The sequence below is a fragment of the Streptomyces sp. BoleA5 genome (assembly GCF_000373665.1).
In the GTDB taxonomy this organism is placed as follows: Bacteria; Actinomycetota; Actinomycetes; order Streptomycetales; family Streptomycetaceae; genus Actinacidiphila.
Map to the genome: position 1 here is coordinate 111,213 of NZ_KB892101.1, position 53,664 is coordinate 164,876.

A 53,664-nucleotide genomic window follows, 5' to 3' on the forward strand; every position below is an offset into this window, starting at 1 on the left:
ACGCCGGCTCTGCTTGAGCAGCGCCGGCACATTGGGTACACGCCCCTGGAGCGCCCGCAGCAGATGTGACTCATGACGCCACGTGCGAGTCACGACCTTGAGTGCGCCCGGGATCGGCACACGCACCTTCACGGGGCCGTTCGGATGATGCCCCAGTTGCTCCGCCAGGTCATTCAGCAGGGGCATCAGGAAATTCTGGTTGTGAAACCCGTTCGTCCTGGTGCCGCAGTGCATCGCATGGCTGACGAAGCGCTCATAAGGATCGCCGTGGAATTCACCAATGCGGCCACAGCACTCTCCGTCCTGCGTCGATCGCCTGTCGATGCGGAGGGGAGTACCCACAGGGCTGCTCCTGCTTGTCGCGGCGTCACCGGAAACCGGCCCGGCCACAGACAGCCTGACGAACCCCACGGGGTTCAACCGCCGTTCCGGTTTGAGGCATGAGCCTAGCGGGTAAGGCGGGCGCCGCAAGTCGAGTCCTGCTGATCCGAGGACCCCGGGGATCTCTTTCACTCTGGCGGGCGTAGCCGGGTCCGCTTCACTCGAACAGCGTCAGCTCCTGGTCCTCCGCGATGGTGTCCCAGAGCGATTCGAACCATTTCCGGGACTCCTCCAGCATCTCGCCCTTGAGGCTGAAGAGCTTGGCGTCGACCCCATGGACGTCGTAGATCTGAATGGTGTCGCCGGCCAGCCCGAGCTCCCTCTCCATGAAGCGGTAATAGCCGAAGATGGCCTCACGGCCATTGAGCATGTAGAGCTTGTGCATGGGCGTGACGCGAACCGTCTTGATCTTGATGTCGACCTCAGGGACGTCACCGCGCTCACCCAGATCCTTGAGGGAGTTGACCAAGCCAACCGCATACAAGTTGGTCAACCTTCTCAGGCGGTCCAGCGGGCGTTCGTCACTGGGCTCGTCCACGCGCTGAGGGACCGCGAGAGAGGCCTCACTGCTGGGGAGAACGAGGCGGAGCTGGATCCTCCGCGGGCGGATATAGCCGTTCATGATCCGGGGCGCGTGCATGCCGACGGCGCGGTGCAATGACTCGGTCGTCAGGCAGAAGGCGTCAATCGTGACCTCATCCGCCTCGAGAGCATTGCCGACGGCCGTGGCGAGATCGACCGTCAACGGCATCACATGACCGCCTGAACCGTTCGCCTTCGACTCGGCGACGGAACCGGGCTGGTCCGCGACGAAGACGCCGCGCCCCTGTTCCGCCACGACATACCCGGACTTCTCGAGGTCCTTCAGAGCGCGCTGGATCGTGGCCCGGGACACCTTGAACTGGTCGACCAACTCGAACTGGGTGGGAAGTCGGGCCCCCGCCGGGAGTTCCCCACGGTCGATGTCGTCCCGAAGCGAGGCAGCCACGCGCTTGTACGTGTGCCTGGCCCCACTGGGCGGTGCATCGCTGTTCATGCGAACCAGCCTACAACTCAGGCGCACAGGGGGCGCATTGGATGCATCAAGTTTGTCGATCGCAATCAAATGGAACACCTCAAGTGAGGCCTATCAGTCAACTAAGCCAATTCTATGCGGAGTTGAGCATGTTGATGCAACGGGGAGGTCCCCGGCTCCGGCGGTCCGACGACGTGCCGGCGTGAGCCGCGGGTGGTGGCTCAGGGAAGGGGCCCACACATGCCCGCACTAGCTCTGTGTGCCTTCGCGCTCGAACAACTCATCCAGTGGCGGTACGGAGCAGCCGGCGCAGTAGCGCTCGGGGTGGTCACCATCGGCCACCGCACCAGGAAGACAACTCTCACCTGTCTTGGGCTCGTGGTGCTCGCTCTGCTCGTCGCCCAGTAGACAGTGCGCCCTCCTCTTCACCCGTCACGGTTGCACGGTCAAGAAGCCACGGCTGCACACATGTGCCCAACGTGACGGCGCAGTTGAGCGAGGCCCCTTGCCCAGCTCCGGACAGGCCGCCACTGCTGACCAGTGGAAGGCACCAAATTCCGTACGTAGCTTCGATTCGTGCCGCGGCTGTCGCTGAACTCAGCAGAGAGGAGGAGTGTGATCATGTTGTGGAGCCATGTGATGGCGGCGCTGCTGGAGCAGTACCTGGCCTGGCGGTACGGCCCGTTGATGGCCGTGGGCGTGCTGCTGGTGGCCGCCGGGCACAGGGCGCGTTCCAGCTACGCGATGTGCGTCGGCGGGGTACTCGTCCTCCTGGTGCTGGTGTCGTACGGACACCACTAGCGACGACTAGAACGTGTCGATCGGCCAGGGCTTGCGCGCCGTACGGAACAGCGCGTCGACGCGGGCCGCGCCGCCCGGGCGGGATTCCGTGACGCCGCCCGTGACGGTCAGGCGGGCCGCCGACTCGTCGCCGAGGTACAGGGAGGCGAGGGCGGCCGCGGTGAGGGAGATGTCCGGGGCGGCGGAGGGGGCCGCCCCGGCGGTGGCGGTGCCGTCAACGGCGGCTTCGAGGCGGAAGCGGCCGGCGGCGTACCCGTCGGGGTCGGTGACGTCGAGGACGACGGTGCCCGGGGCCGCGTACGTACGGGCCGCCAGCGCTCGCGGCACATCGAGAAGGCGCAGCCACAGGAAGTCGCTGGTGGAGTGGACGTGAGCCGCGCGCGGGTCGTCCAGCAGCAGCGGCAGGACGTCGTCCTGGCCGCGGAAGCCGGTGCGTACGGTGGCGACCCAGTCCATGGCGAGCAGGTAGCGCCACAGCGCGCGCTCCGCCTCGGGGGTGGCGGCGATCAACTCCCGCACGGTGAGCGGGACCTTCGGGAACATCCCGTGCCAGGTGTCCTCGGCCGTGTACGCGGCCAGGCCGTCCACGCGTCCGGAGGCGTCGCGGTAGAGCACGAAGGTCGGCTCCTTCCAGGGGAAGGAGGGGTTGATCACCGTCCCGGTGGCGTACTCCCAGTTGCGCTCGGTGCGGTTGATCGCGCCGGGATGCCGCAGCCGCACCCGGTCGTGGAGCTGGGGCCCGAGCTTGAGGACCTCGGACGGGTCCGCGACGTCGACGCGTCCGCTGCCTGACGGCGCTCCCTGGGGGCGGCCGGCGCGCGCGGTGTCGACCTCCCACTCGGTGACCCCGGCGGCCGGCCCGAAACCGAAGCGGCCGTAGATCCGGTACTCCGCCGCGACGAGGATCGCGACCGGTTCGCCGCGTCGCACGGAGGCGTCGAGTTCCGCGGCCATCATGCGGGAGGCCAGGCCGCGTCGGCGGTGCGTGGCGGTGACGGTGACATTGGTGATCGCCGAGGCGGGCAGCACCGCGCCGCCGGGCACGGTGAGTTCGCGGGGCATGCTGCGGAACGTGGCCACACAGCGGCCCTCGTCGAAGGCGCCCTGGGTGCGGTCCAGGTCCGTCTGGGGGCGGCGGAGTGCGATCTCCTCCTCGGTCACCGACGGGGGCCGGTGAAAGCCGATCTTCGCGGCGCGCAGCCAGCCGGGGAAGTCGGAGTCGCCGATCGTACGGACCTCAAGGCTCATGTCCCGCACGGTAGGCGGACGCCCACCCCGGCCGCATCCCGTTTTCGCGACGCTGACGTCAGTCGCCCGCCAGCAGGTCGTCGACCCGGGCCTCGCCTTCGCGGTAGCGGCGGGCGATCTCGGTGCTGCAGCCGTCGACCGTCCGCTGCAGGGACTGCCGGCAGCGCGAGACCTGCTGCTCGTTGCGGACCAGCCGGCCCATCGCGTCGTGGAGTTCCTGGTCGGTGCGGGCCTCGAGGTCGGAGAGCTGGACCTCGGCGAGCATCTCCTCGGCGAGCTGCCGGTAGCGCTCGCTGTGCGGGGTGCCCAGGGTGACGTGGCGGGCGGAGGAGCGGTGCCGGGACGGGGTGTCCGTGAGGATCTCGGAGAGCCGGTCGAGCACGGGGGCGTCCGGGGCGGTGCGCCGCGCGAGTTCGGCGCGGAGGATGTCGATCCGGCCCTGGAGGAGCCGCCGCAGGTAGGAGAGGTCGGCCTCCTCCAGCTGGGCCTCACGGCGCGCGGTGCGCAGTCCTTCGAGGGTCAGGCCGGCGAAGTCGGGCTGGGGGGTGCCGGCGGTGAGCGGGGAGCGCGGGCCCGGTGCCTTGAGCATGCGATCGCCTTCCGCCGTGCCGGTCGTGATGCTGTGCTTCATCGCTGTCCGTCCCCTCGTCCCCCACGTCGGGCAGATATCGATCGTGCCACCGAGTAGCTGCGTCGCGCAGGCACCTGCACCCGAACGGCGGCTCCGGACAGTTGTACGTGAGTCCAAGCGGGCGTACGGCCCGGGTGCCGCGCGCCCCCGCCCAGCCGGGACAATGACGGCATGCGTGCGGTGGCCCAGCGGGTGAGCGAAGCGAGTGTCGTGGTGGACGGCGAGACGGTCGGGGAGATCGCCGGTCCCGGCCTGTGCGTGCTGGTGGGGGTGACGCACGACGACACGGAGGAGAAGGCGGCCCAACTGGCCCGGAAGCTGTGGGGGCTGCGCATCCTGCCCGGGGAGAAGTCCTGCTCGGACATCGCCGCGCCGCTGCTCGTGATCTCCCAGTTCACCCTCTACGGTGACGCCCGCAAGGGGCGCCGCCCCACCTGGAACGCGGCGGCGCCCGGCCCGGTCGCCGAGCCGCTGGTCGACGAGGTCGTGGCGCAACTGCGGTCGCTGGGCGCGCACGTGGAGACGGGCCGGTTCGGAGCGGAGATGAAGGTCTCGCTCACGAACGACGGCCCGTTCACGGTCGTGCTGGATATGTAGGGCGCCTACGGCTCGACGACGGTCTCCTGGCTCGCCGCCGTCCCGTCCGCCAGCAGCGCGGCGTCCACGGGCGTGTTGCGCTTGATCACCGCGAGGGCGATCGGGCCGAGCTCCCAGTGCCGGGCGGAGGAGGTGACGGTGCCGACCGGGCGCCCGTCCGGCCCGTCGGCGGCGAGCCGTACGGGGGTGCCGTGGCCGGGCAGCTTGACCTCGCTGCCGTCGAGGTGGAGGAAGACCAGGCGGCGCGGCGGCCGGCCGAGGTTGTGCACCCGGGCGACGGTCTCCTGGCCTCGGTAGCAGCCCTTGTCGAGGTGGACGGCGGTGTCCAGCCAGCCCAGCTCGTGCGGGATGGTGCGGTGGTCGGTCTCCAGGCCGACCCGCGGCCGGTGCGCCTCGATCCGCAGCGCCTCCAGGGCGAGCACGCCGACGGGGGTGCCGACCTGCCCCGCGAGGTCCTCCAGTTCGCCGCGCGGCACGAACACGTCGCGGCCGTACGGGACCTCGCGCACCGGCCAGTCGCCGGGGACGGCGGCGATGCTGCCGGCGGGCAGGTGCACGACGGCGTACTCGCCGGTCCGGTCCGAGACGTCGACCTGGTAGAAGAACTTCATGCTCTCCAGGTACGCGATGAGCTCGCCCTGCGTGCCGGGCTCGACGTGCATCCAGGTGGTCGTGCCGTCGTCGACGAGGTAGAGAGCGTGCTCGATGTGGCCGTGCGCGGAGAGGATCAGCGCCTCCGTGGCCTGGCCGGGCGGAAGGTCGCTGACGTGCTGGGTCAGCAGCAGGTGGAGCCACGCGAGGCGGTCCTGGCCGGTGACGGCGACGACGCCCCGGTGGGAGAGGTCGACGAATCCCTTGCCGTCCGCGAGTGCGCGCTGCTCGCGGAAGAGGTCTCCGTAGTGCGCGGCGACTCCCTCGTCGGGGCCTTCCGCGGGGACGGCACCGGGGAGCGACAGCAGGGGACTGGTCGTTGTTTGGCGCTGCATGCCCACCACCCTACGTCCGGTTACTTGAACCCTCAGGCGTTCGGGGCTTCCCCACGCAGTCCGCGCAGCGACCGAAGATCGCGAAGTGCTTCATGTCGGTCTCGAAGCCGTACGTCTCGCGCAGCCGCGCGGTCAGCGGCTCGGCGACGGACACGTCGGCCTCGATGACCGACTCGCAGTCCCGGCACACCAGGTGCATGTGGTGGTGCCGGTCCGCGAGGTGGTAGGTGGGGGCGCCGTGCCCGAGGTGGGCGTGGCTGACCAGGCCCAGCTCCTCGAGGAGTTCCAGGGTGCGGTAGACCGTGGAGATGTTGATGCCGGAGGCGGTCTTGCGCACCTCGGTCAGGATGTCGTCGGGAGTCGCGTGCTCCAGCGCGTCCACAGCCTCCAGGACAAGCTGCCGCTGCGGCGTCAGCCGGTAGCCGCGCTGCCTCAGATCGCTCTTCCAGTCCGTGGTGACCACGAGGACAGTCTAGGCAGGGAAAAGGGGGATCACGGAGTCGTGATCCCCCTCGCGCAGCCGTACGGGGCCGCGGGGCCCGCTCGGCGGCGGGCCGGGCGGACGGCTCAGCGGAAGAAGGCGATGCCGTCGTCGGGGAGGTCCTTGAGGTCCTTCGCCCACTCGCTCGGGTTGACGACCTTCTTCAGGTGCGCCGACATGTAGGGGCGCAGCGGCACCTCGGGGGTGGCCTTCTCGCCGACCCACATCAGGTCGCTCTTGACGTAGCCGTACAGGCGCTTGCCGCCGCTGTACGGGGGCGCGTCGCCGAGCCGGGCCACGGCGTCGGTGACGAGGTCGATCTGCGGCTTGGCCTCGGCGAGCTCGCCGTACCAGATCTCGATGACGCCGTCGTCGCGGGTCATGGTGATCTCGACCTTGCGGTCCTTGTCGATGCGCCAGAAGCCGGACTCGCTCTCCAGTGGCTTCACCGGCTTGCCCTCGGCGTCCAGCACCCAGGTCTTGGAGGTGTACTCCAGGAACGACCGGCCGTCGTGGCTGAAGATCACTTCCTGCCCGAAGTTGCACTTCTCGGCGCCCGGGAAGTCGAAGACGCCCGCGCCCTCCCAGGTGCCCAGGAGGAAGGCGAGGGGGACGAGGTCGGGATGCAGGTCGGAGGGGATCTCGATCATGTTCAGCGCTGTCCCTGGTAGAGCTTCTTCACAGCCAGAGCGGAGAACGCGATGACGCCCAGGCAGACCAGGACGAGCAGGGTGTCGAAGAAGAACTCGATGGGGCTCACGAGTGTGCTCCTCGGGCAGGCGCGGACGGTCGGCGGCCCGGTGGGGCCGGGTACGAGTCTAGTGGGCGGGTACGGGCGCGGCCGCGCGAGGTCCGCGCGCCGCGCCCGCACCGGTGTCCCGCCCCGCCGGCGGCCCGGGTCAGCCGAGCAGCTGTGCCTGGAGCAGCACGGTCTGGTGGAACGGGACCGCGGGCTGGGTGCCGGCCTTCTCCATGTGGACCACGGCGAGGGTGTCGCCCGCGGTGATGTACGCGGCGCGCAGGTGCGTGGCACCGCGCGGCGCGGCCTCGTTGTACGGCGAGACCATCTCCCCCTTGGGAACGGCCGAGTCGTCGTCGCTCCAGGTGGTGTCCGTCTGCGGGTGGGCGGCCTGCGCGAAGGCGGCGGGGACGATCAGCTCGTTCCTGACCCGGGTCGTGTACGGCTCGGTGGCGAACTGGACGAGGTAGATCTCGGTGCGGGTGCCGTCGGGCATGGTCCAGGCCCGTGCCGCGATGTGCCGGAGCGTGTTGTCGTCCAGCGCCGCGCGGAACTTCTTGCGGACGTCCTCGGGATAGATCTCCACGAAGTCGGCCGTCGGCAGCCAGCCGCCGCGGTCCGGGAACGACGTGTCCCTCTTCGCACCGGCGGGGACGGGGAGCAGGAGCGTCCGCAGGTCGGCGTAGTGCCGCCCCGCCGGGTTGTCCCTGTTCATGGCACCGGGCTGTCCGGCGGGCAGCTTGGGCAACTTCAGCGCGGGGTACGTCCAGCGGCCGTCGTCCGGGGTCTCCAGACCCGGGATCTCGGTCCGCTCGGGCTGCGTGACGGCGTACGCCGCGGCGCCACCGAGGGCCGCGAACACCACGACGGCAGCGGTCCAGCGCACGGCGGCGCGCAGGCCCCGCCGGTCGCGCAGGCGCTTGCGCGGGCCGGGCGTCACGGACTCGGCGGGGGTGGCCTCGGCGGGCACCGGCTCCGCGACGGCCTCCGCGGCCTCCGCGGGCTCCGTGAGCTCCGCGGCATCCGCGGCGGCAGGCCCAACGGTCTCCGCCGGGGTGCCCGCGGGCTCCGTCGCGGCCCCGTCCGACGGGGTCTGCGCGGGCTCAGCCGGGCCGGCCCCCGCCGGCGCGACGTCCGCGGCGACGGGGTCCGGCACGTCGTCCTGCGACGGGGCTGCCGCGGGACGAGAGTCCGTGAGGGTCTCCTCCGCCGGGGCCGCGGACTGCGCCGGGATCTTCTTCACGTCGTCGCTCTGGGTCTGCTCGGTCATGCGGCCTCTCCCGGGTCCTGCACGCGGTCGAGCTGCTGCTTGAGCAGGTCGGCCGCCTCGGTCTTCCGCAACGGCGACGTGCCGGTCACCGACATGCGGATCAGCAGATCGCCCTCGGTGGCCTGGCACACCATGCTGTCGAGCTTCTGGCCTGGCTCCTTCGGCGGCAGGACGCAGCGCGCCTTGTCGTGACCCGCGATCTTCGGGCCGTTGCGGAAGACGCCGAGGGCCTTGGTGAAGGCGGTGAAGAACTCGGTGTCGGCCTTCGCTGAGCGCTTGTTCTTCATCTGGACGATCTGGGTCTCGACGAAGAACCTCGACTGGTCCTCGCGGTAGGTGCGCATGCCCATGCCCTGGATGTGGAGCCGGGCGACCGCCTTGCGGACCATGTCGCGCTGCTTCTTCGGCACGCCGTCCAGGTCGCCGCGCATCAGTTCCTCGGCCCGCTCGGCCGAGAGCTCGGCGTCGTTGCCGAACTCGGCGATGTCCGGCCCCGGGGAGTAGTCGTCGGGCACCGGGAGCAGCAGCTTGCCGAGAGCGCCGTAGTGGCTGCCGCCGGACCTGGTGCCGTACTCGCTGGTCTTCTTGGGCTCGGGGGCCTTCCAGGTCTGCGTGCCCGCCTGCTTCGCGTCGTCCTTCTGGTGCTGGAGGACGGTGAAGCCGATACCGCCGCCCGCGATGACGGCGACCAGTGCGGCGGCCGTCCCCAGGGCGACGCCGCGACGGCTCCTGCGGGGCGCCGGGGCGTTCTCCTCCCCGGCCGGGGCGAGGGCGGCCGCCTGCGTGTCAGCGGTCTCGGGTCCGGGCGCCGTCCCGCTCGCGCCCGCGACGGTCGGCTCACCGGCCGGCTCCGCCGGCGTCGGCGTCGGCGGCTCCGCCGGTGCCTGCTCGGTCACCGCGGGAGGGATCGTCTCGTCGTTCACATGCGCTCCCACTGCCGCTTGGCCACAGCCTTGATCGTGGACTCGCTGATAGGCCGTCCCGAGGACATCCATATGTCGATCATGACGTTGCCCTTGCGGGCCAGGGCGCGTGCCATGTGGACCGGCAGGTAGCCGGCCTTCTTCTCGGAGTAGACCCAGACCCTGCCGTCGCGCGTGCCCGGGATGGCGGAGCCCCCGTAGCCCGCGTACTTCTTGGTCGGCATGTACTCCTGCTGGCCTTCAAGCTCCAGGGGTGTGACCGCCATGTACTCGTCGCGGAACTGCACCAGGCGGATCTCGGTCGTCGTAGTGGACGAACCCGAACCGGTCTTCCACGTCGCCGCGGCCAGCCGCCTGAAGTCGCCGTTGAGGAGGTCCGTGAAGATCCAGCCCGGGTCCTTGAAGGTGTCGGCGTAGTCGTAGAGCGAGACCCAGCCGTCGTCTCCGTACGGAACGGTCCAGTCCTTGGCGCCCTTCGGCCGCTTCAGCAGCAGCTTGCGCAGGTCCCCGTCGTACGTGACCAGGGTGTCCTCGGCGGCCGTCAGCGGCTTCGCCGCGGGGGCGGCGCCCTTGGGCTGCACGAGCTTGTGCTGGGCCAGCGGCGGGAGCGGGGTCTCGGGACGGTCGTACTGGATCTGGTAGCCGGCGCCGGCGCCCGCGAGGACGCCGAGGACCGCCGCGCAGGCGATCAGCAGGGTGGTCCGGCCGCGTCTGCGCGGCGGGCGGACGGGGGGCCCGTCCGGAACAGGGGCGACCTGTTCCTGGACGGGGGTGTCCTGGGACAAGGGGTTCTCCACTGGATTGTTCGTGGGTGGGTGCGGACGGCGGGCGGGACGGTCCGTACGTCCGGTGTGCCGTGCGGCTCAGCGGCCGGTCCTCAGACGCCGGTACTGCTTGTCGAGGAGCCGGGCGAGCAGGTCCTTGCCGGGGGTCTTCGCCCCGGTGACGGAGAGGGTGATGTGCACGTCGCCCTGATGGGACAGGACGATCACCGAGCCGGTGCTCTCCGCGGAGGAGGACGACAGCCGGTAGGCCTTGGCGGGGCTGCCCGACGAGGGCAGGTTGATCCGGGTGCCCTGGTAGTAGAAGTCGTTGTAGTACGCGGTGGCGGAGCTCTCGCTCGCGAAGCGGACGAGCTGCGCGGAGACCTCGTAGTCGCCGTCACCGGTGAGGTAGGTCCGCTGGGCCGCCGCCTTGAAGCCGTGCGTGGCCAGGGCCTGCTTCACGTCGGCGGAGTCCGCGACCTCGGAGCGGGAGAGCTCCGTGCCCTCCTCGTCCCCGTAGATCTCGGCGTCCGCCGGCGGGGCGAGCAGGAAGTAGCGAAGGTCGCCGCGGTGCCTGCCGCCGTCCACGGTGCCCTTGAGGGTCCGGGTGGGCGAGGGCGCGGCCGTCGCGGCGGGACTCGGGGACTGCGCCGGTGACGGCGATGCCGGGTCGCTCGTCCCCGGAGCGGCACTGCTCGGTGCGGCCACGCCGGGGAGCCCGGACGCGGACGGCGACGAGGACGAGGAGCCGAACGCCACGACGGCCCCCGCGGTCAATGTCGCGAGCACAACAAGTCCGACGATCGAGGCGATCACCACGCCGGTACGCGAATCGGTACGCGCTTCCACAAGCCCCCCCGGGCAGAAATCCGCGGTCGGCGCGCTGATCGCGCCCACGCGGCGAACGCATTATGCCGAGCGTCGGCAAACGCTCTCAATGTTTTTCCTGTGAGACGGCCCAGCTTAGGGTATGGCCCATGGCGAAGAAGCTCGTGATCAAGGTAACCGCAGGTGCGGACGCTCCCGAACGCTGCTCCCAGGCGTTCACGGTGGCGGCGGTGGCGGTCGCCAGCGGCGTGGAGGTGTCGCTCTGGCTGACCGGCGAGTCCTCGTGGTTCGCGCTGCCGGGACGGGCCGCGGAGTTCGAGCTGCCGCACGCGGCGCCGCTGCCCGAGCTGATCGAGGGGATCCTTGCGGGCGGGCGGATCACGCTGTGCACGCAGTGCGCGGCGCGCCGGGACATCACGGAGAAGGACGTCCTGGAGGGCGTGCGGATCGCCGGTGCTCAGGTCTTCGTCAGCGAGGCCATGACCGACGGAACGCAGGCGCTCGTCTACTGAGCGTCCGACGAGGGCCCGCCGCAGGGGGACTCGGACGGGTCTCCCCCGGGCGTCAGTGCTGGTCGCGGTGGTCGTCGCGGCGGTCCAGCTCGCGCCACCACTCGTCGGAGGTCGGGTCTCCGGTCTCGTCCCACCAGCGCTCGTCCGGGCCCCTGCGGTTGGCGACGACGGCGGCGATCGGCGGGATGACCATGGCCACCACGCACATCCCGACGGCCACCGGCACCGACCACAGGCGCACGAGACTCCACGCCAGGACGAAGAGCAGAACGCAACTGCCCATCATGGCGTAATACCAGCGACGACGACGCCTCGTGGACACCCTTCCACCGTACGACCCGAAGGGCCGCACTCCCACTCGGTGGCCCGGTGGAAATGCGGCCCTTCGCGTACGGGCGGCCGTCGGGTCAGACGGCGATGGCGACCTCGGTGAGGTCGCCCCGCTGGGCCACGACGGCACGGTCCACCGTCGCGCCCGGTACGAGGGCGCGCAGCGTCCACGAACCGGGAGCGGCGAAGAAGCGGAACTGGCCGGTCGCCGAGGTCGGCACCTCGGCCGTGAACTCGCCGCCGCCGTCCAGCAGCCGGACGTAACCGGTCACCGGCTCGCCGTCGCGGGTCACGGAACCCTGGATGATCGTCTCGGTCGCCACGTCGATGCCGGCCAGGTCCGGGCCGCCTGCCTTCGCTCCACACATGGTGCTGATTCCTCCGGGTCGGGGTCTCGGGGGCTTACTTGGCTGCGCCGAGCTCGATCGGCACGCCGACGAGGGAGCCGTACTCGGTCCAGGAACCGTCGTAGTTCTTGACGTTGGGCTGGCCGAGCAGCTCGTGCAGCACGAACCAGCTGTGCGCGGAGCGCTCGCCGATGCGGCAGTAGGCGATGGTGTCCTTGGCCAGGTCCACGCCCTCGCCCTCGTACAGCTCCTTCAGCTCGTCGTCCGACTTGAAGGTGCCGTCGTCGTTGGCCGACTTCGACCACGGGATGTTCCGGGCGGTCGGGACGTGGCCCGGGCGCTGGGACTGCTCCTGCGGGAGGTGGGCCGGGGCGAGCAGCTTGCCGGAGAACTCGTCGGGCGAGCGGACGTCGACCAGGTTGAGGTTGCCGATGGCGGCCACGACGTCGTCGCGGAAGGCGCGGATCGAGACGTCCTGGGCCTTGGCCTTGTACTCGGTGGCCGGGCGGGCCGGGACCTCGGAACCGTCGACGAGGTCGCGGGAGTCCAGCTCCCACTTCTTGCGGCCGCCGTCGAGGAGCTTGACGTCCTGGTGGCCGTAGAGCTTGAAGTACCAGTACGCGTAGGACGCGAACCAGTTGTTGTTGCCGCCGTAGAGGACGACGGTGTCGTCGTTGCCGATGCCCTTCTCCGACAGGAGCTTCTCGAAGCCGGCCTGGTCGACGAAGTCACGGCGCACCGGGTCCTGGAGGTCCTGCTTCCAGTCGATCCGGACGGCGTTCTTGATGTGGTTCTTGTCGTACGCCGACGTGTCCTCGTCGACCTCGACGATGACCACCTTCGGGTCGTCGATCCGGGCCTGGACCCAGTCGGCGTCCACCAGGACGTCACTGCGGCTCATTGCTGTCTCCTCCGGGGCAGTTGCGGATGTCTCGGCGCACGGACGGGTGCGCACGGGTGCCGGCTGCGCTGCACGGGCGCGTCACGGCGTTTGCGCGGGGAAGGACGGGGCGGCGTGCGGCGCCGGAAGACGGCGCGGGGCCCCTAGGGGACGCGACAGAGCATGGCGGCGACACGGCACAGGTCGACTGCCCGCCGCTTCGTGAGGTCCGCCTGTCGCTTCATGGGCTCGATCGTAGGGAAGGGGACCGGCCGATGTCACCGCCGGTCCGCATAACGAGAAAAGATTGTCCGTACTTCGAGACGAACAGTGGGTACCGGGGAGTCCGCCGTCAGACCGGCGCCCCGGCTCCCGCGCATCGACTGCGGAGCGGACGCCCCTGTCTCACTGGGCGAGAACGACCTTGGTGCCGGTCGCCGCGACGCTGATGCCGTCGGCGGTCGCGGTCACCGAGCTGAGCTCGATGCCCTCCGGCAGGCCCGACAGGGCGCGGGTGAAGTCGATCCGCTCGCGGATCAGGTCCTCCACGACCGGGGGCAGCGACTCCAGTCCCGGTATCTTGCCCGCGGTCAGCTTGATGCCGCCCTTGCCCGCCACGCCGACCTCGCTCACCACGCTGCGCTTGACCGTGCCGACCGGCGTGGAGACCTCCACCCCCACCTTGACCCGGCCCTTGCCGTTCTCCGAGGCGCCCCCGTAGCCGATGGTCACACCGCTCGGAGCGGCCTTGGCGAGGTCTTCGTAGCTGACGAGGGCGGTGCCCTCGGCCGTGTCGGCGACCGCGCTGCTGAAGCCGCTGCCCAGGCTCACCCCGTGCAGATCGGCCTGGAAGCGGGCGACGCGCAGCGTCTGGCCGCCGGTGCCGGTGGCCTGCACGCCGTCCGCGGTCACCTCGACGTCGTCCAGCTTCTCGGCCAGCACCTGTGTGAGGAACGGGAAGCCCTTGATGTCGATCCCGGGTGGCGAGGTCAGCCCGAGCGTCTGTTGCGCCCGGTCCGCCGCCTCGGACTCCGCGAAGTGCACGGCGATCCGGTCCGCCGCGACGAACAGGGCGCCGAGGACCACGACGAGGACGAGCAGGATCCGGACAGCACGCATCAGTCAACCCCCGAGTCGGTGTTCGGACCGACCCTAGTGCGTCTCAGCCCAGCAGTGCCCGGGCCATCACGTACACGGCCGGGGCCGCGGCGGTCAGCGGCAGGGCCACACCCGCGGTGAAGTGGACGAACCGGGACGGGAAGTCGTAGCTGGCCACCCGGAGGCCGATCAGCGCGCAGACCCCGGCGGCCAGCGCGACCAGCGCCGCGTCGGAGGTCTCCAGCTGCCCGAGGGCGATGCCGCTGCCCGTTGCGGCGGCGAGCGCGACCAGGACCGAGACCACGCCGGGCAGCGGGATCGCCCGGGCGAGCGTCGCCACGGCGACGGCGATCACCGCGGTCACGACGGCGTCGGTGCCCCGCGGGTCGGCCGTGGTCGCCAGGAAGCCGGTGGCCAGGATCGTGATGAGCGTCGAGGCGGAGGTCGCGGTCAGCGACGAGAGCCGTTCCTCGGGGCTGCCGCGGTGGCGCAGTTGCAGGACGAGGACGAGCAGCAGCCAGACGCCGAGGGTGCCGATGATCACCGCCGGGGCGTTGTCCACCCCGTCGACCAGCACGGCGGCCTCGGCGGTGACACCCGCCAGGAAGGCCAGCACGATGCCCTGCCGGGCCGGCCACATGCCGTTCAGCCGGAACCAGCCGGCCGCGGTGACCGCCTGCAGCACCACGCCCGCCGCGGCGAGCGCGGGCCGGCCCAGCAGCGCCCCGCCGGCCAGCAGCAGCGCCAGCGCGGCCGTGACGAGGGCGGGCTGCATGCCGGGGGCGATGATCGGCGAGCCGGTGCGGGACGCCTGGCGGCGCCGGGCGGCGCGGCCGCCGCCGGGGGGCGGCTCCGGAGCGCCGTCCACGGGCGGAAGGACGGCGGTGGTGTCGGGGGCCGGCATCGGGCCGGCGCCGCGGTCGTACCAGTCGTGGTTGTCGGTCACGTGCTCATCCTCCCGCGAACGGCGGGAGCACCTCGACGGTGCCGCCGTCCGCCAACCGGACCCCGGCGTGGTCCCGGGTGCCGACGGGGTTGCCGTCGACCAGGAACGAACAGTTCGCCAGTACGCGGGCGAACTCGGGGCGGGACGCGTGGCGCTCGCGCGCCGCGTCCAGCGCCTCGGCGAGGGTGCCCTCCCGGTACGGCTCCTCCGCTGCGCCGGCGGCGGCCTTGGCCGCTGCCCAGTACCGGATGGTTCCGTGTGCCGCCATAGCGGTCCTTCCGTTCGCCCGTGCGGGTCCTGCCGCGGTCCATGATGGCGCAGCGCGGGCGGCGCGCGGCGGCCGGGCCCGGTGGTGCGGGGTCCCGGCGTCAGGCGGGTGCGCCGGCGGGGCGGGCCCGTTCGGTCGTCCACCCGGCGATGCGGCGCAGGAGGTCGGGCGCCGCGGCGTTCTCGGCGTGGCCGAATCCGGGCTCGATCCAGAGTTCGGCCGCGCCGCCCGCGGCGTCGGCGAGGGAGAGCGGGTGGTCGAGCGGGAAGTAGCCGTCGCGGTCGCCGTGCACGACGAGCAGCGGGGTGGGCGCGATGGACCGCACGGCCTCGACGGGTGGCACGGGCACGGGGTCCCAGTCCTTGTCGTGGATGCGGGTGTGCAGCAGTCCCCGGGAGACCAGGCGTCCCACGGGCTGGGTGATCGCCCAGTGCACCCGGCGCATCGGCGCCGTACCGCGGTAGTACCAGCGCGCGGGCGCACTCACTGAGACGACTGCATCAACGTGCGCCCCCTCGTGCGCCGGTTTGCGCCCCGCGTGCCGCAGAACGACGGAGCCGCCCATGGAGAAGCCCACCGAGGCCACCGCGGGGTGGCCGAGCCGCCGCGCCCAGCGCACCGCCGCGTCCAGGTCCAGAACCTCGCGGTCGCCGACCGTGGAGCGCCCGCCCGAGCGGCCGTGGCCCCGGAAGGAGAAGGTCACCACACCGCCGACGCCGGCCGCGCCGGCGAAGATCTCCGCCGCGCGGCGCACGGCCGGCCGCTCCAGGGCGCCGGTGAAGCCGTGCGCGACCACGATCGCGAGCCCTCCGGGCGTCGATCCGGGCAGGTAGGCGGCGTCGATCGGCACCCGGTCCTCGGCCGTCAGCACGGCCCGCATCCCACCGGAGACGATCGACGGAACGCGCGAACGCACGACGGCGGGCTCACTCAGGGACTCCATGTGGGCTATTCTCTTTGGTCAAGAGGATCCGGGCAGCGTCGCCCCCGGGTCCTTTCGTGCTTTCCGGGCGACCGGAGCGCACCTGTCGGCGCACGCAAACGTCCTCGCAGGACCGAGGAGGGTCGCAATGGGCAAGCGGAACACGCATGACCGGACGATGAACGACGGGAGCGGCCTGTGAGCTCTCTCCTCCTCCTGACGAACGCGCTCCAGCCCTCCACCGAGGTGCTCCCCGCGCTGGGGCTGCTGCTGCACAACGTACGGGTGGCCCCGGCCGAGGGGCCCGCCCTGGTGGACACCCCCGGCGCCGACGTGATCCTCGTCGACGGACGCCGCGACCTGCCGCAGGTCCGCTCGCTGTGCCAGCTGCTGCGCTCCACCGGGCCCGGCTGCCCGCTGGTCCTGGTGGTCACCGAGGGCGGCCTCGCGGCCGTCACCGCGGACTGGGGCATCGACGACGTCCTGCTGGACACCGCGGGGCCCGCCGAGGTCGAGGCGCGGCTGCGGCTGGCGATGGGCCGCCAGCAGATCGGCGTCGACGACAGCCCGATGGAGATCCGCAACGGCGACCTGTCGGTGGACGAGGCCACGTACAGCGCGAAGCTCAAGGGCAGGGTCCTGGACCTGACCTTCAAGGAGTTCGAGCTGCTGAAGTACCTCGCGCAGCACCCGGGCCGGGTCTTCACCCGCGCCCAGCTGCTGCAGGAGGTCTGGGGCTACGACTACTTCGGCGGCACGCGCACCGTCGACGTGCACGTACGGCGCCTGCGCGCCAAGCTCGGGCCCGAGCACGAGTCACTGATCGGCACCGTCCGCAACGTCGGCTACCGCTTCGTCACCCCGGAGAAGGGCGACCGGCCGGCGGCGGAGGAGACGGAGGCCGCGCGGAGCGGGCAGGCACCGGCGGAGGGGGCGGCCGTGACCACCTCCGGGAACGGCTGATCACACGGTGGTCACGCCTGTGGACAGACGGTGGGATGCACGGGTGTACCCGCGTAGACTCGGCCCGTGGCAAAGGTGACGCGTGACGATGTGGCAAGGCTTGCGGGGACCTCGACCGCAGTCGTCAGCTACGTCATCAACAACGGACCCCGGCCGGTCGCACCGGCCACCCGCGAGCGCGTGCTCGCGGCGATCAAGCAACTGGGCTACCGCCCCGACCGGGTGGCCCAGGCTATGGCGAGCCGCCGCACGGACCTCATAGGGCTGATCGTGCCGGACGCCCGGCAGCCGTTCTTCGCGGAGATGGCGCACGCCGTCGAGAGGGCGGCCGCCGAGCGCGGCAAGATGGTGCTGGTCGGCAACTCGGACTACCTCGACGAGCGCGAGGTGCACTACCTGCGCGCCTTCCTCGGTATGCGCGTCTCCGGGCTGATCCTCATCAGCCAGGGCCTCAGCGAGCACGCCGCGCTGGAGATAGACGCCTGGGACGCGCGGGTCGTGCTGATGCACCGGCGGCCCGAGGCGATCGACGACGTCGCGGTCGTGACGGACGACGTCGGCGGCGCCCAGCTCGCCACCCGGCATCTGCTGGAGCACGGGCACGAGTACGTGGCCTGCCTCGGCGGCACCGAGGCCACCCCGAAGTCCGGCGACCCCGTCACCGACCACGTCGAGGGCTGGCGCCGGGCGATGCACGAGGCCGGCCGCTCGGTCGAGGGGCGCCTGTTCTCCACCCCGTACAACCGCTACGACGCCTACCAGGTGGGCCTCGAACTGCTGTCCCACCCCGACCGGCCGACCGCGATCGTCTGCGCCACCGACGACCAGGCCATCGGCGTACTGCGGGCGGCCCGCGAACTGCGGATCGACGTGCCCGGCGAGCTGGCCGTGGCCGGCTTCGACGACGTCAAGGAGGCGGCGCTCACCGACCCGCCGCTGACCACGGTGGCCTCGGACCGCGAGGCGATGGCCCGTGCGGCGGTGGACCTGGTGCTGGACGACGGGCTGCGGGTCTCCGGCTCGCGGCGCGAGCGGCTGCGGCAGTTCCCGTCCCGGCTGGTCGTGCGGCGCAGCTGCGGCTGCCACTGACCACCGCGCCGGCCACGGCGGGCGGCTCCCGCCCGCCGCGGCCGGCGACCTGGCTACGGGCCGTGTAAGCCTCGGCCCTGACCTGCGGGTTCGTTCTTTATATCGGGCATACGGAACTCTGCCCCGGTTCTCAGGCCGTGCTCAGGAAGCTCTCATGTTCGGTGAGCACAGTCATAGGCATGAACGAAGACGCCCGTCGCAACGACGCCCACGACCCGCAGCAGCCGCAGCAGTCCCACGGCGCCGGCGGGTACCCGCCCCGGCCGCCGTACGAGCCGCACCTTTCGTACGGCAACCCGGCGCCCTACGCCTCGCACCCCCAGCCGGCGGCGCAGGCGCAGGCCCAGCCCCGTACGCGCCGCCCGGTGGCACTGGTCGCCTCCGTGGCGCTGGTGTCCGCGCTGATCGGCGGCGGGACGGCCGCCCTGGTGGGGCGGGCGACCACCGCGCCGGCCGCGGCGGGCACCTCGACGAAGGTGATCGGCACCAGCAGTTCGGGCAACACCGGCGTCGCGACCGTGGCCGCCGCCGTCAGCCCGAGCATCGTGGAGATCAGCGCGACGTCCGGCGCCGGGGAGTCGACCGGTTCGGGTGTGGTCGTCACCGGCGACGGTGAGATCGTCACCAACAACCACGTCGTCTCCGGGGCCGACTCGGTCAAGGTGACCTTCAGCTCCGGCAAGACGGTCACCGGCAGCGTCGTCGGCACCGACGGCGGCAAGGACCTCGCGCTGGTGAAGGCCGAGGGCGTGAGCGGCCTGCCGGTCGCGTCACTGGGCGACTCCAGCCGGGTCACGGTCGGCGACCAGGTCGTCGCCATCGGCTCCCCCGAGGGCCTGACCGGCACCGTCACCAGCGGCATCGTCTCCGCGCTCGATCGCGACGTCACCGTCTCCACCGGCCAGAGCCAGGGGCAGCGGCCCGGCGGCGGGCCCGGCCGGTGGCCGTTCGAGTTCGGCGGCGGCCAGTACAACGGCGACGTCGGGTCGTCCACGACCACGTACAAGGCGATCCAGACCGACGCCTCGCTCAACCCCGGCAACTCCGGTGGTGCCCTGATCAACATGAGCGGCGAGATCATCGGCATCAACTCGGCCATGTACTCCGCCGCTTCCTCCTCCTCCGGCCAGGCGGGCAGCGTCGGTCTCGGCTTCGCCATCCCGGTCAACACCCTCAAGGCAGACCTCGACACCCTGCGCAACGGCGGCAGCGACAGCTGACCGCACCGCATCGAAGGGATGTGGCCACCATGAACGTCTTCCTCAGCACCTCCCTCCACCCCGCGACCGTCCCGTCCGGCCCCGCCGACCGCGCGCTGATCCCCTACCGGGAGCCGGCCGCCCGCGAGCCCGAGATCGCGACCACCCGCCGGTACGCGCGCCGCTACGCCCGCCGGGCGATTGCGGCCCACCGCCTCGCCGCCGTGCGAGGCTAAGAACCGGAGCACCCCGCCGCACGCCCCGGCGGCACCCGCCGCCCCGACCCTCATCCCGCGAGGTGGAAGACCATGAGCCCCGGCGAGAACGACGAGGCCCCCGCCCGCATCCTGATCGTGGACGACGAGCCCGCGGTCCGCGAAGCACTCCGGCGCAGCCTCGCCTTCGAGGGATACCAGACCGAGCTGGCGGAGGACGGCCTGGCCGCCCTGGACCAGGTCGCCTCCTACCGGCCCGACGCGATCGTCCTCGACGTCCTCATGCCGCGCATGGACGGCCTCACCGCCGCCCGCAGGCTCCGGTCCGGCGGCACCACCACCCCGATCCTCATGCTCACCGCCCGCGACACGGTCGGCGACCGGGTCACCGGTCTCGACGCGGGCGCCGACGACTACCTCGTCAAGCCCTTCGAGCTGGACGAACTGCTGGCCCGGCTGCGGGCGCTGCTGCGACGCAGCGCGTACGCGGCGGTGCCGGGCGCCGACACCGCCGAGGAGAGCGCGCTGTCCTTCGCCGACCTGCGGATGGACACCTCGACCCGCGAGGTCACCCGAGCCGGCGTGCCGGTCGAGCTGACCCGCACCGAGTACACCCTGCTGGAGATGTTCCTCGCGCACCCGCGCCAGGTGCTCACCCGCGAGCAGATCCTCAAGGCGGTCTGGGGCTTCGACTTCGAGCCGAGCTCCAACTCCCTGGACGTGTACGTGATGTACCTGCGGCGCAAGACCGAGGCCGGCGGCATGCCCCGGCTGGTCCACACCGTGCGAGGCGTCGGCTACGTGCTGCGCTCCGCGGAGGGCAAGGGCTGATGCCGCGCATCCCGCGCTTCCGTTCCCTGCCACTGCGCTCCCGGCTGGCGATCCTCACCGCGGCCGCCGTGGCGGTCGCCGTGGCCGGGTGCGCGCTGGCCTGTTGGTTCATCGTGCGAGCTCAGCTGAACCAGCGTCTGGACGACTCGCTGCACGACGCCTCGACCGGAGGGGGACACGCGGCCACGGAGGTGCTGCGGCTGCGCGGCTGCCTGAGCGAGCCGGACAGCAACACCGACGACTGGCGGGTCGTCGCCAATCCGTACCGCGCGTCCATGCAGCTCGTCACCGTCAACGGCACGTCGTGCTGGGTGCTCGGCGACCAGACGCTCCCGGTGACCAAGGCCGATCTGGCCGTCCTGCGGCGGGAGAGCCCGAAGTCGCTGCAGACCGTGACCGCGGCCGACGGCACCGAGATGCGGGTCCTGACGCAGCAGGCCACCATCACGTCCCGCGACCAGAAGGTGCCGGTCGCCATCTCCACCGCGCTGCCGCTCAGCGAGGTGACCGGCCCGCTGAACACCCTCGCCCTGGTCCTCCTGGCGGTCAGCGGCATAGGGGTGCTCGGCGCGAGCGCGGCCGGCCTCGGGGTGGCCCGCGCGGGCCTGAAGCCGGTCGACCGGCTCACCGACACCGTGGAGCACGTCGCGCGCACCGAGGACCTGAGCGTCCGCATCCCGGTCGAGGGCCGCGACGAGATCGCCCGGCTGTCGGCCTCCTTCAACTCCATGACGGCCGCGCTGTCCTCCTCCCGCGAGCTGCAGCAGCAGCTGATCGCGGACGCCGGTCACGAGCTGCGCACCCCGCTCACCTCCCTGCGCACCAACATCGAGCTGCTGGAACGCAGCGAGCTGACCGGCCGGGAGCTGCCCCCCGAGGACCGCCGGGAGCTGATGCTGTCGGTGAAGGCGCAGATGGGCGAACTGGCGGCGCTGATCGGCGATCTGCAGGAGCTGTCCCGCCCGGACGTGGCGCACGGCGGCGCGCCCTCGCAGACCGTGGCGTTCCACGAGGTCGTGGAGGCCGCGCTGGAGCGGGCCCGGCGGCGCACCGGCCCCGATCTGAAGATCACCGCCGAGCTGGCGCCCTGGTACCTGCGGGCCGAGCCGTCCGCCCTGGAACGGGCGGTGATCAACCTCCTGGACAACGCCGTGAAGTTCAGCCCGCCGGCCGGCACGGTCGAGGTGGACCTGCACGACGGCGAGCTGACGGTCAGGGACCACGGCCCCGGCATCCCGCCCGAGGACCTGCCGCACGTCTTCGAGCGCTTCTGGCGTTCGGCCTCCGCCCGCAGTCTGCCCGGCTCGGGCCTCGGCCTGTCGATCGTGGCCCGTACGGTGCAGCAGCTCGGCGGCACCGTCGCGGTGCACCCCGCGCAGGGCGGCGGCACGGTGGCGGTCGTCCGGCTGCCCGGGGCGCGGACCCCGCCGCCCGAGGCACCGGGGGCTTGACCGGGCCCGACGGCTACCCGGCGTGCCAGCGCTGCGCGTCGCCGGTGCCGGTGGGGGCGAAGGAGAGGGTGGAGCCGGGGGCGGTGCCGTCCGGCTGCATCGCCGTGCCGGGGTCGATCCGGGGGCGGACCCGGCCCAGGGAGTCGACCAGGAACCGCAGGTTCGCCGCGTTACTGCCCTCGACCGACGAGCAGGCCCAGATGCCCAGGCCGCGGTCGGTGTCGCCGCGCGAGTCCAGGCAGAAGGAGGAGTCCGCGCCGTTGACCAGCAGGCCGCGGGAGTCCACCCGCCACTGCTGGGAGGCGGAGCCGGAGTCGCAGCCGGCGACGATGACGTCGTCGCCCTTGTCGAACTCCTCGTCCCGTACGTCCAGGCAGAGGCCCGACGCGTCGTTGACGACCTGGGCCCAGTCGCCGCCCGGCACCCTGCGCGGCGGGTCGGCGCCGGGTGTGCGCGTCGGCCGCGCGGGTGAGCGGGTCGCCGACGCGCTCGCGGTGGCGGAGGCGGAGGGCGTACGCGAGGGACCCCCGCGGGTCGCGGTGGGGCTCGGGGTGACGGTCTGCGTGGCGGTCGCGGTGACCGTGACGGAGTCCGCCGGCGGCCGGGGCAGCGCTCCGTCGTTGCCGGTCGGGGCGGGGTCGTCGCCCGTCGCGTACACCAGACCGGTGGCCGCGAGGCCGGCGACGGTGACGAGCAGCAGGGAGACCAGGGGCGAGGGGTAGCGGGTGCGCAGGCTCAGCAGCCGCTCCAGCGGGCCGGGCCGCCGGCGCCGGCGGGACATGGCGGGCGCCGCGGGCGGGGCGGGTGCGGCGGCGGGCAGCGCGGGGGCGGAGCGGGCCGCCAGGTAGGCGGGCCCGGCCCAGCCGAGCAGTGCCGCGGCGAGCAGCGGCCGGGGGTCGTGTTCGAGGGCGATCAGCGTCTCCAGCGCGCCGGAACAGCCCTGGCAGTGCGCGAGATGCCGGTCCACGTCCTCGTTCTGCCGGGCGTCGTCGCGCCGGGCGGCGGCGTCCAGGAGCCTGCCGAAGCCCTTGCACCGGGGGTCCTCGCTGCGGTCCAGGTACGTCCGCAGGTAGGCCTCGCGCAGCGCGTCCCGGGCCCTGGCGGTCAGGTCCGCGACCTCCGTGGGCCGGTCGCCCGTCCAGCGGGCGACGTCGGGGGCGTTCTCCCGCTCGACGACCGCGTGCCACAGCAGGCCCTGGGTGTGCTGCGGCAGGACGGCGAAGGCTCCGGACAGCGCGGAGCGTTCGGCCAGATGGAGCCGCGGATGGACGGGCAGCCCCGGGAGGCCGGGAAGGCGCCGCTCGGCGCCGCGGATGTCGTCGATGAAGGCGGCGTAGTCGTCACCGAGCCGCTCGCGACGGGTGCCGGCCGCCCACACGGCGGCGGCCTGGTGGACGAGCATCAGCAGCCGGTGCCGCCACGGGCCGCGGGGGTCGATGCCCCGGTGCACCTCCTGCCAGGCCAGCGCGAAGGCCTGCGCGGCGAGTTGGTCGGCGGCGGCCCGGTCGCGGGCGCACAGCCGTGCGTAGCAGGCGACCGCGGGCAGATGGCGGCGGCGCAGTTCCTCGGTCGCCGGGTAGGCGGTCGGTGCGCCGGCCCGTACCCGCTCGGTCAGAGCGGCGTCGGACAACTGGTCGTCAACGGGCGCTTGGTGGGCTTTGGACACAGCGGACCACCCGGACACATCGATGGGTCTGGAGGGACAGGGCTGCCCATGGTGAAGCACAAGTTACCGCCGCGGAAAGTGTTTCCGCTGGTAACTCCCCTTCGACCCACGGGGTAAGCGCCTTCCTCGCACACGCTGCGGCCGGCGGGTCACCCTGAGCCGCCGTTCCCGCTCAGCGAATGACGTGCGGCAGGAAGCGCGCGTAGGTGTCGGTGACCAGGCCCGCCGACTCGCGGATGCCGAGCCCGGCCGCCTCGTCCGCCACGACCCACGCGCCGAGCACCACGTGGTTGCCGTCGAACACGGGCAGCGGGGCCAGTTCCTGGTAGCAGCAGGACTCGTCGGCGCGTGCCTCCGCGGCCTGCCCCGCACGGTGCACGGTGACGCCGGCGCCCTCGCGGCCGAGCAGCGGCTTGGCGACCCAGCCGGTGGTCCGGGCGAGTTCGCGGGGGCCGTCGAGGTGGGCGGCGAGAAGGTTGGGGTGGCCCGGGTAGAGCTCCCACAGGACGGCCAGGAGCGCCTTGTTGGAGAGCAGCATCTTCCAGGCGGGCTCGATCCAGCAGGTGGTGCCGGTGCCGCCGCCGTTGTCGAGGGTGTCCAGGACATGGCCGCCGAAGGGGTCGCCGGCCAGCCACTCCCAGGGGTAGAGCTTGAAGCAGCTGCGGATGAAGCGCAGCCGGTCGTCGACGAAACGGCCGGAGAGCTCGTCCCAGCCGATCGCCTCCACGGACAGGGCGTGCGTGTCGAGCCCGGCCTGTTCCGCGGTCTCCCGCAGGTAGGCCACCGTCATCAGGTCCTCGCCGAGCTCGTCGGTCTCGGTGTGAGCGAAGTGCACCGGGCCGGGCGGCAGCAGCGGGGCCTGGCGCCGCCACGCGTCGACGAGGCGTTCGTGCAGGGAGTTCCACTGGTCGGCGCCGGGGAAGCGGTCCTCCATCCAGAACCACTGGGCGCTGGCCGCCTCCACCAGCGAGGTGGGGGTGTCGGCGTTGTACTCCAGCAGCTTCGCCGGGCCGGTCCCGTCGTAGCGCAGGTCGAAGCGCCCGTAGAGGGAGGGGAGTTCCGCCCGCCGCCGCCAGGACTCGGCGATCCGGGCGGCCAGGCGCGGATCGTCGACGCCGAGTTCGGCGAAGCGGTCCTCGGCCACGATGTGCTCCGCGGCGGCGAGGCACATCGCGTGCAGCTCCCCGACGGTCTCCTCCAGGGCCTCGACCTCCGGGAGCGAGAACTCGTAGTACCCGCTCTCGTCCCAGTACGGCCGCAGGGAGCCGTCGGGGTAGCGGGTCAGCGGGTAGACGACGCCCTGCTCCTCCACGATCCGCTGCCAGCCGGGGCGCGGCTCGACGGCGTGCCGGCGCATCAGCCGCCGCCGGACCCGTGGCCCGACCCGTGGCCGCCGAAGCCCCCGGTCTTCACCGACGACTTGTCGAAGCTGCCGCCCTTGGCCTTCCCGTTGCGGACGCTGCCGCCGTAGTAGTAGCGGCCCTGGCCGCTGCCGTCGTCGCACTTCTCGGGCGGGAGGGTGCGGTAGGTGTCGGGGTCCACGCAGCGCTTGTCGGGTTCGGAGCCGCACGCGGCCAGCGCGGCGGCGAGCACGCCCATGCCGCCGAGGATCACCGTGCCGGACCTGAACCGCCGTCGCCCCGTAGTCGTCATGTCCACAGCGTAGGGAGCGCGGGCGGGCGTTGCGAGGGCGGGGTGACGGGGCGGTGACGGGGCGGAGACCGGGCGGGGGACGGGGCGGGCCGCCGCGAACGACGGGGGCGGCCGTCGGTGTCGACGGCCGCCCCCGGTGCGGTGCCCGGTCGCGGGACCCGCCCGCTCCCGCCGCGTACTACTGGACGATCGTGATGCGGTTCGCCGCCGGGGCCGCCAGCGGCGCGGAGGCCGAGGAGTTGGCGGTCAGGTAGGCGTTGAGCGCGGCCAGGTCGTCGCCGCCGACGAGCTCGCCGGTGCCCTTGGCCAGCTCGCCGAAGCCGTCACCGCCGCCGGAGAGGAAGGAGTTCATCGCGACGCGGTAGCTCCCGGCCGGGTCGATCGGGGCGCCGTTCAGGCGGATCGAGTCGGTCACGACGCGGGCGGCGCCGGACTTGGTGAGGTCCAGCGTCCAGGTCAGGCCGGCCGAGATCTGGAGGATCTTCGGGGCGGCCTCGTTGCTGCCGCTGACCTGCTGCTGGAGCGCGGTGACCAGCTGCGCTCCGGTCAGCGTCCGCAGGTTGACCGTGTTGCTGAACGGCTGGACCGCGAAGCCCTCGCCGTAGGTGACGACGCCGTCGCCCTCGCTGCCGGAGGCCTTGTGCACCAGGTCGGTGCGGATGCCGCCGGGGTTCATCAGCGCGATCGAGGCCGAGGGGTCGAGGGTCTTGGCGTACGCGAGCTGCGCGTCGGCGATGAGGTCGCCGAGGGCGGACTCGCTGCCGGCCCGGGTGATGTCCTGGGAGATGTAGCCGACGGTGCGGCCGGCGACCGGGGCGGCCAGCGTCTGCCAGCGGCTGATCAGCGAGGTCATGTCCGCGGCCTTGTTCTGGGTGCGGTCCACGACGTGGTTGGAGCCCCGGACCGAGGCGCGCACGATGTCGTGCGTGCGCGTGTCGTACTTCATGTCCAGCTCGGTGAAGAGCCGGCCGAAGGACGCCGCGCTGGTGACCAGGCGGTCATTGCCCTTGGGGTCGGGGATGGTGCAGACGTACGCGTTGTGGGTGTGGCCGGTCACCAGCGCGTCGACGTCGGCCGAGGTGTGCTTGGCGATGTCGACGATCGGGCCGGACAGACCGGTGCCCGAGCCGCCGGCGTCGCAGTCGTAGTTGTACGCGGAGGAGGCGGGGAAGCCGCCCTCGTGCACGAGCGCTACGACGGCGTTGACGCCCTTGCGCTTGAGCTCCTTGGTGTACTTGTTGATCGTCTCGACCTCGTCGAGGAACTTCAGTCCCTTGACGCCCTCGGCGGTGACGATGTTCGGGGTGCCCTCGAGCGTGACGCCGATGAAGCCGACCCGGACGCCCTTGACGTTCTCGATGGTGTAGGGCTTGAGCAGCGGGCGGCCGGTCTTCTCGTTGACGACGTTCGCCGAGAGGATCGGGTAGTCGGCGCCCTCGAACTCGCGGCCCTTCTCGTAGCAGCCCTCGACCGGGTGGCAGCCGCCGTTCTGCAGACGGAGCAGCTCGTCCTTGCCCTCGTCGAACTCGTGGTTGCCGACGCCGGTGACGTCCAGGCCCAGCTTGTTCATGGCCTCGACGGTGGGCTCGTCGTGGAACAGGCCTGACAGCAGCGGGCTGGCGCCCACGATGTCGCCGGCGGCCACGGTCAGCGAACGCTCCTGGCCCTGGCGGGCGGTGCGCAGGCTGGAGGCCAGGTACTCGACGCCGCCGGCGTCGATCGTCTTGGTGGTGCCGTCCGCCTGGAGCTCGGTGACGCGGCCGGAGGAACCGGCCGGGGGCTCCAGGTTGCCGTGGAAGTCGTTGACGGCGAGCAGCTGGAGGTCGACGGTACGGCTGCCGTGGCCGTGACCCCCGGGGTGGGTCTCGTGGGCCTGGGCGGTCGGGCTCGCTATGACGAGCGCACCGACCGCGGCCAGACCGGCGGTCGCGGCGGCGACGCGGCGGGCTCCGCGGCGACGCGGGTGGGTCACTGACATGGGTCCCCTTGGACGTGGGCGATGGATGAGAGGCGGAGGACTGCCGCAGCCTATTGTCAACGCGCGTAGTTGTCAGTGGCTTTGCGGTTACGGGCAGGTTTCGACTGATCGGTGCATGCCGAGCCGCCATGGACTTCGTCTCGAATGACGGAATGATCTGTCTCGCCATTCAAACGGGCGGCATAGTTGGATCCACCACCCACCGAGGAGGTGCACGCCATGCGCCGCCGCTGGCTGATGCTCGCCCTGGGCACCGGGGCACAGACCGCCGCCTGCGCCTTCGTCTACGGAGTCCCCTATCTGGCCGCCGCGTTGCGGGACACGGCGCACCTGACCCTGCCGCAGATCGGCCTCCTCATCGCCTGCCCCACCGCGGGGCTGGTCGCCGCCCTCGTCGCCTGGGGCGCGGCCGCGGACCGGTACGGCGAACGCGTCGTCATCGCCGCCGGGCTGGGCGGCGCCGCCGCGCTGCTCGCCGTCGCGGCCGGCCCGGTGGGCGCGGGAGGCGGGACGACGGCGCTGGGCGCGCTGCTCGCCCTTGCCGGGGCCGCGGGTGCCTCGGTGTACTCCGCGAGCGGACGCCTCGTCATGGGCTGGTTCTCCGCGGGCGAGCGGGGGCTGGCCATGGGCATCCGGCAGACCGCCACCCCGCTCGGCATGGGCGTGGCCGCGCTGACCATGCCCCCGCTCGCGGCCGCGTACGGGGTGCGCGGCGCCTTCTGCTTCCTGGCCGCGGTGTGCGGGGTCGTCGCCTGTCTGGTCGCGCTGTTCGCCGCCGACCCGGCACGCCCGCAGGCAGCTCCCGGGGCGGCCCCGGCGGCCAACCCCTACCGGGGTTCGGCCACCTTGTGGCGGATCCACGGCGCGGGCGCGCTGCTGGTCGTACCGCAGTTCACGGCGGGCGCCTTCGCCCTGGTGCTGCTGGTGGACACCCGGGGCTGGTCGGCGGTCGGCGCCGGCCGGCTGATCGCCCTCGCGCAGGTGCTGGGGGCCTGCTTCCGGATCGCCGCGGGGCTCTGGTCGGACCGGGTCGGCAGCCGGCTGCGGCCGATGCGCCAACTGGCCGTCGCCACCGCCGTGGTGGTCGCCGCGGCGGCCACGACCGCGGCCTTCCCCTCCCCCCTGACCGCGGCCGCCCTCGTCCTGTCCGTCGGGGTCACCGCCAGCACCAACGGCCTGTCGTTCACCGCCACGGCCGAGCGCGCCGGCCCGTCCTGGTCCGGACGCGCCCTCGGCGTCCACAACACCGGCCAGAACCTGACCGCCGCGGTCGTCCCGCCCCTGAGCGCCGCCCTCATCTCGGCCACCGGCTACTGGCCCGCCCTCGCCACCGCGGCGTTCGTGGCCTGCGGTGCGGCGGCACTGGTGCCGATGGACACCTCCCGCACCCCGGCGGTCGTAAGCTCGGTCCCATGACCGACGCAGCAGCACAGCAGACCGCCGTGGGCCCCCGCCGGATCGAGACCCTCGACGAGCTGGACTCCGGCCGGGCCGACGCGGTCCTCGCCCTGATCGGGGCGGCCGCGGAGGTCGACGGCCAGGCCGCGGTCTCCGAGCAGGGCCGGCTGAACCTGCGCGGCGGCGCCCGTGACGGCGTACGGCACCTGCTGGTCGAGAGCGACGGCGTGCTCGTCGGGTACGCCCAACTGGAGGACACCGACCCGGTCGAGGCCCCCGCCGCCGAGATGGTCATCCATCCCGCGCACCGCGCGCAGGGCCACGGCCGCGCCCTCGGCCACGCCCTGCTCGCCGCCTCCGGCAAGCGGCTGCGGGTGTGGGCGCACGGCGGCCACCCCGCCGCCCGCCACCTGGCCGGGCTGCTCGGCCTCGCCCTCTTCCGCGAGCTTCGGCAGCTGCGCCGCCCGCTGGAGGAGGGGGCCGGCGCCCCGCCGCTGGGCGAGCCCGTGCTCCCCGCCGACGTCACCGTGCGCGCCTTCGTCCCCGGTCAGGACGACGCAGCCTGGCTGGCGGTGAACGCCGCCGCCTTCGCGCACCACCCCGAGCAGGGCAGCCTCACCCAGCGCGACCTGGACGACCGCAAGGCCGAGCCGTGGTTCGACCCGGCCGGCTTCTTCCTCGCCTTCCGCGGCGACCGGCTGGCGGGCTTCCACTGGACGAAGGTGCACGAGCGCGAGCGCCTCGGCGAGGTCTACGTACTGGGCATCCACCCCGACGAGCAGGGCGGCGGCCTGGGCCGGGCCCTCACCCTGATCGGCCTGCGACACCTCGGGCACGACCGCAGCCTGCCCACCGCGATGCTCTACGTCGACGCGGACAACGCCCCCGCCCTCGCCGTCTACGAGCGTCTCGGCTTCACCACGCACGAGGTCGACCTGATGTACCGGACGGAGACCTGAGCCCCACGCGGACGGGCGGTACGGCCCCCGGAGGGGGCATCGGGGGGACCGCCCGGACACGGCCGGTACGTACGGCGATTTCCTGACCGCCACCTGCCCGTTACCGGCGATTCAAACTCGCTTGCGAGCATCTGTGAATGCAGTCGCCCGCCGCGCCCCACCTCCCCCCGTTCGACCTGCCGGTATCCCGGCGCGCCGGGGACAATGGGGGCATGGTCGGCGGCCGGGTTCCGCACGCCGCCGTCCACGTGATCGACGTGCCGGATCCGGAGGAGGGCTCGCACCCATGGCCTCGATGAATTTCCCGACGAACGCCCGGACCGAACGGTCCGGCTCCGGTGATCCGGCCGAGTCCGGGACCGAGGCCGAGGCCGAGCAGTCACCGGCCTACGGCCGCCCGCACGTCGTCCCGCCCCTGCACCCCGAACTCAAGCGCCTGGACGGGCTCTCGACGGTGCCGCGCCCCGCGGAGCAGACGGGCGATGCACATCCGGCCGACGCCGCCGAGGACGAGGCCGGGGACGAGGAAGAGCTCCCGCTGAACCGCTTCCTCGACCGCGAGCAGAGCTGGCTGGCCTTCAACGAGCGCGTGCTGGAACTCGCCGAGGACACGGCCACCCCGCTCCTCGAACGGGCCAACTTCCTCGCGATCTTCGCCAGCAACCTGGACGAGTTCTTCATGGTCCGCGTCGCCGGCCTGAAGCGCCGCATCACCACCGGCGTCGCCCAGCGCTCGGCCTCCGGCCTGCCGCCCACCAAGGTGCTGGAGAACATCCTCAGCCGCGCCCGCGAGCTCATGGCCCGGCACGCCGCCTGCTTCCAGAACGACGTGGCCCCGGCGCTCGCCGAGGAGGACATCCACATCATCCGGTGGAACGACCTCACCGAGAAGGAGCAGGCCCGGCTCTTCACCCTCTTCCGGAACAAGATCTTCCCGGTCCTGACCCCGCTGGCCGTCGACCCGGCGCACCCGTTCCCGTACATCTCCGGACTGTCCCTGAACCTGGCCGTCACCGTGCGCAACCCGGTCTCCGGGCACGAGCACTTCGCCCGGGTGAAGGTCCCGCCGATCCTGTCCCGGTTCCTCGAGGCCGGCCCGCAGCGCTTCGTCCCGCTGGAGGACGTCATCGCCGCGCATCTGGAGGAGCTCTTCCCCGGCATGGAGGTGCTGGACAGCCACATGTTCCGGGTGACCCGGAACGAGGACCTGGAGGTGGAGGAGGACGACACGGAGAACCTGCTCCAGGCCCTGGAGAAGGAGCTGCTGCGGCGCCGCTTCGGCCCCCCGGTCCGCCTGGAGGTCGAGGAGTCGATCGCCCCGCAGGCCCTGGACACCCTGGCCCAGGAACTGAACATAGAGGACGCCGAGGTCTACCCGCTCCCCGGGCCGCTCGACCTGACCGGGCTGTTCGCGATCGCCGGGCAGGACCGTCCGGAGCTGAAGTACCCGAAGTTCGTCGGCGGCACCCATCCGGACCTGGCCGAGGTCGAGTCCGCGCACGCCACCGACGTCTTCGCGGCGCTGCGCGAGCGCGACGTGCTGCTGCACCACCCGTACAACTCCTTCTCCACCTCCGTGCAGCGGTTCCTGGAGCAGGCCGCGCAGGACCCGGACGTCCTGGCCATCAAGCAGACCCTGTACCGCACCTCCGGCGACTCGCCGATCGTGGACGCGCTGATCGACGCCGCCGAGGCCGGCAAGCAGGTGCTGGTGCTGGTCGAGATCAAGGCGCGCTTCGACGAGCAGGCCAACATCAAGTGGGCCCGCAAGCTGGAGGAGGCGGGCTGCCACGTCGTCTACGGCCTGGTCGGGCTGAAGACGCACTGCAAGCTGTCGCTGGTGGTCCGCCAGGAGGGCGACACCCTGCGCCGCTACAGCCACGTCGGCACCGGCAACTACCACCCGAAGACCGCCCGGCTCTACGAGGACCTCGGGCTGCTGACCGCCGACCCGCAGGTCGGCGCCGACCTGTCCCACCTGTTCAACCGGCTCTCCGGCTACTCGCGCCGCGAGACCTACAACCGGCTGCTGGTGGCCCCGCGCAGCCTGCGCGACGGGCTGGTCCAGCGGATCCTCGCGGAGATCGCCCACCACCGCGAGGGCCGGCCCGCGTACATCCGGATCAAGGCCAACTCGATGGTCGACGAGGCGGTCATCGACGCGCTGTACCGGGCCTCGATGGCCGGCGTGCCCGTCGACGTCTGGGTGCGCGGCATCTGCGCGCTGCGCCCGGGCGTGCCGGGCCTGTCGGAGAACATCCGGGTGCGCAGCGTGCTCGGCCGCTTCCTGGAGCACTCCCGGGTCTTCGTCTTCGGCAACGGAGGCGACGCCGAGGTGTGGTTCGGCAGCGCCGACATGATGCACCGCAACCTCGACCGCCGGATCGAGGCACTGGTCCGGGTCGCCGATCCGGCGCACCGGGCCACCCTGAACCGGTTCCTGGAGACCGGGACCTCGGACTCCACCTCGTCCTGGTGGCTCGGCCCGGACGGGGACTGGATCCGGCACAGCACCGACGCCGAAGGGCGTCCGCTGCCCCACATCCAGGAGATGCTCATCGATGCGCGGAGGCGCCGGCGTGGCCCAGCGACACCCTGACACGGCGGCGACGCCCGCCGGTCCGACGACCGGCGGGCTCCCCGACCGTGAGGCCGGTGCGGTCCTCGGACAGTACCTGCGGGAGGAGGCCACGGCCTTTCTCCGCGCACTGGCACCACGCGAGGGCGAGCCCGGCCGGCCCCAGGACGACACGGCGGAGACCGGCCGCCAGATGCGCCGCTCGGCCCGCCGCATCGCCGGCACCCTGCACACCTTCGGGTCGCTCACCGACCCCGGCTGGGCCGACCCCCTGCGGGGCGAGCTCGGCTGGCTCACCGACACCCTGGGCCGCGAGCACCGCTACGCCGCCCGGCTCGGCCGGCTGATCGGCGCACTGCAGCGGCTGGCCTCCGCCGAGGACACCGCCGGCGTCCCCGCCGCCCCCCTCCCCGCCGACGACGACCTCGGCCTGTGGCTGCCGGTGCCCGCCGCACCGGACCCGGCCGCACCCCCCGCCTCGCTCCCGGAACCGGTGGCCGCGGCGGCCCACGCCGCGGGGAGCCGTCGCTCCCCCGCCCCGCCGCAGGCCGGCGAACGCGGCGGCGCGGGCGGCGGCCCGCTCGCCGTGGGCGCCGCCCGGGCCGGGGCCCTGCTGGAGCGTCAGCTCACCCTCGCCCGGACCCGGGCGCACTCCGCCGCCCTGCAGGCCATGGGCTCCTCGCGCTTCCACGCGGTGGTCGACGCGGTGGCGGTGCTCGCCTCCGAGGTGCCGCTGTCCCCGGCCGCGCGCAAGCCCGCAGCCACCGTGCTGCCGCTGCTCGCGGAGCAGGCCCACGCCCGGCTCACCGAGGCCGCGGCCGCGCTGCCGCTGACGCGCGCACGGCACCCGTACAACGGCGAGACGCTCCATGCCGCGCTCACGGGCGAACTGCCCGCCGAGCGCCAGGACGCCGCGTGGAACCGGGTCCGCGTCCTGCTGCGGCTGCGCCGCTACACCCAGGAGGTCCTCGCGTACGACGACGGGGAGTCCGCCGCCCGGCTGGCCGCCGCGGCGCGGGTGCTGGAGCAGCACCGGGAGGCCGCGGAGGCCGCGGCCGCGGTCACCGCCGCCGCCCGCACCCCGCGGATCGCCCCCGCCACCGCCTACGCTCTGGGCGTGCTCCACGCCGACCAGCGCCTGGAGGCCGAGGCGGCCCGGTACGCCTTCGCCCACCTCTGGACGCGCTGACCCGTCCGGCCCGTACGCGCGGGCGGCCCGACCCGCGACCCGCAGCCCGGAAAGGAGCCCCGCCATCGCCTCCACCGGCACCGCCGACAACCCGATCCTCGCCGCCGGAGCGGTGCTGTGGCGCCGCTCCCCGGTCGACGGCGGCCTCGAGATCGCGGTGATCCACCGCCCCAAGTACGACGACTGGTCGCTCCCCAAGGGCAAGTTGAAACGCGGGGAGAGCGCACTGGACGGCGCGCTCCGCGAGGTCAAGGAGGAGACCGGCCTCGACTGCGTGCCCGGCCGGGTGCTGCCCTCCTCCACGTACGTCGTCGAGGGGCGTACGAAGATCGTGCGCTACTGGGCCGCCGAGGCGCGCGAGGGCTCCTTCACCCCGAACCGCGAGGTCGACCGCTTGATCTGGCTGCCGCCGACCGCCGCGCGCAACCGGCTCACCCATGAGCGGGACCGTGCCGTACTCGACGCGTTCCTCCGCGGAACGCGCCCCTGACGCTGGCACGCTGAGACGTACGCCACTCGGTGTGGGCTGCAGCACCGCACTGATATGCGAGGTTCACCTTGCGTTCACCCTCGGCCGTCGACCACTTCACCTGATCTGCCTAATTTCGGCCTTACCGGTGAGCGAGCAGCCGCCGGGTGGATGCAGAAATCCATACCTCTGCTTCGCCGTCCACCGGCGGGCTTCAGGAAGGAATCACCAAAGGTGAAGCTTCAGCTTCAGCGTAAGAGCGGGCTCCGCGCGCTGGCCGTCGGCGCGGTCGCGGTTTCCGGTGCCCTCATGCTCACCGCGTGCGGTTCGGACGACAACACGAACGCGGGCGGCGACAGCAGCAAGGCCCCCACCTCGTCCAGCAGCATCAAGTGCGCGGACAAGGGCGGCCAGCTCCTGGCGTCGGGCTCCTCGGCGCAGCAGAACGCCATGGACGCCTGGGTCAAGAACTACCAGCAGGCCTGCTCCGGCGCCCAGATCAACTACAAGGCGTCGTCCTCGGGTGAGGGCATCATCGACTTCAACAACGGCACGGACGGCTTCGCCGGCTCCGACTCGCCGCTGAAGCCCGAAGAGGTCGAGGCGTCCAAGAAGATCTGCACCAACGGCACCGGCATCAGCATCCCGATGGTCGGCGGCCCCATCGCCGTCGGTTACAACCTGGCCGGCGTGGACAACCTGGTCCTGGACGCCCCGACCCTGGCGAAGATCTTCGACTCGAAGATCACCAAGTGGGACGACGCGGCGATCAAGAAGCTGAACCCGGACGCCAAGCTCCCCAGCACCAAGATCCAGTCCTTCCACCGCCAGGACGAGTCCGGCACCACGGACAACCTCACCAAGTACTTCAACGGTGCGGCCAAGGACGCGTGGCCGTACGAGCACGCCAAGGCGTGGGCCGGCAAGGGCGGCCAGTCCGCCGCCAAGTCCGCCGGTGTCGCGGCCCAGGTCAAGCAGGTCAACGGCTCGATCGGTTACTTCGAGCTCTCCTACGCGACCGCCAACAGCATCAAGACGGTGAAGATCGACACCGGCGCCTCCGCCCCGGTCGAGGCCACCGCCGACAACGCCTCCGCCGGCATCGCGCAGGCCAAGATCGTGGGTACCGGTGCCGACCTGTCTCTGGACATGTCCGCCGCGTACACCACCAAGGCCGACAACGCCTACCCGATCGTCCTGGTGACCTACGAGATCGCCTGCGACAAGGGCAACAAGGCCGAGACCCTGCCGCTGGTCAAGTCCTTCCTGGGCTACACCGCCTCCGAGGAGGGCCAGTCGATCCTGTCCGAGGCCGGCTACGCGCCGCTCCCGGCCGAGATCGCCACGAAGGTCCGCTCCGCCGTGGACGCCCTGTCCTGACCCAGTCGGCCGGCCCCGCGACACGCGTCGCGGGGCCGGTCGCACTTCCGGTGCACCGCCGCCGGGGGAGCGATCCCCCACCCAGACCGGAGAAAAAACCGATGGCTATAACTGCACAGAACCCCACTCCGCCAACGGAGTCGAAGCGCGCCGGGGGGAGCGTCACCCGCCCCGGCGACAAGATCTTCTCGGGCCTCTCCCGTGGTTCCGGCATCCTGCTGCTGGTCGTCATGGCCTCGATCGCGGTCTTCCTGACGATCCGCGCGATCAACGCGATCTCCAAGGACCACGGAAACTTCCTGACCACCTTCGAGTGGAACGCCAACGCCAACCCGCCGGTCTTCGGCATCGCGGTGCTGGCCTACGGCACGATCGTCAGCTCGATCATCGCGATGGTCATCGCGGTCCCGATCGCGGTCGGCATCGCGCTGTTCATCTCGCACTACGCGCCGCGCCGCGTGGCCTCCCCGCTCTCGTACATCGTCGACCTGCTCGCCGCCGTGCCCAGCATCATCTACGGCCTGTGGGGCGCGCTGTTCCTGGTCCCGCACCTGACCGGCCTGAACATGTGGCTGGACGAGTACCTCGGCTGGACCGTCGTCTTCGAGAAGGAGGACCCGCAGGGCGCGGCCCGCTCGATCTTCACCGTCGGCGTCCTGCTGGCGATCATGATCCTCCCGATCATCACCAACGTCAGCCGTGAGGTCTTCCGGCAGGTGCCGCGCATGCACGAGGAGGCCGCCCTGGCCCTCGGCGCGACCCGCTGGGAGACCATCCGCATGTCGGTGCTCCCCTTCGCCCGGTCCGGCATCATCAGCGCCTCGATGCTCGGCCTCGGCCGCGCGCTCGGCGAGACGATGGCTGTCGCCACGGTGCTGTCCGCCGCGCCCATCCTGTCGGTGCACGTCCTGGACCCGGTCGGCGGGACCTTCTCCCAGAACATCGTCGCCAAGTTCGGCGAGGCCAACGAGTTCGGCCGTGACGCGCTGATCGCCTCCGGTCTGGTGCTCTTCGTCATCACCCTGCTCGTCAACGGCGCCGCCCGCGCGATCATCGCCAAGCGCAAGGAATACTCGGGGGCCAACGCATGAGCCACGCAGTCGCAGACAAGCGCTCCGCGCCCGTGGTGCCGCAGCGGGCCCTGGCCCAGCGCCGGCTCCCGAAGTGGGCTCCCGCGGGCATGGCGGCCGGCGCGATAGCGCTCGCCGTCGGCATCGGGCTCGGTGCCGGCCTGGACAGCAAGCTCCAGTGGGGCCTGATCGCCGTCCTGCTGTTCGTGCTCGGCACCTACGCGATCGCCACGGCGGTCGAGGGCCGCCGCCAGGCCAAGGACCGGGTCGCCACCAGCGTCGTCTGGGCCTCCTTCGTCCTCGCCGCGCTCCCCCTCTACTCGCTGATCCAGACCACGGTCAGCAAGGGCGTCAAGATCCTCGACGGGGCCTTCCTGTCGCACTCCATGAACGGCGTGCTGACCATCGGCGAGGGCGGCGGTGTCTACCACGCCATCATCGGCACCCTGGAGCAGGTCGGCATCGCCACCGCCATCGCGGCCCCGATCGGCATGCTGACCGCCGTCTACCTGGTCGAGTACGGCAAGGGCCGGCTCGCCCTGGCGGTGACCTTCTTCGTCGACGTCATGACGGGCATCCCGTCGATCGTCGCCGGTCTGTTCATCCTGTCGACCTGGAACCTGCTGCTGGGCTTCGGCCCCTCGGGCTTCGCCGGCGCCATGGCCCTGGCCATCCTGATGATGCCGGTCGTCGTCCGCTCCACCGAGGAGATGCTCAAGCTCGTCCCGAACGAGCTGCGCGAGGCCTCGCTGGCGCTCGGCATCCCCAAGTGGCGCACCATCGTGAAGGTGGTCATCCCGACCGCGATCGGCGGCATCACCACGGGCGTCATGCTCGCGGTCGCCCGCATCGCCGGCGAGAGCGCCCCCATCGCGCTGTTGGTCTTCGGCAACAACCTGATCAACAACGACCCGTTCAACGGCCCTCAGGCCTCGCTGCCGTTCTACATCTACCAGCAGTACCAGAACGGCAACGACGCGAGCTACGACCGGGCGTGGGCGGCGGCACTCGTGCTGATCGCCTTCGTCATGATCCTCAACCTGCTGGCGCGCGGCATCGCGCGCTGGAAGGCCCCGAAGACCGGTCGCTGACGCGGCCAACATCAGCGACCCAAGGATTGCGAGCATCACCACCATGGCCAAGCGAATCGACGTCAGCGGACTCTCCGCGTACTACGGCGGCTTCAGGGCGATCGACGACATCTCGATGAACATCGAGCCGCGCACGGTGACGGCCTTCATCGGCCCGTCCGGCTGCGGCAAGTCCACCTTCCTGCGCACCCTCAACCGCATGCACGAGGTCACGCCCGGCGGCCGCGTCGAGGGCAAGGTGCTCCTGGACGACGAGAACCTCTACGGCCCCGGCGTGGACCCGGTCTCCGTGCGCCGCACGGTCGGCATGGTCTTCCAGCGCCCCAACCCGTTCCCGACGATGTCGGTCTACGACAACGTCGCGGCCGGCCTGAAGCTCAACGGCGTCAAGAAGAAGAGCGACCTCGACACGATCGTCGAGAAGTCGCTGCGCGGCGCCAACCTCTGGAACGAGGTCAAGGACCGCCTGGGCAAGCCCGGCTCGGGCCTGTCCGGCGGTCAGCAGCAGCGTCTGTGCATCGCCCGCGCCATCGCGGTCGAGCCCCAGGTCCTGCTGATGGACGAGCCCTGCTCCGCGCTCGACCCGATCTCCACCCTCGCCATCGAGGACCTGATCGGTGAGCTCAAGGAGCGCTTCACCATCGTCATCGTGACCCACAACATGCAGCAGGCCGCGCGCGTCTCCGACCGCACCGCCTTCTTCAACCTCTCGGCGGTCGGCCAGCCCGGCAAGCTCATCGAGATCGACGACACGGAGCGGATCTTCTCCAACCCGTCCGTCCAGGCGACCGAGGACTACATCTCCGGCCGCTTCGGCTGACAGGTTCCGCAGCCGCCCCCCAGCCGTCCTGCGGTGCTGCATGGCGGTGCCACCGCAAGGCGAAGGCCCGTCCCCCTTTCCGGGGGGCGGGCCCATTTGCGTCCCGGCCGGGGAAAGGCCGGAGGCGGCGGCCGGTGCCCGGCCGCCGCCTCCTCCTCGTGTCTGTCCCGCCGGGCCGTGGGCGGCTCAGCCGAAGGCCACGTGCACCACGGCGTATACCAGCGCCGCCACCAGCGCCGCGGCCGGCATCGTGATGAACCAGCCGATCACGATGTTCTTGGCGACGCCCCAGCGGACCGCGTTGACCCGCTTCGTGGCGCCCACGCCCATGATCGCCGAGGTGATGATGTGGGTCGTGGAGATCGGCGCCTTGAAGATGTAGGCGGTCGTGTAGAGGATCGACGCCGCCGTGGTCTCCGCGGCGAAGCCCTGGGGCGGGTCCAGCTCGATGATCTTGCGGCCGAGGGTGCGCATGATGCGCCAGCCGCCCGCGTACGTGCCGAGCGAGAGCATCGCGGCGCAGGCGAACTTCACCCACAGCGGGATGCCGTCGCCCTCCCCCTGCACGTCGGCGATGGTCAGCGCCAGCACCACGACGCCCATCGTCTTCTGCGCGTCCTGCAGGCCGTGGCCGAGCGCCATACCGGCCGCCGAGACGGTCTGCGCGATGCGGAAGCCGCGCTTGGCCTTGTGCGGGTTGGCCCTGCGGAAGATCCACAGGATGGCCAGCATCACCAGGTAGCCGACGACCAGGCCGACGACCGGCGACAGGAACATCGGCAGGATGATCTTTTCGACCACCCCGGACCAGATGACCCCGGTGCCGCCGGCCAGCGCCGCCCCGACCAGCCCGCCGAACAGCGCGTGGCTGCTGGAGGAGGGCAGGCCGTAGTACCAGGTGATGAGGTTCCAGACGATCGCCCCGACCAGCCCGGCGAAGAGGATCGCCATGCCGGTCTGCCCGTGCGGCGTCTCGATCAGGCCCTCGCTGACGGTGTGGGCGATCCCGGTGCCGAGGAAGGCGCCGGCGAGGTTCATCACCGCGGCCATCGCCAGCGCCGCCCGCGGGGTCAGCGCCCGGGTGGACACGGAGGTGGCGATGGCGTTCGCGGAGTCGTGGAAGCCGTTGGTGTACGTGAAGAAGAGCGCGACGCCGATGGTCACGACCAGAGAGAAGGTCTCCACCGGGGTCAGGACTCCTTGACCGCGATGGTCTCCACGGTGTTGGCCACGTGCTCGAAGGCGTCCGCCGCCTCCTCCAGGACGTCCACGATCTGCTTCAGCTTGAGCACCTCGATGGCGTCGTACTTGCCGTTGAAGAGGTGGGCCAGCAGCTTGCGGTGGATCTGGTCCGCCTGGTTCTCCAGCCGGTTGACCTCGATCCAGTACTCGGTGAGGTTGTCCATGGTGCGCAGGTGCGGCATGGCCTCGGCGGTCAGCTCGGCCGCCCGCGCCAGCACCTCGATCTGCTGTTCGACCCCGCGGGGCAGTTCCTCGACCTGGTACAGCACGACCAGGTCGACGGCCTCCTCCATGAAGTCCATGATGTCGTCGAGGGACGACGCCAGGGAGTAGATGTCCTCACGGTCGAAGGGCGTGATGAAGGAGGAGTTCAGCTGGTGGAAGATCGCGTGCGTGGCATCGTCCCCCGCGTGCTCCGCGGCACGCATCCTTTCGGCGATCTCCGAGCGGGTGGCCGAATCGGCCCCGAGCAGTTCCATGAGGAGCTTCGACCCTGTGACGATGTTGTCCGCGGATGCGGCGAACATGTCGTAGAAGCTCGTCTCCCTGGGGGTCAGACGAAAGCGCACGTGAAGTCCTCGGAATACATCGGTTTCGGTCGCACTGATGCTAGGCGCATCATCCGGCCACAACTAACCGGCGTCCTACAGTGTCGCTCATCGCCGCGGGTGCGCCCCAGCAGGGGTTCTCCGCGCACCCTCGCACATTGGGGCGAATTCGGTACGATATACCCTGCCGGGGTATAGGGGGCAGGAGGGACATTCATGACGGTCACCGAGACCGGCGGCGCCGAGGGGCAGACGCAGTCGCCCACGGACGACGCCGGGCACGCCGACACCGCGGGGGACACCCACGGGCACGGGGCGCACCAGCACGGCTACGCCAAACAGAAGGACCAGCACCTCAAGCGGCTGCGCCGCATCGAGGGGCAGATCCGCGGTCTGCAGCGCATGGTCGAGCAGGACGTGTACTGCATCGACATCCTCACCCAGGTGTCGGCCGGCACGAAGGCCCTGCAGTCCTTCGCTCTGCAGTTGCTGGAGGAGCACCTGCGGCACTGCGTCGCGGACGCCGCGGCCAAGGGCGGCCCCGAGGCCGACGACAAGGTGGCCGAGGCCACCGCAGCCATAGCCCGGCTGCTGCGGAGCTAGCGACCGGCCCCTGCCGACCGCCGGGTCCCCTGCGCGGGCACGCGGGGGCTCACGTTCAGCACCTCGTCGATGCGCTCGGAACTCAGCCGTTCCTCGGTCGTCGCCGACGCCGCGATCATCAGCTCGCAGCACAGCTCGATCTCCGCGAGGGCCACGTGGACCTGGTCGTCCTGGTCCAGGAGCCACACCGCCACGTGCACCACCTCCTCCCCGCCCAGCGTAGGGACCGGTGCACGGTCCGTGCATGACACGGACGGACCATTTCGGCAAGCCCTCAGGGGCCGGTCGCAGAAACGATCTTCCCCGTGTAGATGTCGGTCGCGCGGGGCAGGGTGACCCGCACCGGCGCCCCGAAACCATACATGCCGGTCGTCGAGACCACCGTGACCTGCGCCGGCGCGCTCCGTACGCCGGCGCCGCCCCCGTTGCTGAAGGTGAAGCGCTGCCGCACCTTGCGCAGCCGGCCCTCCTCGTCGAGCCAGGCGTCGAACGGCACCCGGGTCACGGTGAAGCCCTCCGCCGCGGCCGCGAGCTCCGCCCGTACCAGCGGGGAGGCGACCCGCGCGGCGTCCGCGATGTCAGTGACCCCCTGGTAGTGGCGCACCCGCACCCCCTCCAGGGTCTGCGTCCCGGTCTGCCGCACCTCCCGCGCCGCCCGCAGCAGCTCCGCGGCGACCAGGGGATCGGTCGCGCCGCCCGTGACGAGGTTGCCGTCCGGCAGCCGGGTCGTGTCGACCCGCACCCACTTGTCGGCGGGCACGCCCTCGCCGCGGTTCTTCATGTAGAGGGCACCGGGCGTCAGCAGCTCCGTGACCGGCTCGTGCTCCGCGTCCCCGGCCGCGTCCGGCGGCAGGACGACCCGCAGCCTGCCGCGCCGCTCGGCGTAGTCGAAGGTTCCGCCGCCCCTGATGGCGATCTTCGTGCCACCGCTGGCCATCTCCATCGACGTGGCCACCCTCGAGCTGCCCTCGGCGACCAGCAAGTCCACCGCCCGCCGCAGGGTCTCCCCGGCGCCCACCGGGAGGTTGTCCACCTCGGCGGCCCCGCCGCTCGCCGAACACCCCGCCACCGCCAGTACGCACACCCCGAGACCCACGACTGCCGCAGTCGCCCGGCCGAGCTGCCCCATCTCCGCCAACCCCCCGCACCATGCCGCGCCTCGGACGTCGTGGGGCATAACGAGGTGCAGGGCACCGCGTCACGGCCGGTAGCTTTGTTCCGTGCCTCCCAGCGATCCGGCCCCGCCCGCCCACCGGGCCACCACCTCCGACAAGGGCGCCTTCTCGCACGCGACCTGCGTCTGCGGCTGGCGGGGCCCGGCCCGCCGCGCCCGCGACCGCGCCCGCCGCGACGCGTCCGAGCACGAGCGGGGCTGACGCCGGCCCGGCGCACGTCACACTCCCCGGCCGCAACCGGTCACCCGTTCCCCACCGTCCTCACGGACGACCACACGGGGAAGCGGAGCGGGAGGCCCCACCTTGAACCGACGAACTCTGATCCGCGGCGGCGCAGGCATCGCCGCGGCGGGCTGGCTGACCGCGGCCTGCACCCCGGAGAGCGGCCGCCCCGCGCACGCGGGCAGCCCGGCGCCCGGCACTCCCGGCGCCGCCACGACGCCCGCCGGAACGCCCTCACCCAGCGCCTCGCCGACCGTGCGCCCCGACTGGAAGGCCCTCGGCCGCAGCCTGGGCGGCCGCCTCGTCCTGCCCGACGACGCGGACTACGCCACCGCCCGCCTGCTGTACAACACCCGCTTCGACGGACAGCGCCCCGCCGCCGTGGCGTACGTCTCCGGCACCGAGGACATCCGCGAGTGCCTGGACTTCGCCCGCCGCACCGGCGTACCCGTCTCGGTCCGCAACGGCGGCCACTCCTACGCCGGCTACTCCGGCGGCAAGGGCCGGCTCGTCCTCGACGTCTCCTCCATGGCCTCGGTGGCCCTCTCCGGCGGCACGGCGACCATCGGGGCCGGGGCGAAGCTCATCGACGTCTACACCCGGCTCGGCGCGAGCGGGCGCACCCTGCCGGCCGGCTCGTGCCCGACGGTCGGCATATCCGGCCTCACCCTCGGCGGCGGTCACGGAGTGCTCAGCCGCGCGTACGGGCTGACCTGCGACAGCCTCACCGGCGCCGAGATCGTCACGGCGGGCGGCCGCGTGCTGCGCTGCAGCGCCGGCGAGAACCCGGAGCTGTTCTGGGCGCTGCGCGGCGCGGGCGGCGGCCAGTTCGGCGTGGTGACCCGGCTGACGTTCGACACCCAGGCCTCCCCGCAGGTCGTCACCGGTTACCTGAGCTGGCCCTGGAGCAAGGCCGCCGCCGTCCTGCGCGCCTGGCAGGAGTGGGGGCCCACCCAGCCCGACGAGATATGGTCCGCACTGCACCTGGACAAGTCGGGCACCGGGTCCCCGCAGATCAGCATCGCCACCGTGGGCATCACCTCGCGCGACGGGCTCGCGAACGCCGTCGACCGGCTCGCCGACCGCGTCGGGGCCTCCGCGACGACCGTCTCCCTGCACCCGCGCTCGTACCTCGACGCGGCCCTCGCCTACGCCGGCTGCTCGAACCTGAGCACCGCCCAGTGCCACCTGCCCGGCAACACCCCGGGCCGCAGCCCCTCCGGCCGGCTCGGCCGGGAGACCTACGCGGCACGATCCGACTTCTACGACCGATCGCTCTCCGCGGCCGGCATCCAGACCCTCCTGTCACAGGTGGAGGGGCTCCGCTCCGGCTCCGGCAGCGTCTCGCTCACCGCGCTCGGCGGCGCCGTCAACCGCGTCTCGCCCACGGCCACCGCCTTCGTGCACCGGCGCTCACGCTTCCTGGCCCAGTACATAGAGGCACCCGGCACCTCGAACTGGCTCGCCGGGCTCCACACGGCCATGCGCCGCCACGCCTCCGGCGCCGCCTACCAGAACTACACCGACGCCACACTGACCGACTGGCGCACCGCCTACTACGGCTCGGCCGCCGACAAGCTGACCCGCCTGAAGGACCGCTACGACCCCACGCGGCTGTTCGCCTTCCAGCAGGCCCTCTAGGACCCCAGGACGAGGTACGCCGGCGGCGGCCGTCAGGCGGCCAGGTCCCTGTCGACCGCCGACGGCTCCGGGTACGGCTCGCCCCGGCGGGCCTCCGCCCGGGGCGCCGCCTGCACGAGCACGCCCAGGCGGGAGTCGGCCACGGCCTTCGTCAGCGGGGTGAGCAGGGCCAGCGCGGCCGGGGCGAGCAGCAGCGCGACGGCCGTGCCGAGGGCGAAACCGCCCAGCACGTCGGTCGGGTAGTGAACGCCCATGTAGACGCGGCAGAAGCCCTCGGCGAGAGCGACGGCGACGGCGGCCAGGCCCCAGGTGCGGCTGACCATGAACAGGCCCATCGCGACGGCCATCGTCAAGGTGGCGTGGTCGCTGACGAAGGAGAAGTCGGTCTTCCCCTCCACCAGGACGTCGATGCCCTTGTGTTCCAGGAAGGGCCGCGGCCGGTCCACGAAGTTCCGCAGCGGGATGTTGAGCACCAGCGCGATCGCCGCCGCCAGCCCGGACCAGATCACGCCCGCCACGGCCGTCGGCGCCTCGGCACCGCTGCGGCGCGCCACGCGCCACCAGCACCAGCCGGCGATCAGGACCATGAGCAGGACCAGCCCGTACTCGCCGACGACCTCCACCACGCGGTCCAGCCAGCGCGGGGCATCCTTGGCGAGCCCGTTGATGTCGCGGAGCAGGCTGACGTCGGGGTTCGAGCCGTCAAGCGAGAGCTCTGCCACCGGTGTCCCCTAACTGTCTTCCGCCGCACCCCCGTGCACGTCCGTGTGGGAGTCGATTCTCCCCCGTCCAACGGGCGGCACGGTACGTCGCGTTCCGGTCTCCACCGGATGATCACCAAGGTGTTATCGAAGGGAGACACGTTCCCGCATGCCGGGGCGGGATGTCCACCCACAGCGACGCCGCGGCGGGCGGGCGACGGTCACACCGCCGCGGCGCCCGCCGCCGTCACCCGCGTCGCCCCGATGTAGTCCGGGGTGTCGATCTTGTCGAAGCGGATCACCGCGCCCGTGTAGGGGGCGTTGATCATGTATCCGCCGCCTACGTAGATCCCCACGTGGTGGATGGACCGCGGATCCGTCAGGTCGTACGCGAAGAAGACCAGGTCGCCCGGGAGCAGCTCCTCCCGCTTCGGGTGCGGTCCGGCGTTCCACTGGTCGTTGGCCACGCGCGGCAGCTCGATCCCCACCGAGTGGTACGCCGCCTTCGTCAGGCCCGAGCAGTCGAACCGGCCGCCCTGCTCCGGCGTGCCGTTCCCGCCCCACAGGTACTTCGTCCCCAGCTTCTGCTGGGCGTAGTAGATCGCGCCCGCCGCCTGCCGCGACGGCCCGACCGGGCCCACGGGTGCCGCGAAGCTCTTCTGCAGGGTCGTGATGATCCGGACGTAGTTCTGCGTCTCGCGGATCCTCGGCACCCCGCCGGACCGGATGACCCGGTACGCGCCCGCGTTGTAGGCGGCGAGCATGTTCTCCGTCGGATCGCCCGGGACGTCCTTGACGTAGCGGGCCAGCTCGCAGTCGTACGAGGCCGCCGAGGGAATGGCGTCCGCCGGGTCCCACACGTCGCGGTCGCCGTCACCGTCGCCGTCCACACCGTGCGACGCCCACGTGCCGGGGATGAACTGCGCTATCCCCTGCGCCTGAGCGGCGCTCTGCGCCCTCGGGTTCCAGCCGCTCTCCTGGTAGAGCTGGGCCGCCAGCAGCGCCGGGTCGATGGCGTCGCAGAGGTTCCCCCACTTCTGCACCAGGTCCTGGTACGCCGCCGGCACCGCCCCCCTGGCGAGCGTCACCGCCCCGCCCCCGCCCGTCAGCTTCGCCGCCACCAGGTACGTGCCGACGACGAGCAGCATGACGAACGACATGAAGAGGCCGCCCACGACCCCCGACACCAGCCAGGCCTTCCGCGCGGTCCGCGAAGCCGCCGTCACCCGCCCCACCCCTTCGTCACATCACCCTGCCCGGCACGGAAGGTGACGGTGCGCCAGGCCCTGGGGAGCATCCCCACCCGCAGCGCCGCCAATCGTTGCCCTCCGCTCACCACCGTGATACACAGAGTAGTCAACAAAGTCTCATCGAACACCGGATCGCACGCCAGTGTGTCCAGTCTGACGGTTGCGGCCCGGATCACATTGGGGAATCGGCTGAGAAAGTCGCCGAGTCGACATACGACGGCGGCATCCTCCGCCAAGATAGACCTTGGCTCCTTGCGCCCCGGCGAGGACGTCAACTGATCTAGCGTGGTGGTGAGTTCTCATGTTCCTGGCAGCCGAGAAGGGCGACATCAACACCATCATCGGTGGTATCGCCCCGGACTGGGGGCCTTTCGGTTCCCTGGGGAACGAAGCACGCGTCATGATCGAGGTGGTCATGGCAGTGGCGATCCTGCTCTGCCTGGCCATCGCGATCTGGGGCGCGGCGAAACAGCGCATCGGAGCGACGGCGCTCCGCGACACCTTCAGTGCGGAGCAGGGCAAGGGACTGATCATCGCCGGCCTGACCGGCGTGTTCATCATCGGCTCCCTCGGCACGCTCTTCACCATCGTCTACGGGATGGCGGTCTAGCGACCACGCGTCGGACTCCGCACCATCCCCCGCGCACTGTCCCCAAGGGGCCCGTCCCGGCCCCGCACCCCACCCGAGGCTGTCTGCTGATGCCCACTCACCCGATGACCCCCGAGGGGGCGAGCCCCCGATGAGCCTCGGCCAGGACGGCCCCCCGACCCGTACCCGTCTCCCCGAGCCCCCGCCCGGCACGGGCGGCCCCGCCCGCCGTCCGCAGCGCTCCAGCCGCAGCCTCGTCACGGTCGTCGGCGTCGTCGTGCTCCTCATCGCCGCCATCGCCTTCGCCAACCGCGGCGGCGGCTCCCCCTCCGGCTCCCCCGGCAGCGGCGGCCAGGGCGGCACCTCCAACGGCGCCCGCTCCCAGCCCACATCCCCCACCGGCACGAAGCCGGTGGACGGCAAGAACGCGGGCATCCCTACGGGGTACGCCCGCACCGACCAGGGCGCGCAGTCCGCCGCCGCGAACTACGCCGTGGCGCTCGGCTCGGACGGGATGTTCGACGCGGCCCGCCGTCACGCGATCGTCGCCGCGATCCACGCCCCCGAGGTGGCCGACCGCCTCCAGGGCGACCTCGACCGCGCCTACTCGCCCGGATTCCTCGCCAACGTGGGGCTCGGCGAGGACGGAAGCGTCCCGGACGGCTACACGTTCGTCTCCCGCACGGTCCCCGTGGGCACCCGTGTGACGGACTTCTCCAGGAACGCCGCGACCGTCGAAGTGTGGAGCACCGGCCTCGTCGGCCTGGCCGGCGAGGGCTCGACGAAGCCCGTGAGCCAGACCTGGTTCACCATCACCGAGCAACTCGTCTGGGTTGACGGGGACTGGAGAATCGAGAGGTCCAGTCAGAAGGAGGGCCCCGCGCCCGTCAACGGCGACAACCGTGCGGCCGGTGCCGACGAGATCGCCAACGCGGTTCAGGGATACGGAGGTTTCACGTATGCCAGGTAGCCACCGGCGCCGCGCGCTGTCCCTGACCGCCCTCTTCACGGCCGCCCAGACGGCCCTCGTCCTCGCCGCGTCCCGCGCGACGGCCGCCCCCAGCCCCACGCCCAGCCCGAGCGGCAGCAACAACGCGTGCGACCTGATCGTGGGGCAGGCCCGCGACTACTGCGAGGGGGGCTCCGGCCGCACCCCGTCCGTCGCGGACTCGCTCGACCCCCTGGACTCGCTCGCGCGCGGCTGCGCCGACGCCGCCGCCTGGGTCATCGACGGCCTCTCCGACGCCGTCAACAAGACCGCCGCCGTGGACTTCACCAACAAGGCGTTCCTCACCCAGTACGCCGTCGTCTTCGCCGCATCCACCTTCCTCACGCTCCTGCTGTGGCTGCTGGCCGTCGCCAAGCGCGCCGTGCGCGGGGTGCCGCTCACGGAGGCCCTCACCGAGGCCGTCGGCTTCCTCTGGCTCACCGTGATCGCCTCCGCCTTCACGCCGCTGATCCTCTACACCGTCGTGTCGGCGACCGACGGCATCACGGAGGTCATCGCCTCCGGCACGTCCGCCAGCACGGACACCTTCTTCGGCTCGTTCCAGGACGCGTTGACCAAGGACTCCGACATCGGCGGCGGCCCGATCATGCTGATCGTGGTCTCCCTGGTGTCCGTGCTCGCCGCCGGCGTCCTCTGGCTCGAACTCGTCATCCGCGCCGCGCTGCTGTACGTCGGCGCCCTGCTCGGCACCGCCGTGTACTCGGGCCTGGTCGACAAGAACATGTGGCATCACGTGCGCCGTTGGGCCGGGATCATGATCGCGGTGATCCTGGTCAAGCCCGTGATCGTCGTCGTGCTCGGCCTCGCGGGCGCGCTCAGCGGCTCCGACGGGCCCACCGCGTTCGGCGCCGTCGTGTCCGGTCTGGCCATCATCCTGCTGGCCATCTTCGCCAGCGCGATGATCTACCGCTTCGTCCCCGGCTTCGGCGACGACGTGGCCAGCCTCCGCAACAACCGCAAGGCGAGCGCCGAGTCCCAGGCCGCCGCCGTCATCTCCTCCCCGGCCGCGCTGGTGAAGCAGGGCATCAAGACGCACAGCACCCGCGGCGGCCCCCAGGAGCAGGCCACGGGCGGCGGCGCACAGCCCGCGAACGCCGTACCCAGCGGCATCGCCGCCCACAGCAGCCGCAACGGCACCGCCCCGGCACCGGCCCCCGCGCCGCGCACGAACCCTGACCGCGGCAACGGCGGCGGGCCCAGCAAGACAGCAGGAGGCGAAAGCCGGTGACGTCCCAGCCCTACGCCCCACCGCAGCAACGCCGCACGTACCTGATCGGCAAGGCGCGTCCCAACGCCATCGTCGGCAAGAACCGCGAGACCGGCGAGATCACCCTGATCATCGCCGGCGCGTTCCTCGGCATGATGTGCGGCCTGCTGATCCCCGTACTGCCGCTGCGCATCCTCGGCCTGACAGGCTGGCCGCTGCTCGCCTTCGCCGCCGTCTACATGCCGTACCGGCGCCGCACCTTCTACCGCTGGTTCGAGATCAACCGCAGCTACCGCCGTACGCTGCGCTCCTCGGCGGCGTACCGCTCCGCGGCCGCGGAGGCCGGCACCCGGCTCGACGGCCGCGAGGTGGAGATCGGGTCGCCGCCCGGCATCGGCCGCATCACCTGGCTGTCGGCGCCCTTCGGCCCGGACGAGATCGCCGTGCTCCTGCACGTGGACCGGCGCACCGTGACCGCCGCCATCGAGATCGAGGGCCCCGGCGTGGGCCTGCGCGACAGCGAGGACCAGGAGGCCCTCGTCGAGCGCTTCGGCACCCTGCTCAAGCACGTCGCCAACGGGGACGGCTTCGTCACCCGGCTCCAGATGCTCGCCCGCACCCTGCCCGCCGACCCCGACGCCCACGCCAAGGACGTCGCCCAGCGCGGCGACGACCGCGCCGAGCAGTGGCTCAAGGACTCCTACGACCAGCTGCAGTCGATGGTGTCGACCTCGTCCGAGCAGCACCGCGCCTACCTCGTCGCGTGCATGCACTACAGCCGCGAACTCGCCGCCGAGGGCAGCACCATCGCCCGCGCCGCGGGCGGCGGCCGCAAGACCCTCGACAAGGACGCCGGCATCGCCGCCGTCATGGCCCGCGAGCTCACCGACATCTGCGCCCGTCTCACCGAGGCCGACATCCGGGTCCGCCAGCCGCTCGGCCAGGCGCGGCTGGCGTCGCTCATCCACTCCATGTACGACCCGGACCACCCGATCGACCACATCCAGGCGATGACCCGCCGCAACGCCTGGCCCGCGGAACTGGACGCCACCGAGCCCACCTTCCTCCAGGCCAAGACCCGCGAGTCGGCGACCCGCGCCCCCTGGTGCCACTCCACGGCCTGGGTCAAGGAGTGGCCGCTGACCCCCGTCGGCGTCAACTTCATGGCACCGCTGCTGGTCCACACCCCGGACGTGATCCGCACCGTCGCGGTCTGCATGGACCTCGAGCCGACCGACGTCGCCATCGAGCGCATGCTCACCGAGAAGACCAACGACGACGCCGAGGCCAGCCGCGCCGCCAAGATGAACCGCGTCGTCGACCCCCGCGACATCGCCCACCACTCCCGCATCGACCAGCGCGGCGAGGACCTCGCCTCCGGCGCGGCGGGAGTGAACCTGGTCGGCTACATCACGGTCTCCTCCCGCTCCCCGGAGGCACTGGCCCGCGACAAGCGCACGATCCGCGCCTCGGCGGGCAAGTCGTACCTCAAGCTGGAGTGGTGCGACCGGGAGCACCACCGGGCATTCGTCAACACGCTCCCGTTCGCGACCGGCATCCGCCGCTGAGGGGCCGGGAGGTAGCACCATGCGCCTGTGCGCACTTGACGCTCCGTCTCCAGGGACGGCGCTAATGGGAAGGACGACAGGGACAACGATGCCACGCCGGAGCCTGCGCCCCGGGCGCGACGACCGCTGACGCCGAGGAGGCGCTCCACCCATGCCCATGCTGGACCCCCTCGCAGCGCTCACCGACGCCTTCACCAGCTTCCTCTTCGGCAAGGTGGAGACCACCCGGCTCCCCGTCCGCACCTCCACGGGTCAGGCCCAGGCCGTCTACATGCCGACCGCGGCGCCCGGCCTGGGCGACTCGGGCGTGATCATCGGCCGCGAGGTCTACTCCGGCAAGGGCTACATCTACGACCCGTTCCAGCTGTACGGGCAGCAACTCCCCGCCCCCCACTGGCTGGTCCTCGGCGAGTCCGGCAACGGCAAGTCCGCCCTGGAGAAGACCTACGTCCTGCGGCAGCTGCGCTTCCGCGACCGCCAGGTCGTCGTCCTGGACGCCCAGGGCGAGGACGGCGTCGGCGAATGGAACCTCATCGCCAAGGCCCTCGGAATAACTCCCATCCGCCTGGACCCGATGGCGGCCCTCGACGGGGGCATCAAGCTCAACCCGCTCGACCCGGCGATCACCACCACGGGCCAGCTCGCGCTGCTCCGCACGATCATCGAGGTCGCGATGGGCCGCGGCCTGGACGAGCGCTCCGGCTTCGCGCTCAAGGTGGCCCACGCCTACGTCCACGAGACGGTCACCGACCGCCAGCCGATCCTCACCGACATCGTGGACCGGCTGCGGCACCCCATGGCCGACTCCGCCGAGTCGATGAACGTCGACCTGGAGGACGTCCGCGCCTGGGGCCTGGACGTCGCCCTCGTCCTGGACCGGCTCGTCGACGGCGACCTGCGCGGCATGTTCGACGGCCCGACGACCGCCGGCATCGACCTCGACGCCCCGCTGATCGTCTTCGACCTGTCCCACATCGACCGCAACTCCATCGCCATGCCGATCCTCATGGCGATCGTCGGCGTCTGGCTGGAGCACACCTGGATCCGCCCCGACCGGAAGAAACGGATCTTCCTGGTCGAGGAGGCCTGGCACATCATCAACAGCCCGTTCGTCGCCCAGCTCTTCCAGCGACTCCTGAAGTTCGGCCGCCGTCTCGGCCTGTCCTTCGTCGCCGTCGTCCACCACCTCTCCGACGTGGTGGACGGAGCCGCCGCGAAGGAGGCAGCGGCGATCCTCAAGATGGCCTCGACACGTACCGTCTACGCCCAGAAGGCCGACGAGGCGCGCGCCACCGGCCGCGTGCTCGGCCTGCCCCGGTGGGCGGTGGAGATCATCCCCACCCTCACCCCCGGCATCGCCGTCTGGGACGTCAACGGCAACGTGCAGGTCGTCAAGCACCTCATCACCGAGAGCGAGCGGCCGCTGGTCTACACCGACCGCGCCATGACCGAGGCCTCGGACGACGACGGAACGGACGGGTACGACCAGCCGCGGGTCTCCCTCGACAAGCAACTGGCCGACGACGCGGTGGCCTGAACGGGGACCTCACCATGGCGAGAGCGCAGCACCACGGGCAGGAGCGCGAGGGCGGGATCCCGGACGGGCTGATCCTCGGCATCATGGGCTTCCTGCTCGGAATGACCATCCTGGTGTGGACGGGCACCGGGATAGCCGGTCTCGTCTCCCACGGGGCGTGGCCCGCCGAGGTCCACTTCACCCGCACCCCCGTGGCCATGCGCCACCTCATCGCCGAACCCCACGACATCGCCGGGGCCTGGCGACCCGCCCCGCCCGAGGGGCTGCCCGGATCCGGGCTGTTCTGGGGCGTGTTCATCGGGCAGTTGATGGTGCTCTTCGTCCTCACGGTCTTCGTGATGGGCGTCATCGCCCGCACCCGGCTGCGCCACGCCGCGCGCCGTACGGCCGCCCTGAAGGCCGCGGAGGCGGCCGTGGAGCCCGAGACCCCGGTCCGGCCCCGCCAGGCCCCGCAGCGGCCCGTGGAGGCCCCAACGGCGGTCGTCCCCGAGCCCCAATCCGTACCGGTGGGCCCTGCCGCCGCGCCCACGGCCGGTCCGGCGGGTCCCTCCGTCACCACCGATCACGAACTCACCCGCACCTACGCGGCGTTCGCGGCCCTCCGCAGCGACAAGGGCAAGCGCCTCGTCCAGCCGGCCGTACTCAACGCGGCCGGCCCGGTCCTCGTGACCACCGCCGATCCGGACACCTTCCACCAGACCGTCGGCAACCGCGCCAAGCTCGGCCCGGTCCACGTCTACGACCCGGCCCACCTGGTCGACACCCCGGCCCGGCTCCGCTGGGCACCGCACTCGGGCTGCGCGGACGTCCCCACCGCCGTCACGCGCGCCCGCGCCCTGCTGTTCCCGGTGCGGCCCCGCGCCGCGGCCGACGCCGCGATGTTCGACGCCGCCGAGACCCTCCTGCGCTGCTGGCTGCACGCGGCCGCCGTCGACGGCCAGCCGTTCCGCCAGGTGCACCGCTGGGCGGGCGGAAGCTCGGGCCAGGACGCCGTCCGCATCCTGCGCACGCATCCCAAGGCGGCCTCGGGCTGGAGCGGTGAGCTCGAGTCCGTCCTCCACGCCCACACCCACCGCCGCGACGCCGCCCAGGCCCTCGTCCACCGCGCCCTGGAGTCCCTCAACTCCGTCCACATCCGGGACGCCTGCAATCCGGGACGCACCGACGGCCTCGAACTGGAGTCATTCCTCACGGATCTGGGCACGCTCTATGTGGTGGGCGAGCCGAACGAGGACCCGCGAACCCACCCGGGTGCGATGCCGTTGCTCACCGCACTCGTCTCCAGCGTGGTCGAGCACGGCCGGCGCATGGCCGCAGGGTCATCCTCCGGTCGGCTCGACCCACCAATGACCCTCGTGCTGGACGACATCGCCGCCCTCGCGCCGATCCCGGAACTCCCCGATCTGCTGGCCACCGGCAGCGCCGCAGGCCTGCCCACCCTGGCCGTGCTGCGGTCCCCAGAACAGGCCCGCGACCACTGGCGCGGCCCGCTCTGGCACCGCGCCGACGCCCGCCTCGTCCTCGGCACCCAGCCCCCGGCCCTGCTCGACGAGGTCCCGGACGCCGTGCGCCTGCCCTAGCGCCACGCCCTACGGCCGCTTCAGCTCCATCTCGTACTCGGTCTGCGACTCATCCAGCGGGAACGCCATCGCCCTCCCCGTCCTGACGAAACCGAGCCGCTTGTAGAAGGCCTGTGCGCGGTGGTTGTCCTCGTGCACCCACAACCGCACCCGCCGCACGCCCTCGGGCAGTTCCCACGACCACGCGATCGCCGCGCCCAGCAACTCCGTGGCCAGCCCGCCGCCCCGGAACTCCGGCCGCACGTACACGCCGACCAGATGCGTCTGGGGGACGTCGAACTCTTCGCCCGTCTCGACGAGTACGGCCACATTGGCGACCCGCTCGCCGGCCTCGTCCTCCGCGATGAACGACTGGGTCTGCGCCCGCTGCCGCCACACCTCGTCGTCGAACGCCGCCTCGGTGTCATGGGTGTTGACGAAGGCGAGGGCCGCGGCGGGATCCTTGAGCGCCTCCAGCCGCAGAGCCCGCTGCGCGCGCCATTCGTCGGGGTGGGAGGGACGTATCGTGTAGCTGCTCATACCGCGATCGTACGCAAAAAAGCCCCGGCTCCCGAGTGATTAAACTCGGGAGCCGGGGCTCAATATTTGTTCGGCGGCGTCCTACTCTCCCACAGGGTCCCCCCTGCAGTACCATCGGCGCTGAAAGGCTTAGCTTCCGGGTTCGGAATGTAACCGGGCGTTTCCCTAACGCTATGACCACCGAAACACTATGAAACCAACAAACCGGCACCAACCACCCCACCAAAACGGGGGGCCGGGGTTCGTTGTTTCAGAACTACACAGTGGACGCGAGCAACCTATGGACAAGCCCTCGGCTTATTAGTAC

The 53,664-nt window shown here is 71.8% G+C and carries 58 protein-coding genes and 1 rRNA gene (1 of these 59 cut by a window edge); 28 read left to right on the top strand and 31 right to left on the bottom strand.

What is annotated here, in order from left to right:
* Together B085_RS42650 and B085_RS42655 are read right to left on the bottom strand one after the other, a co-directional pair.
* Nucleotides 1–342: the start of a phosphotransferase family protein gene (locus tag B085_RS42650; protein ID WP_018559632.1), read on the bottom strand. The gene continues 837 nt to the left of window position 1, outside the view; 342 of the gene's 1,179 nt are visible here — the first part of the coding sequence; its start codon is at nucleotides 340–342; the stop codon falls past the left edge of the window.
* A 196-nt stretch (nucleotides 343–538) separates the two neighbouring features.
* A complete protein-coding gene (locus B085_RS42655) occupies nucleotides 539–1,417 on the bottom strand; it encodes a GntR family transcriptional regulator (RefSeq protein WP_078619916.1) in 879 nt (292 codons plus the stop codon).
* A gap of 219 nt (nucleotides 1,418–1,636) precedes the next feature.
* Between B085_RS42655 and B085_RS50055 the strand changes: the two genes are divergently transcribed.
* The gene (locus B085_RS50055) at nucleotides 1,637–1,804 is read left to right on the top strand and encodes a hypothetical protein (RefSeq protein ID WP_018559634.1); all 168 of its coding nucleotides are present in this window, start codon (nucleotides 1,637–1,639) and stop codon (nucleotides 1,802–1,804) included.
* Nucleotides 1,805–2,017: 213 nt separating this feature from the next.
* Nucleotides 2,018–2,197 carry a hypothetical protein gene (locus B085_RS0116315; RefSeq protein WP_158689752.1) on the top strand — a complete coding sequence of 60 codons (180 nt, stop codon included), beginning with the start codon at nucleotides 2,018–2,020 and terminating at the stop codon, nucleotides 2,195–2,197.
* 6 nt (nucleotides 2,198–2,203) lie between these two features.
* On the opposite strand, the gene B085_RS0116320 is transcribed toward B085_RS0116315, so the two are convergent.
* Both B085_RS0116320 and B085_RS0116325 read right to left on the bottom strand, forming a co-directional pair.
* Entirely contained in the window at nucleotides 2,204–3,445 is a 1,242-nt protein-coding gene (locus B085_RS0116320) for a GNAT family N-acetyltransferase (protein WP_018559636.1), read from the bottom strand.
* 58 nt (nucleotides 3,446–3,503) lie between these two features.
* A complete protein-coding gene (locus B085_RS0116325; protein WP_037731813.1) occupies nucleotides 3,504–4,034 on the bottom strand; it encodes a hypothetical protein in 531 nt (176 codons plus the stop codon).
* Between the two features lie 213 nt (nucleotides 4,035–4,247).
* On the opposite strand from B085_RS0116325, the gene dtd reads away from it, so the two are divergent.
* Entirely contained in the window at nucleotides 4,248–4,673 is a 426-nt protein-coding gene (gene dtd / locus B085_RS0116330; protein WP_018559638.1) for a D-aminoacyl-tRNA deacylase, read from the top strand.
* Nucleotides 4,674–4,678: 5 nt separating this feature from the next.
* Here dtd and B085_RS0116335 read toward each other — a convergent pair whose 3' ends face one another.
* From B085_RS0116335 to B085_RS0116370, 7 genes are all read right to left on the bottom strand, one after another.
* The gene (locus tag B085_RS0116335) at nucleotides 4,679–5,659 is read right to left on the bottom strand and encodes a YgfZ/GcvT domain-containing protein (RefSeq protein ID WP_026251093.1); all 981 of its coding nucleotides are present in this window, start codon (nucleotides 5,657–5,659) and stop codon (nucleotides 4,679–4,681) included.
* Between the two features lie 10 nt (nucleotides 5,660–5,669).
* Nucleotides 5,670–6,122, bottom strand: coding sequence for a Fur family transcriptional regulator (locus tag B085_RS0116340; RefSeq protein WP_018559640.1), 453 nt, complete (start codon nucleotides 6,120–6,122; stop codon nucleotides 5,670–5,672).
* A 104-nt stretch (nucleotides 6,123–6,226) separates the two neighbouring features.
* Entirely contained in the window at nucleotides 6,227–6,790 is a 564-nt protein-coding gene (locus tag B085_RS0116345; RefSeq protein ID WP_018559641.1) for an FABP family protein, read from the bottom strand.
* 249 nt (nucleotides 6,791–7,039) lie between these two features.
* Nucleotides 7,040–8,149, bottom strand: a complete 1,110-nt coding sequence (locus B085_RS0116355; RefSeq protein ID WP_018559643.1) for a hypothetical protein — start codon at nucleotides 8,147–8,149, stop codon at nucleotides 7,040–7,042.
* Entirely contained in the window at nucleotides 8,146–9,072 is a 927-nt protein-coding gene (locus B085_RS42660; RefSeq protein WP_018559644.1) for a hypothetical protein, read from the bottom strand. Before B085_RS42660 ends, B085_RS0116355 begins: the two co-directional genes overlap by 4 nt.
* Nucleotides 9,069–9,857, bottom strand: coding sequence for a hypothetical protein (locus tag B085_RS42665; protein WP_063741036.1), 789 nt, complete (start codon nucleotides 9,855–9,857; stop codon nucleotides 9,069–9,071). Before B085_RS42665 ends, B085_RS42660 begins: the two co-directional genes overlap by 4 nt.
* A gap of 78 nt (nucleotides 9,858–9,935) precedes the next feature.
* Nucleotides 9,936–10,655 (bottom strand): hypothetical protein, encoded by a 720-nt coding sequence (locus tag B085_RS0116370; protein ID WP_158689753.1) that lies wholly within the window; start codon nucleotides 10,653–10,655, stop codon nucleotides 9,936–9,938.
* Between the two features lie 158 nt (nucleotides 10,656–10,813).
* Between B085_RS0116370 and B085_RS0116380 the strand changes: the two genes are divergently transcribed.
* Nucleotides 10,814–11,176 carry a DsrE family protein gene (locus B085_RS0116380; RefSeq protein WP_018559648.1) on the top strand — a complete coding sequence of 121 codons (363 nt, stop codon included), beginning with the start codon at nucleotides 10,814–10,816 and terminating at the stop codon, nucleotides 11,174–11,176.
* A 52-nt stretch (nucleotides 11,177–11,228) separates the two neighbouring features.
* Here the strand turns inward: B085_RS0116380 and B085_RS48165 are convergent, their stop codons facing one another.
* The 8 genes from B085_RS48165 to B085_RS0116415 form a co-directional block, all read right to left on the bottom strand.
* Complete coding sequence (locus tag B085_RS48165) at nucleotides 11,229–11,462, bottom strand: hypothetical protein (RefSeq protein ID WP_018559649.1); 234 nt, start codon at nucleotides 11,460–11,462, stop codon at nucleotides 11,229–11,231.
* A gap of 121 nt (nucleotides 11,463–11,583) precedes the next feature.
* Nucleotides 11,584–11,874, bottom strand: coding sequence for a DUF1416 domain-containing protein (locus B085_RS0116390; RefSeq protein WP_018559650.1), 291 nt, complete (start codon nucleotides 11,872–11,874; stop codon nucleotides 11,584–11,586).
* 34 nt (nucleotides 11,875–11,908) lie between these two features.
* On the bottom strand, nucleotides 11,909–12,754 hold the full coding sequence (locus B085_RS0116395; RefSeq protein WP_018559651.1) for a sulfurtransferase: 846 nt from the start codon (nucleotides 12,752–12,754) through the stop codon (nucleotides 11,909–11,911).
* Between the two features lie 143 nt (nucleotides 12,755–12,897).
* On the bottom strand, nucleotides 12,898–12,978 hold the full coding sequence (locus tag B085_RS51930; RefSeq protein WP_354797803.1) for a putative leader peptide: 81 nt from the start codon (nucleotides 12,976–12,978) through the stop codon (nucleotides 12,898–12,900).
* Between the two features lie 160 nt (nucleotides 12,979–13,138).
* Entirely contained in the window at nucleotides 13,139–13,852 is a 714-nt protein-coding gene (locus B085_RS0116400) for a DUF2993 domain-containing protein (protein WP_018559652.1), read from the bottom strand.
* Between the two features lie 43 nt (nucleotides 13,853–13,895).
* A complete protein-coding gene (locus tag B085_RS49335; protein ID WP_018559653.1) occupies nucleotides 13,896–14,777 on the bottom strand; it encodes a hypothetical protein in 882 nt (293 codons plus the stop codon).
* Nucleotides 14,778–14,781: 4 nt separating this feature from the next.
* Nucleotides 14,782–15,045 carry a MoaD/ThiS family protein gene (locus tag B085_RS0116410; protein ID WP_018559654.1) on the bottom strand — a complete coding sequence of 88 codons (264 nt, stop codon included), beginning with the start codon at nucleotides 15,043–15,045 and terminating at the stop codon, nucleotides 14,782–14,784.
* A 100-nt stretch (nucleotides 15,046–15,145) separates the two neighbouring features.
* On the bottom strand, nucleotides 15,146–15,988 hold the full coding sequence (locus B085_RS0116415) for an alpha/beta fold hydrolase (RefSeq protein WP_018559655.1): 843 nt from the start codon (nucleotides 15,986–15,988) through the stop codon (nucleotides 15,146–15,148).
* A gap of 177 nt (nucleotides 15,989–16,165) precedes the next feature.
* Between B085_RS0116415 and B085_RS0116420 the strand changes: the two genes are divergently transcribed.
* From B085_RS0116420 to B085_RS0116445, 6 genes are all read left to right on the top strand, one after another.
* On the top strand, nucleotides 16,166–16,930 hold the full coding sequence (locus B085_RS0116420; RefSeq protein WP_018559656.1) for a response regulator transcription factor: 765 nt from the start codon (nucleotides 16,166–16,168) through the stop codon (nucleotides 16,928–16,930).
* Nucleotides 16,931–16,996: 66 nt separating this feature from the next.
* On the top strand, nucleotides 16,997–18,019 hold the full coding sequence (locus tag B085_RS0116425; RefSeq protein ID WP_026251096.1) for a LacI family DNA-binding transcriptional regulator: 1,023 nt from the start codon (nucleotides 16,997–16,999) through the stop codon (nucleotides 18,017–18,019).
* 179 nt (nucleotides 18,020–18,198) lie between these two features.
* Nucleotides 18,199–19,239 (top strand): S1C family serine protease, encoded by a 1,041-nt coding sequence (locus B085_RS0116430; protein ID WP_018559658.1) that lies wholly within the window; start codon nucleotides 18,199–18,201, stop codon nucleotides 19,237–19,239.
* 29 nt (nucleotides 19,240–19,268) lie between these two features.
* The gene (locus B085_RS0116435; protein ID WP_089227694.1) at nucleotides 19,269–19,454 is read left to right on the top strand and encodes a hypothetical protein; all 186 of its coding nucleotides are present in this window, start codon (nucleotides 19,269–19,271) and stop codon (nucleotides 19,452–19,454) included.
* Nucleotides 19,455–19,526: 72 nt separating this feature from the next.
* Nucleotides 19,527–20,264 carry a response regulator transcription factor gene (locus tag B085_RS0116440; protein ID WP_018559660.1) on the top strand — a complete coding sequence of 246 codons (738 nt, stop codon included), beginning with the start codon at nucleotides 19,527–19,529 and terminating at the stop codon, nucleotides 20,262–20,264.
* A complete protein-coding gene (locus B085_RS0116445) occupies nucleotides 20,264–21,715 on the top strand; it encodes a sensor histidine kinase (RefSeq protein WP_018559661.1) in 1,452 nt (483 codons plus the stop codon). Before B085_RS0116440 ends, B085_RS0116445 begins: the two co-directional genes overlap by 1 nt.
* Nucleotides 21,716–21,728: 13 nt before the next feature.
* On the opposite strand, the gene B085_RS0116450 is transcribed toward B085_RS0116445, so the two are convergent.
* From B085_RS0116450 to B085_RS0116465, 4 genes are all read right to left on the bottom strand, one after another.
* Complete coding sequence (locus B085_RS0116450; protein WP_026251097.1) at nucleotides 21,729–23,381, bottom strand: RICIN domain-containing protein; 1,653 nt, start codon at nucleotides 23,379–23,381, stop codon at nucleotides 21,729–21,731.
* Between the two features lie 172 nt (nucleotides 23,382–23,553).
* Nucleotides 23,554–24,738 carry a glutathionylspermidine synthase family protein gene (locus B085_RS0116455; protein WP_018559663.1) on the bottom strand — a complete coding sequence of 395 codons (1,185 nt, stop codon included), beginning with the start codon at nucleotides 24,736–24,738 and terminating at the stop codon, nucleotides 23,554–23,556.
* The gene (locus B085_RS0116460) at nucleotides 24,738–25,034 is read right to left on the bottom strand and encodes a hypothetical protein (protein WP_051102074.1); all 297 of its coding nucleotides are present in this window, start codon (nucleotides 25,032–25,034) and stop codon (nucleotides 24,738–24,740) included. Before B085_RS0116460 ends, B085_RS0116455 begins: the two co-directional genes overlap by 1 nt.
* A gap of 178 nt (nucleotides 25,035–25,212) precedes the next feature.
* Nucleotides 25,213–27,012 (bottom strand): bifunctional metallophosphatase/5'-nucleotidase, encoded by a 1,800-nt coding sequence (locus tag B085_RS0116465; protein ID WP_026251098.1) that lies wholly within the window; start codon nucleotides 27,010–27,012, stop codon nucleotides 25,213–25,215.
* Between the two features lie 186 nt (nucleotides 27,013–27,198).
* Here B085_RS0116465 and B085_RS42670 point away from each other — a divergent pair, with 186 nt between their 5' ends.
* The 9 genes from B085_RS42670 (at nucleotide 27,199) to pstB (ending at nucleotide 37,966) form a co-directional block, all read left to right on the top strand.
* Entirely contained in the window at nucleotides 27,199–28,428 is a 1,230-nt protein-coding gene (locus B085_RS42670) for an MFS transporter (protein ID WP_158689754.1), read from the top strand.
* Entirely contained in the window at nucleotides 28,425–29,369 is a 945-nt protein-coding gene (mshD, locus tag B085_RS0116475; RefSeq protein ID WP_026251099.1) for a mycothiol synthase, read from the top strand. The genes B085_RS42670 and mshD overlap by 4 nt, the downstream gene beginning before the upstream one ends.
* Before the next feature lie 286 nt (nucleotides 29,370–29,655).
* Nucleotides 29,656–31,968: an RNA degradosome polyphosphate kinase gene (locus B085_RS0116480; RefSeq protein WP_018559668.1), complete on the top strand. Its 2,313-nt coding sequence runs from the start codon at nucleotides 29,656–29,658 to the stop codon at nucleotides 31,966–31,968.
* Nucleotides 31,931–33,136 (top strand): CHAD domain-containing protein, encoded by a 1,206-nt coding sequence (locus B085_RS48170; RefSeq protein ID WP_018559669.1) that lies wholly within the window; start codon nucleotides 31,931–31,933, stop codon nucleotides 33,134–33,136. The genes B085_RS0116480 and B085_RS48170 overlap by 38 nt, the downstream gene beginning before the upstream one ends.
* 112 nt (nucleotides 33,137–33,248) lie before the next feature.
* Entirely contained in the window at nucleotides 33,249–33,626 is a 378-nt protein-coding gene (locus B085_RS48175) for an NUDIX hydrolase (protein ID WP_018559670.1), read from the top strand.
* A gap of 213 nt (nucleotides 33,627–33,839) precedes the next feature.
* Nucleotides 33,840–34,985, top strand: coding sequence for a phosphate ABC transporter substrate-binding protein PstS (pstS, locus tag B085_RS0116495; RefSeq protein WP_018559671.1), 1,146 nt, complete (start codon nucleotides 33,840–33,842; stop codon nucleotides 34,983–34,985).
* A 101-nt stretch (nucleotides 34,986–35,086) separates the two neighbouring features.
* Nucleotides 35,087–36,076 (top strand): phosphate ABC transporter permease subunit PstC, encoded by a 990-nt coding sequence (gene pstC / locus B085_RS0116500; RefSeq protein ID WP_018559672.1) that lies wholly within the window; start codon nucleotides 35,087–35,089, stop codon nucleotides 36,074–36,076.
* Nucleotides 36,073–37,146, top strand: a complete 1,074-nt coding sequence (gene pstA, locus B085_RS0116505; protein ID WP_018559673.1) for a phosphate ABC transporter permease PstA — start codon at nucleotides 36,073–36,075, stop codon at nucleotides 37,144–37,146. Before pstC ends, pstA begins: the two co-directional genes overlap by 4 nt.
* Nucleotides 37,147–37,189: 43 nt before the next feature.
* Nucleotides 37,190–37,966, top strand: coding sequence for a phosphate ABC transporter ATP-binding protein PstB (pstB, locus tag B085_RS0116510; protein WP_018559674.1), 777 nt, complete (start codon nucleotides 37,190–37,192; stop codon nucleotides 37,964–37,966).
* 186 nt (nucleotides 37,967–38,152) lie between these two features.
* On the opposite strand, the gene B085_RS0116515 is transcribed toward pstB, so the two are convergent.
* Entirely contained in the window at nucleotides 38,153–39,151 is a 999-nt protein-coding gene (locus B085_RS0116515) for an inorganic phosphate transporter (protein ID WP_018559675.1), read from the bottom strand.
* A gap of 5 nt (nucleotides 39,152–39,156) precedes the next feature.
* Nucleotides 39,157–39,777, bottom strand: coding sequence for a DUF47 domain-containing protein (locus B085_RS0116520; RefSeq protein ID WP_026251102.1), 621 nt, complete (start codon nucleotides 39,775–39,777; stop codon nucleotides 39,157–39,159).
* Between the two features lie 195 nt (nucleotides 39,778–39,972).
* Between B085_RS0116520 and B085_RS0116525 the strand changes: the two genes are divergently transcribed.
* Complete coding sequence (locus B085_RS0116525) at nucleotides 39,973–40,359, top strand: metal-sensitive transcriptional regulator (RefSeq protein WP_018559677.1); 387 nt, start codon at nucleotides 39,973–39,975, stop codon at nucleotides 40,357–40,359.
* On the opposite strand, the gene B085_RS0116530 is transcribed toward B085_RS0116525, so the two are convergent.
* Both B085_RS0116530 and B085_RS0116535 read right to left on the bottom strand, forming a co-directional pair.
* Nucleotides 40,356–40,562, bottom strand: a complete 207-nt coding sequence (locus tag B085_RS0116530; RefSeq protein WP_018559678.1) for a hypothetical protein — start codon at nucleotides 40,560–40,562, stop codon at nucleotides 40,356–40,358. The two genes, B085_RS0116525 and B085_RS0116530, sit on opposite strands and share 4 nt — an antisense overlap.
* 71 nt (nucleotides 40,563–40,633) lie before the next feature.
* Entirely contained in the window at nucleotides 40,634–41,488 is an 855-nt protein-coding gene (locus B085_RS0116535; RefSeq protein ID WP_026251103.1) for a hypothetical protein, read from the bottom strand.
* Nucleotides 41,489–41,579: 91 nt separating this feature from the next.
* On the opposite strand from B085_RS0116535, the gene B085_RS50060 reads away from it, so the two are divergent.
* Together B085_RS50060 and B085_RS0116545 are read left to right on the top strand one after the other, a co-directional pair.
* Entirely contained in the window at nucleotides 41,580–41,735 is a 156-nt protein-coding gene (locus tag B085_RS50060; protein ID WP_018559680.1) for a hypothetical protein, read from the top strand.
* A gap of 102 nt (nucleotides 41,736–41,837) precedes the next feature.
* The gene (locus tag B085_RS0116545) at nucleotides 41,838–43,397 is read left to right on the top strand and encodes an FAD-binding oxidoreductase (protein WP_018559681.1); all 1,560 of its coding nucleotides are present in this window, start codon (nucleotides 41,838–41,840) and stop codon (nucleotides 43,395–43,397) included.
* Between the two features lie 32 nt (nucleotides 43,398–43,429).
* On the opposite strand, the gene B085_RS0116550 is transcribed toward B085_RS0116545, so the two are convergent.
* Complete coding sequence (locus B085_RS0116550; protein ID WP_018559682.1) at nucleotides 43,430–44,119, bottom strand: phosphatase PAP2 family protein; 690 nt, start codon at nucleotides 44,117–44,119, stop codon at nucleotides 43,430–43,432.
* A 200-nt stretch (nucleotides 44,120–44,319) separates the two neighbouring features.
* Nucleotides 44,320–45,258 (bottom strand): NlpC/P60 family protein, encoded by a 939-nt coding sequence (locus B085_RS0116555; protein WP_051102081.1) that lies wholly within the window; start codon nucleotides 45,256–45,258, stop codon nucleotides 44,320–44,322.
* Between the two features lie 391 nt (nucleotides 45,259–45,649).
* On the opposite strand from B085_RS0116555, the gene B085_RS0116565 reads away from it, so the two are divergent.
* The 6 genes from B085_RS0116565 (at nucleotide 45,650) to B085_RS0116590 (ending at nucleotide 52,838) form a co-directional block, all read left to right on the top strand.
* The gene (locus B085_RS0116565; protein ID WP_018559685.1) at nucleotides 45,650–45,958 is read left to right on the top strand and encodes a hypothetical protein; all 309 of its coding nucleotides are present in this window, start codon (nucleotides 45,650–45,652) and stop codon (nucleotides 45,956–45,958) included.
* A gap of 130 nt (nucleotides 45,959–46,088) precedes the next feature.
* Nucleotides 46,089–46,907 carry a hypothetical protein gene (locus tag B085_RS0116570; RefSeq protein ID WP_018559686.1) on the top strand — a complete coding sequence of 273 codons (819 nt, stop codon included), beginning with the start codon at nucleotides 46,089–46,091 and terminating at the stop codon, nucleotides 46,905–46,907.
* Nucleotides 46,897–48,174 carry a hypothetical protein gene (locus B085_RS0116575; protein ID WP_018559687.1) on the top strand — a complete coding sequence of 426 codons (1,278 nt, stop codon included), beginning with the start codon at nucleotides 46,897–46,899 and terminating at the stop codon, nucleotides 48,172–48,174. Before B085_RS0116570 ends, B085_RS0116575 begins: the two co-directional genes overlap by 11 nt.
* Nucleotides 48,171–49,721, top strand: coding sequence for an SCO6880 family protein (locus B085_RS0116580; protein WP_018559688.1), 1,551 nt, complete (start codon nucleotides 48,171–48,173; stop codon nucleotides 49,719–49,721). Before B085_RS0116575 ends, B085_RS0116580 begins: the two co-directional genes overlap by 4 nt.
* Nucleotides 49,722–49,878: 157 nt before the next feature.
* On the top strand, nucleotides 49,879–51,258 hold the full coding sequence (locus B085_RS0116585) for an ATP-binding protein (RefSeq protein WP_078619923.1): 1,380 nt from the start codon (nucleotides 49,879–49,881) through the stop codon (nucleotides 51,256–51,258).
* Between the two features lie 14 nt (nucleotides 51,259–51,272).
* The gene (locus B085_RS0116590; RefSeq protein WP_018559690.1) at nucleotides 51,273–52,838 is read left to right on the top strand and encodes a type IV secretory system conjugative DNA transfer family protein; all 1,566 of its coding nucleotides are present in this window, start codon (nucleotides 51,273–51,275) and stop codon (nucleotides 52,836–52,838) included.
* Between the two features lie 9 nt (nucleotides 52,839–52,847).
* Here the strand turns inward: B085_RS0116590 and B085_RS0116595 are convergent, their stop codons facing one another.
* Together B085_RS0116595 and rrf are read right to left on the bottom strand one after the other, a co-directional pair.
* Nucleotides 52,848–53,357, bottom strand: coding sequence for a GNAT family N-acetyltransferase (locus tag B085_RS0116595; protein WP_018559691.1), 510 nt, complete (start codon nucleotides 53,355–53,357; stop codon nucleotides 52,848–52,850).
* A gap of 68 nt (nucleotides 53,358–53,425) precedes the next feature.
* Nucleotides 53,426–53,542: ribosomal RNA gene (rrf, locus tag B085_RS0116600) — 5S ribosomal RNA — on the bottom strand.
* Nucleotides 53,543–53,664: the final 122 nt, after the last annotated feature.

Excerpts from the sequence above, each read along its gene's own strand:
- B085_RS42655 (WP_078619916.1), bottom strand. The coding sequence starts at position 1,417 with ATGAACAGCGATGCACCGCCCAGTGGGGCCAGGCACACGTACAAGCGC.
- B085_RS50055 (WP_018559634.1), top strand. The coding sequence starts at position 1,637 with ATGCCCGCACTAGCTCTGTGTGCCTTCGCGCTCGAACAACTCATCCAG.
- B085_RS0116315 (WP_158689752.1), top strand. The coding sequence starts at position 2,018 with ATGTTGTGGAGCCATGTGATGGCGGCGCTGCTGGAGCAGTACCTGGCC.
- B085_RS0116320 (WP_018559636.1), bottom strand. The coding sequence starts at position 3,445 with ATGAGCCTTGAGGTCCGTACGATCGGCGACTCCGACTTCCCCGGCTGG.
- B085_RS0116325 (WP_037731813.1), bottom strand. The coding sequence starts at position 4,034 with ATGCTCAAGGCACCGGGCCCGCGCTCCCCGCTCACCGCCGGCACCCCC.
- dtd (WP_018559638.1), top strand. The coding sequence starts at position 4,248 with ATGCGTGCGGTGGCCCAGCGGGTGAGCGAAGCGAGTGTCGTGGTGGAC.
- B085_RS0116335 (WP_026251093.1), bottom strand. The coding sequence starts at position 5,659 with ATGCAGCGCCAAACAACGACCAGTCCCCTGCTGTCGCTCCCCGGTGCC.
- B085_RS0116345 (WP_018559641.1), bottom strand. The coding sequence starts at position 6,790 with ATGATCGAGATCCCCTCCGACCTGCATCCCGACCTCGTCCCCCTCGCC.
- B085_RS0116355 (WP_018559643.1), bottom strand. The coding sequence starts at position 8,149 with ATGACCGAGCAGACCCAGAGCGACGACGTGAAGAAGATCCCGGCGCAG.
- B085_RS0116380 (WP_018559648.1), top strand. The coding sequence starts at position 10,814 with ATGGCGAAGAAGCTCGTGATCAAGGTAACCGCAGGTGCGGACGCTCCC.
- B085_RS48165 (WP_018559649.1), bottom strand. The coding sequence starts at position 11,462 with ATGATGGGCAGTTGCGTTCTGCTCTTCGTCCTGGCGTGGAGTCTCGTG.
- B085_RS0116390 (WP_018559650.1), bottom strand. The coding sequence starts at position 11,874 with ATGTGTGGAGCGAAGGCAGGCGGCCCGGACCTGGCCGGCATCGACGTG.
- B085_RS0116395 (WP_018559651.1), bottom strand. The coding sequence starts at position 12,754 with ATGAGCCGCAGTGACGTCCTGGTGGACGCCGACTGGGTCCAGGCCCGG.
- B085_RS51930 (WP_354797803.1), bottom strand. The coding sequence starts at position 12,978 with ATGAAGCGACAGGCGGACCTCACGAAGCGGCGGGCAGTCGACCTGTGC.
- B085_RS0116400 (WP_018559652.1), bottom strand. The coding sequence starts at position 13,852 with ATGCGTGCTGTCCGGATCCTGCTCGTCCTCGTCGTGGTCCTCGGCGCC.
- B085_RS0116410 (WP_018559654.1), bottom strand. The coding sequence starts at position 15,045 with ATGGCGGCACACGGAACCATCCGGTACTGGGCAGCGGCCAAGGCCGCC.
- B085_RS0116415 (WP_018559655.1), bottom strand. The coding sequence starts at position 15,988 with ATGGAGTCCCTGAGTGAGCCCGCCGTCGTGCGTTCGCGCGTTCCGTCG.
- B085_RS0116430 (WP_018559658.1), top strand. The coding sequence starts at position 18,199 with ATGAACGAAGACGCCCGTCGCAACGACGCCCACGACCCGCAGCAGCCG.
- B085_RS0116435 (WP_089227694.1), top strand. The coding sequence starts at position 19,269 with ATGAACGTCTTCCTCAGCACCTCCCTCCACCCCGCGACCGTCCCGTCC.
- B085_RS0116440 (WP_018559660.1), top strand. The coding sequence starts at position 19,527 with ATGAGCCCCGGCGAGAACGACGAGGCCCCCGCCCGCATCCTGATCGTG.
- B085_RS0116445 (WP_018559661.1), top strand. The coding sequence starts at position 20,264 with ATGCCGCGCATCCCGCGCTTCCGTTCCCTGCCACTGCGCTCCCGGCTG.
- B085_RS0116455 (WP_018559663.1), bottom strand. The coding sequence starts at position 24,738 with ATGCGCCGGCACGCCGTCGAGCCGCGCCCCGGCTGGCAGCGGATCGTG.
- B085_RS0116460 (WP_051102074.1), bottom strand. The coding sequence starts at position 25,034 with ATGACGACTACGGGGCGACGGCGGTTCAGGTCCGGCACGGTGATCCTC.
- B085_RS0116465 (WP_026251098.1), bottom strand. The coding sequence starts at position 27,012 with ATGTCAGTGACCCACCCGCGTCGCCGCGGAGCCCGCCGCGTCGCCGCC.
- mshD (WP_026251099.1), top strand. The coding sequence starts at position 28,425 with ATGACCGACGCAGCAGCACAGCAGACCGCCGTGGGCCCCCGCCGGATC.
- B085_RS0116480 (WP_018559668.1), top strand. The coding sequence starts at position 29,656 with ATGGCCTCGATGAATTTCCCGACGAACGCCCGGACCGAACGGTCCGGC.
- B085_RS48170 (WP_018559669.1), top strand. The coding sequence starts at position 31,931 with ATGCGCGGAGGCGCCGGCGTGGCCCAGCGACACCCTGACACGGCGGCG.
- pstC (WP_018559672.1), top strand. The coding sequence starts at position 35,087 with ATGGCTATAACTGCACAGAACCCCACTCCGCCAACGGAGTCGAAGCGC.
- pstA (WP_018559673.1), top strand. The coding sequence starts at position 36,073 with ATGAGCCACGCAGTCGCAGACAAGCGCTCCGCGCCCGTGGTGCCGCAG.
- pstB (WP_018559674.1), top strand. The coding sequence starts at position 37,190 with ATGGCCAAGCGAATCGACGTCAGCGGACTCTCCGCGTACTACGGCGGC.
- B085_RS0116525 (WP_018559677.1), top strand. The coding sequence starts at position 39,973 with ATGACGGTCACCGAGACCGGCGGCGCCGAGGGGCAGACGCAGTCGCCC.
- B085_RS0116535 (WP_026251103.1), bottom strand. The coding sequence starts at position 41,488 with ATGGGGCAGCTCGGCCGGGCGACTGCGGCAGTCGTGGGTCTCGGGGTG.
- B085_RS0116555 (WP_051102081.1), bottom strand. The coding sequence starts at position 45,258 with ATGTCGTTCGTCATGCTGCTCGTCGTCGGCACGTACCTGGTGGCGGCG.
- B085_RS0116565 (WP_018559685.1), top strand. The coding sequence starts at position 45,650 with ATGTTCCTGGCAGCCGAGAAGGGCGACATCAACACCATCATCGGTGGT.
- B085_RS0116570 (WP_018559686.1), top strand. The coding sequence starts at position 46,089 with ATGAGCCTCGGCCAGGACGGCCCCCCGACCCGTACCCGTCTCCCCGAG.
- B085_RS0116575 (WP_018559687.1), top strand. The coding sequence starts at position 46,897 with ATGCCAGGTAGCCACCGGCGCCGCGCGCTGTCCCTGACCGCCCTCTTC.
- B085_RS0116585 (WP_078619923.1), top strand. The coding sequence starts at position 49,879 with ATGCTGGACCCCCTCGCAGCGCTCACCGACGCCTTCACCAGCTTCCTC.
- B085_RS0116590 (WP_018559690.1), top strand. The coding sequence starts at position 51,273 with ATGGCGAGAGCGCAGCACCACGGGCAGGAGCGCGAGGGCGGGATCCCG.
- B085_RS0116595 (WP_018559691.1), bottom strand. The coding sequence starts at position 53,357 with ATGAGCAGCTACACGATACGTCCCTCCCACCCCGACGAATGGCGCGCG.